Raw genomic sequence first — 57,671 nt, 5'->3', positions numbered from 1 at the left:
CATCTTGATCGCCGAAAAACATTCTTGTAATTTCACGGAGTTAACTTTTCTGCACCACTTCCCCAGTCGGCTCCTCGCACCAGGTTCGCTGATTTGGGAGTCGGGGAAGGCTCGGCTCCGCGACGGTCGTTACTCGGTAGGTGGCCGGAGAGGTGGTTGCGTCCGGATTCCGGATCGGTTCGGTTCGGTTCGGGCTTGGGTTTGGGGTGGTGCTCGGTGCAGGGTTGCTGTGTGCTGGTGGTCGGTCATGATGCTCGATCACTGCGGCGTCGTGGGGGTTGTGGTGGGTCGAACAGCGCCTGAACCTCCTCACTTCCCCAAGCCTGGTCCGGCACCTTGGCGCCGGGGGCCTGGCTGGCAGTGGTGGACGTATTCACCACAACCGTGTCACTCAACCGCGGGTGCGGACGCGGGCGCACGCGCGGGCCCGAACCTGAAGGTTCGGTGACCGGTGACCCAGACGGTGATGGATCTGTCTTTGGTTCAGTATCTGGTGGTGCCCCGGGCAGGTCCGGTAAGCCCTCGTGATTGTGGCGGGCTTCCCTCCAGCCGACGCGTCCGGAATCCGGATCAACCTCGGCATGGCCCATACCCACACCACCATCATGCTGATCCCTATTCATCCGATGATGCGTCCGACACAACAACGTCAAATTATCAATGGTCGTGCGTCCCCCATGGGACCAGGCTTTGATGTGGTGGACATCGCAGTCCACCGCAGCACGGTTACACCCCGGATACGCACAACACAACTGCTCAGCAACAAGCATGAGCTTCTGCTCCACCGTGGCATGCCGCTTCATCCGCGCTGAAGCAAGGGCGCGTCTGGAATCCGGATCGAGCACTACCCCCAGATCATGCTCGGCCAGGCCCAACCGGAGGATGTCGATCGGGTGTAGCCGGGCGTTGGTGTTGGTGGGAAACCACACGCTAGGTGCGTTGAGCGACTCGGCAGTGGGAGGTGTCACAGGGGCGGAGCCAGCGGCACCGCCGCCGGCACCATCACTGCTAGTAGGTAGTGTGGTGAGGTCCTTGGCCGACAGTGCCACCACCAAAGAGGCCAACCCCCGTGTGCGTGGTGCGGTGGCGGCATCAGCATCCTCGGCCCAGGTTTCCAACATCGCCATAAACACATCCGCCCGGCGTTGAGCCATGGTCCTACGGTCCTCGTCTATGTTCACCCCACGACTGCGGTCAAAGGCCGCTAGCCGTGCCGGGGACATCAGGGTTTCCAACAACGCATGCCCAGTCCTAGGTAGCACGGCGGTAACACGCACGTTGCCATGGGTGTCGGCGGGTGACCAGACGAGTGTACGTGCCCGGTAGTCAGCGGTCGGATCCACCACAGAGCTATTCAACGTCCGGACCTGATTACGCAAGGTAAGTTTCAGGTCTTCGACGGTGGTGGTGGCTGCCATGGTGGTGGCGTTGTCGAACAGGATGTGGTGATGCTCGGCATGCAGGCTGGGGTGGAGGTGTTCGAGTTCGCGGTTGATCTCAGCCAGTTTCGCATCGCTAAGCTTCCGGGCTTGTTTCCGTGCCTGTGCCTGGGCAGCCAAATGTGCTTGGTGGGCTTCGTGTGCCCGACGACGTTCGGCTAATTGGTCGGCACGGTTCTGGACAGCATCATCAGCTGAGTCTTCACCGTTGGCTGCGTCATCCTCACCGTTGGTGGTCGTCTTGTCTGCTGGTGGTTCGGGTGGTTTGTACAGGCTTATGCCAAGGTTGATCCACTGTCGTGCCTGGTACTCGGAGGTGTCCAACAACCTCGCGAGGTAGGTCGACGTCCGTGTCGTGCCCGCCGCACGGGAGATGCCCGCTTCGTGGGCAGCGTAAGCGAATGCGGCGTAGAGGGTGTCGGTGTGGCTGATGGTTGTGAGTAGGCGGATGATGTCGGCGCGGTGGGTGTGGAACAACTCGGCGGTGGGGGTGGTGAGGATATCGGTGAGCGCTGCCATGGATGCTTCGATGAGATCAACATGCGTGGTCAGATCAGCGACACTGTCGCTGTCGGTATCGTTTGTGTGTTCGTCTGCACTGATCGACTCTTTGATGTGTGGTGTGGTGGTCATGGTGACCTTCCCCCTGGATGATTCCCCTACAAAATTCCTGCTATGGTCCTGCTTTATCCGAGACACCACTTGGGATAAAACCAGATATACCTGCTAAAAGCCAGCATGTCCGGATGCTGTTTGATGTTTCCCCGTGGTGTGGCGTCCCCGTGTGGTGTTGTTGGTTTCTATAGTACAGGCGTGTGCGACATCGAACAAGAGGTTTCGGAAACAATTTCGAAAAATATTTTGTCCCCTGGTTAGGTTGAAAAGAAGCAGCGGCCGCACAAATGTCTGGGCAGGCACTACCTGCAACCACCCGGACCCAACTCGACGAACGAGAAGCTGGTGGCGTCGAACGAAAAAATCCCGCCCCCGCGACCGCTCCCCACAAGGGAAGCAGGCGCGATGAGCGGGATTGCTCAGCAGCAGGGATTAGCCCTGGCGAGCCTTGAAACGCGGATCCTTCTTGTTGATCACAAAAACCTTGCCGTGGCGACGAACAACCTGAGCGCCCGGCTTGTTCTTCAGCGACCGAAGGGACTTACGGACCTTCATCGGGCGCTCCTTTCTTCATCGACTCAAAAGTTAGCCCGGCGACACAGGACGCACGCAGCGCCTGTTCATGCCACCGGACACAAACACAAGGATTGAGTCTACCCATCACCCACGCCAAAACCAAATGGCGTTCACCGCGGTCTAGGATGAACCCATGACCTCCCTACATCACACCATCATCGCAGAACTGGGAGCCCGCCCCCAGATCGACCCGGCCGAGGAAGTCGAGCGTCGGGTGTCCTTCATCGCCGACTACCTGCGCACTACCGGCGCTCGCTCCCTCGTGCTCGGGATCTCCGGCGGACAGGACTCCACCCTGGCGGGCCGTCTCTGCCAGCTCGCGGTGGACGCCCTCAACGCCGAGGACACGGAAAACACAGAAGCCCCCTACAGCTTCATCGCCGTCCGCCTCCCCTACGGCGTCCAGGCAGATGAAGACGATGCGCAGACCGCCCTCCGGTTCATCCAGCCCAGCGAGTCCCTCGTGGTGAACATCAAAGACGCAGCAGATGCGGCGGCCGCTGCGATTGCTGAGGCATTGGGCGTCGAAAAGATCAGCGACTTCAACAAGGGCAACGTGAAAGCTCGGCAACGCATGATCGCCCAATACGCGATCGCTGGCGAGCGCCGCGGACTCGTGGTGGGCACCGACCACGCCGCAGAAGCCATCACCGGGTTCTTCACCAAACACGGCGACGGCGCAGCGGACCTCGTTCCCCTAGCCGGACTATCGAAGCGCCAGGGCGCAGCGCTGCTGCAACACCTCGGCGCGCCCGAATCCACGTGGAAAAAGGTTCCCACCGCCGACCTCGAAGAAGACCGCCCAGCACTGCCCGACGAAGAAGCGCTCGGCGTGACCTACCAGCAAATCGACAGCTACCTGGAGAGCACCGACAACGGTGACGATGTGGATGCTGGCGCCGCCGAGACCATCGAGGGACTGTGGACGCGCAGCCAGCACAAGCGGCACCTGCCCGTCACCCCAGACGACCAGTGGTGGCGGAAGTAGCGCCCGACTGCCCCCGCAACAGCTAGAAAATAAACTGATCAGCAATAAGGGCAAAGAAGCCCAGATACCACACGATCAGCACAACAAACGGCATGCCGAACGCGGAGTGCGCGACGACCTCTCCGCGTTCCCGGCGCGTCTCACGCCGCACATGCACCAAGGTCATGATGAACAGCGGCAGCATCATCGACCACACCACCATGCAGTAGGGGCACAGCGCCACGATCTTGTAAATCGCCTGGTAGGCCAGCCAGTGGACGAAGACCACGCCCAGCCCCAGGCCCACGATGGTGCAGTACCAGTACCATTTGGGGAGCTTCGCGCCCGTCGCGAGCACCACGCCCGTCGTCATCACCACGGGAAAACCGATCATGCCGATGAACGGATTGGGGAAGCCGAAGGCGGACGCCTGCTGGGAGGACATCACATCCGTGCAGGACACAATCGTGTTGATGGTGCAGGCGGGCTCGAAGTTCGGGTCGAGCATGAGCTGCAACTTGTCGTACATGATCAGCGTAGAGAAGATCAGTGCGATCGTTCCCATGATCAGCATGGCGACGCCGAAACGCTTTGTGGCCCCGAGGCCGCTGCGGTGGGCGACGGGAGGAATGGTGGTGGGCTGAGCAGTCGGCATAGTGAGCGGTGGTGTCTCCTGGTGGAACCAATGTTTTTTCAGAGTGTACCCCGCGCAGCCCCGCGCATAATAGTTCCTTATGACCAGTCTCACTGGTTTCTTAACACCTCGGTGTATCCTCGGTGGCCACATCCGCACCAACATCCGCCCCCTCTACTCCTCAACATCTTCAACCACGCCGGATTCGATCTGGGGCCTAAGAAAGGTTGTTATCTCCCGTGTCCTCCGCTAACCCCCGCATCCTGCACGTCGTCACGAACGTCGATCACTACGCCGCCAAGCCCGACCGCGCCACCGGCCTCTGGCTCTCCGAGCTCACCCACGCCTGGGATATCTTCGCCGATCGCGGGTTCGAGCAGACCATCGTCAGCCCCCGGGGCGGCTACTCCCCTATCGAGCCGCAATCGCTGAAATTCCCGTTTTTCGACGCCTCAGCCAAGGCGTGGCACTCAGACCCGAGCCAAATGGCTCTCTTGGGCACCACCTCGAAGCCAGAAGACATCGACCCCAATGACTACGACGCGATCTACTTCACCGGCGGCCACGGCGTGATGTTCGACTTCCCGGATAGCGAAGGTCTGCAGTCAATTACCCAAACCATCTGGAACAACGGCGGCGTGGTTTCCGCGGTTTGCCACGGTTACGCCGGCCTGCTCAATGCCACCGACGGCAACGGCACCCCGCTGGTCTCCGGCCGCAAGCTCACCGGCTTTTCCTGGGCTGAGGAGATCGCCGCGATGGTCTCGAAGCTGGTGCCCTACAACGTGGAGGAGGAAATCCAGAAGCGCGGGGCGAAATACTCCAAGAACATCGTGCCGTTCACCTCCAACGTTGTGGTCGACGGACGCCTTGTGACCGGCCAGAACCCCACCTCCGCCAAGGCGACCGCGACGAAGGTCGCTGAGCTCGTGACCTCTCGCGCCCAGAAATAAATGCCGCCCGGGCGGCGTTGAGGATCACCATGAGTACTTCAGAAACGTCTTCCTCCTCTTCCTCCTCCGATTCCACCACCCCACACTCCACCCCGCGCACCTCCACGCGCATCGTGTTGGCCAGCCGCCCGCATGGCGAGCCCACCCAGGACAACTTCCGCACCGAGACCGTTGAGCTCCCGGCCCCCGCTGAGCTGGGCAAGTCCGAGCTTCTCCTGGAAACGCTCTACCTTTCCCTCGATCCGTACATGCGCGGCCGGATGAGCGACGCCGAATCCTACGCCGACCCAGTAGCCATTGGTGACCCGATTGTCGGCGCTACGGTATCGCGGGTTGTGGCGTCGACGGACGAAAAGTTCACGCAAGGCGACATCGTGTTGAGCTACGGGGGTTGGCAAACCCACTCGGTTGAAAAGAGTGGCCACGTGCGCCGGCTCGATGCTGACAGCGGCCTGCCGCTCTCCACGGCGCTGGGTGTGCTGGGGATGCCCGGCTTCACCGCGTGGGCCGGTATGAACAACATCGGCCACCCGCAGGAAGGTGAGACGGTCGTGGTCGCCGCCGCCACCGGACCGGTGGGCAGCATGGTGGGCCAGATCGCGAAGCTCCACGGCGCCCGCGCAGTGGGGATCGCCGGTGGCCCAGAGAAGGTCGCTTACCTCAAGGAACTCGGGTTCGACGCCGCCATCGACCACCGTGCCGAAGACTTCACCGAGCAGCTCGCGGAGGCCACGCCGGAAGGGATCGACGTCTACTACGAAAACGTCGGCGGCAAGGTGTGGGATGCGGTGCTGCCGCGGCTCAACACGTACGCGCGTGTGCCGGTGTGCGGTTTGGTGTCCGGCTACAACGCCACCGAGCTTCCCGAGGGCCCGGATCGTTCCGGCCAGCTCATGGGCACGGTGTTGAAGAAGTCGCTGACCATCCGCGGTTTCATCCAGGCCGAGTTCGCCGACCAGATGGGCGACTTCCTCGAGGAGATGACCCCGCGCGTGCAGGACGGCTCCGTGAAGTACCGCGAAGATGTTGTGGAGGGATTGGATAACGCCGTGGATGCGTTCGTGGGCATACTCAACGGCAAGAACTTCGGCAAGCTCGTGGTGAAGGTCGCGGAGTAGACAGTGTAGATCGCGAACCTCGGGTGTCAGCGTCTCGCCCGGGGCTATACTTTGTGACATGAAACAAGGGCAGCGCGTCGGCGGTGAGCCTACCCCGGCGCGCGCCGACTGGTGGAAGATCGGCATCGCCATGTTCGCCATCGGGTTCGGGGCGAATCACTTTGCCCCGCTGCTGCCCGTCTACCGGCAGGAACTGGACTTAAGCCAGAGCAAGGTCACGTTCCTGCTGGCTATTTACATTCTGGGCCTCATCCCCGCGCTGCTGGCAGGCGGCGCCTTATCCGACCGATACGGCCGCCGTGCGGTGATGCGCCCGGCGACGATCATCTCCCTGGCAGGAACGCTGCTGCTCATGGCGTTGCCCGATAAGTTCGAGATCGTCGTGGCGCTGGGCAGGCTCGTCACCGGCGTGGCCGTGGGGCTGATGCTGTCTGCTGGTGCGTCGTGGCTCAAGGAAGTCACCGCGCTCAGCGGGGGAACTACCGAAGTGGGCGCGCGCCGGGCCACCATCGCTACCTCTGCGGGCTTCGGCTTGGGCCCGGCGTGCAGCGGCGCGCTGGCGCAGTGGGCCCCGGCGCCGCTGTACACCCCGCTGGTGGTGCACGTGGTGCTTATCGTGATCTCGGCCTTCTTGGTGTGGCGGGTTCCCGAGGCTGCCGTCGCGCCGAGCACACAGTCGGCGAGTACGCAGTCGCCGGGCACAGACCGCGGCCACGGCTGGAGCGTCAAGGCCATCATGCCGATTGTGCCCACGTTGTTCTGGGCGCCGTGGGTGTTCGGTACCGCGACCACGGCGTTCGCCACCCTCAATACTTTTGCCCTTGACGAGGTGAGCGTACCCATCGCGTTCACCGGACTCATGGCCACCACCGCGATGGGCAGTGGTGTGGCCGTGCAACCCCTCGCCACGAGGGCGATTACCCGTTCGGGGCGGCCACCCGCGCGGGTGGGGTTGCTCCTCGCCGCTGCGGGCATGCTGCTGGGAACGTTCGTGGTGTGGACTCACTCCCCCGCCCTCGCGCTCGTGGCGGCGGTGGTGCTGGGCAGCGCCTACGGCACGCTCATGGTCTCCGGGTTATTCACCGTCCAGCGGGCGGCCCACCGCGATGACCTGGGCCGACTCACGGCGGTGTACTACTCGTTTACCTACCTGGGGTTCTTCGCGCCCTTCGTTATTTCCGTGCTGTCCAAGGTGGCGCCCCAGCAGTACGTGATGATGTTCGGCATGGTGGTGGCGCTGCTCACTGCCTTGGCGACCGCCCTTGCCGGGCTCAGTCCTCGTCGTGCTCCTCGTGCTCGCCGCCGATTGCGATAGCGAGGAAGGTCCGCATGGCGGCGTCGAGTTTAGGCTCGGTGAGCAGCTTGGTGGAAGTGTTGCGCTGTGACGGGTGATAACAGCCCACGACGGTGAGCGGACCCCAACCGGTCGTGACGGTCGCTGTGACGTTGTGGCCGAACTTCGGGCGCGGGGAGATACCCTCCCAGCCGAGTGCAGCGCCGGCCTGGAACACGCTGGTCCAGCCAATCTGCCCGAGCGCGAGGATGGCGACGGGGCGGATCATGCTCAGCTCAGTGCTAAACCAGGTGCGGCACGTCGCCTTCTCCTCGGTGGTGGGTTTGTTGTGCGGCGGGGCGCAGTGCACGGGTGGGACCACGCGGGCTGCGGTGATCTCCATGCCGTCGCCGGCGGCGATGGACTCCTCGCGAGTGCAGGCCCCGGCCTTGTAGAGGGCGCGGTAAAGCCATCGACCTGCGGGGTCGCCGGTGAAGTTGCGGCCCGTGCGGTTGCTGCCGTGCGCGGATGGCGCAAGACCCACGATGACCCTACGCGCGTCGGGGTTGCCGAAGCTGGGCACCGGGCGGGACCAATAGGGCTGATCGGCAAACGCCGCGCGTTTGTGTACCGCCAATGACTGCCGCCAGTCGACCAGCCTGTCGCAGACCGAGCACACGGAGATGGCGGCCTCAAGCTCGGTGAGGTCGCCGTGCGAGCGGGCCTGATCGGCGCGGGCAGCGATGTCCTCGGCGGTGTGGCACACGGGCGTATTCGCGGTTGCCGGGTCGCCAGGCCAGCCGGTGCCCGGCGGCACGGGAGAGTCGAACAGGTCGCCTGTGATGGGGTGCGGCAGGGGTGTGGGATGCGGGGCAGTCATGTGATTAGGGCGCAGGCTTACTTGAAAATGTCCCAGAGGCTGAACGTGGTGCGCTTGTACACCGCGTTGCGGGCCGCGCGCTTCGGATCCTTGACCCAGCCCATGCCTGGCTTGCCGTACCCAGGGATGAGCTTGCGCTTGACCGCCCTTTTCGCCCGCCCCGTGGTGCGAGCCTTGAGGGACTTCATGGGGCTGGGGGTGCGCATTCCGATCTTCATGTCAGCCACGCTACCAGCCGGAACGCGCGCCTAGCCGAGAATGTCTCGCACCAGCTTTGCAGCGGCCTGGCCAGAAGCGATCGCGCCGTCGGTGGAGGCGTTGCCGAACTGGTCGCCGCACATCACTGCCCGTTCGCTTCTTTGGGCTTCAACGCCACCAGGCTCCCCCGGCGCCACAGCCGGCAGGGTGTCTGGCACATCGTGCGTGGCCAGCAGTGTCCACGAGCTCGGATCCACGCCGAAGATCTCGCCGAGTTGTCGGCGGGTATCGGCCTCACTGGGATCGGCGCCATCCGTCAGCGTCAGTGCGGCGATGAGATGCTTGCCGTCTGGGGTGTACTCGGGTGCGGCGTTGCTCACCACGCAGGCGGTAGCGATGGGACCGTGCTCGCCGGCCTGGCCGCGGCCGTCGACGTGGACGGCCGCGGTATCACTGGGTGCTTCGTCTGCGGCGAACCAGAACGTGCGGGTGCCGTGCATCTGCGGCTGGGACTTGCCCATGAGGGCTGCGGACTGTTCCAGTCCGGCCGCAACGACAACGGCCTTGGCCTGCAGTGACGTGTCTCCCAGCCACACGGTTGCGCTGGTGGTGTCTACGCCGGTGACGCGCTGGTTGAGACGCACGTCGAGCCCCTCGGCCATGATGCGTGGAAGGGTACGCATGCCGCCGCTGGGGAGCCCGGGTGTTCCCGCCACGAATTTGGAGATGAGCCAGGCGACGTGGCGGAAGGATGTGCTGCCTTCGCGCTCTCCCACCACCCCGGAAAGGAATGGGTCCACCACATGGCGGCGCAGCGGGCCGGTGAACCCGGCCTTGTCGAAGGCCTCGGCTCGCGTGGTGTCCTTGCCGGTTAGCTTGGTGAGCAGGCGGAAGGCGGCGAGGTCGTTCTTGCTCATCAGCCCGGATGTCAGCATCTTTGGCAGCGCTTGCGGGCGGCGGGTGGGATCAACTAGTTCCACGAGGTCATTGTCCGTGCGCACTCGCACCGCGCGGGGGAAGGCCCGGATGCCCAAGCGATCCACGTCAATGCTGGAGCTCAGGTGGCGGTAGGCAGGGTTGAGGATCTGAAAACCTCGGTCCACCAAGAAGCCATCGACCTCCTCCGTGGTGATGCGTCCGCCGATGTGCCCTTCGGATTCGAGGACGATGACCGTCCGCCCTTGGCTCTGCAGCTCGCGGGCGGCCGCTAGGCCGGCGACTCCGGCGCCCACGACGATGACGTCGGCTGTGTTTGCCGTGGATGTGGTGTCTGTGGTGCTCATGCGCATACTCCCTTCGGTCCGGCTTATAGCTCGACCGTGCCGCTGTCACCGCTGGGCCGGTCACCGGATTCACCAGATTTACCGGCGATAATGTCCTTGATCAGCCCCACAGCCAGCGCGGGCTTGGAGGGGCTATCCCAGTACTGGGCGGATTCGCCGTGGATGACGAGCAGGACCTTGTTGGTGTTATCCGGAGTCTCGTCCTTCGTAGAGAACGCCTCGGTGCCCGGTCCCCACAGCTCCTCGAGCTTCTGCTTATCCTCGCGGATCTCGCCGCGGCCCGCGACCGAGACGAAGGACATGTCCTTGGTGAACCCGAGATTGACCTGGGAGCCATCGGCCTGCTGGGCGGCGTCGCCATCCTTTGGAACGATGAAGATGATGTCGCCATCGTCGGTGACTTCTTGGACAGTCATGGGGCGGGACACCATGGCCCCGTGCTCGTCCGTGGTGGTGATCATCGCGAAGCGGGACTTCTCGATGAGCTCGCGGACCGTCTTCCGCTGCCCGGCTTGCTCGGCGTAATCAGTGTGGTCAGCGTGGCCCGAGTGGTTGTGGTGGTCTGGTGATTGCTGTTTCGTGGTCATGCGCCCCATCCTAACCACGTTTGCCCCGGGCCCTTCGCTGCTTGGCCCCTACGCCTGTGCCATCACCACGTCGCGCAGCACACCCAGCGGCAGCGTGCCCTCGCGCAGCGCGAGGCGGTGGAACTCCTTGAGCTCGCCGGGACGTGCCGCCAGGAACTCGTCGCGGAGCTGCTCCCACAGCCTCTGCCCCACCTTGTACGAGGGCGCCTGGCCGGGCCAGCCCAGGTAACGATCCACCTCGAAGCGCAGGAAGCCATCGGCCATCGCGGTGTTGTCCTTCATGAACTGCCAGGCATAGTCGGCGTCCCAGACCCCGCCCTCGGGCGTCTTCTTGCCGAGGTGCACTCCGATATCCAGAACGACACGGGCGGCGCGGAGCCTTTGGCCGTCGAGCATGCCCATCCGATAACCCGCATCGGGGAGGAACCCGAGCTCATCCATGAGCCGCTCCGCGTACAGTGCCCAGCCCTCAGCGTGGCCGGAGTTGAAGCACATTTGGCGGCGCCAGCGGTTGAGGTGCTCCGCCTCGAAGATCTGCTGACCGAGCTGCAGGTGATGGCCGGGCACGCCCTCGTGGTAGACGGTGGTCAGTTCCTGCCAGGTGTTGAAGGTGTCCTCACCTTCGGGCACGGACCACCACATCCGCCCTGGTCGCTTGAAGTCCGCGGAGGGCTCTGTGTAGAAGATGCCGCCCGTGCCGGCCTTGTCGATGCAGCATTCAATGCGTTCGACGGGCGCGGGGATATCGAAGTACACGCCGTTCATGCGGTCGATCACACTGTCGGCGGTCTGCTGCATCCATTGTTGTAGAGCGTCGACGCCGCGAAGTTGGTACGCCGGATCGGCATTGAGGCGCTCGAACGCTTCCGCTGGGCTGGTGCCCGCACCGTAGAGCTCGGCGGCGCAGACCCGTTGTTCGCTGATGAGGCGGTTGAGTTCCTCCAATCCCCATTCGTAGGTTTCGTCGAGGTCAATGCGGTGCCCCACCCACAGGTGGCTGGCGACCGTGTAGCGCTCGCGGCCTACGCCATCGGTGCTGGTGGCGTGCGGGGCGATCTTGGTGCTGAGGAAGGTGGCGAGGTCGGCGGCGGCCTGCTTTCCAGCGGCGATCTGATCGGCGGTAGCGTGAGCCTCGGCGCCGTAGATGTCGAGGACGGAGCGCTCGGCGGCCATGGCTGTGAGCTGCTCGATACCAAGGCGGACCTGGCGCTCGGCGGGGACGAGACCGCGCTTTATGCCCTCGGCGAGGGTTTGCGCGTATCCGCGGTAGGCCTCGCCGATGCGTTCGATGCGCGAGGCCAGGTTGGATTTGCCCTGGTCAGTGGTGGCGTCGGTTTGGGCGAGGGTGTCGCGGACGGCTTGGATGGGGCTGGCGATGTTGTTGACATCGCGATAGGCCTCGCCGAGTTCATGGCGCTGCAGTTCCACGCCGAGCCGGTCCAGCATGGCTGCCTTGGTGATGGCCTCGCCGGCGTCGGTGGGCTCGGTGTTGCGGAGCTGCTCGATGGTGCCCTGTGCGAGGTCGGCTGCGGCTTGCACACCCTCCGGGGAGTAGTCGCTCCATCGGTCTTGGTCCTGCTCGAGGCCCAGTGAGGTTGCGAACTCGGGAGACAGTGCGACGGATGCGTCGACGAACTCATCTGCGATCTTGTTGATACCCATGGGGTACAGATTAGAGGAGTGTAAGACGGTGGCGGCGGAGGGAGTGAGAGGTTCAGGGATGTCTCGTTTTCTTCCGACGCCACCAGCCCGTTTTTTGTTGGGTTGGGCGCGGGTGATTGCAGGTAGTGCCTGCTCAGGCACCGTGCGCGATCCGCATCTCGTGCGCCCACATGACCTCCATCTAGACAGAGCGGCCGAATATTTTTCGAAAATGTTCCCGAAACCACTTGTTCGATGTCGCACACGCCTGTACTATAAGAGGCAACAACACCACACGGGGGCACCACACCACGGGGAAACACCAAGCCCAGCTCGGATATGCCGGTTTTTCAGCAGGAATATCGGATTGTATTCCAGACCAAATCAGGGACCACAACAGGGGAATCATCGGGGAACCACCATCATGACCACCACACCACACACCACAGCGCCAACCAATACAGACGAACACACAAACGATACCGCTAGTGACTTAACTACTCATGTTGATGTCATCGAAGCATCCATGGCCACGGTCACCGACATCCTCACCACACCCACCGCCGAGCTATTCCACACCCACCGCACCGACATCATCCGCCTGTTGAAAACCATCAGCCACACCGACACCCTGTACGCCGCATTCGCTTACGCCGCCCACGAAGCGGGCATCTCCCGCGCGGCGGGCACGACACGAACCTCGACCTACCTCGCCAGATTGTTGGACACCTCCGAATACCAAGCACGACAGTGGATCAACCTCGGGATAAGCCTGTACAAACCACCCGAACCACCAACAGATAACACTGATGGTGCAGACACCGCCGAAAACACCGCCAACAATGACGACGATGGTGATGGTGCTGCCCAGAACCGTGCCGACCAATTAGCCGAACGCCGCCGAGCACACGAAGCCCACCAAGCACACCTCGCCGCCCAAGCACAAGCACGCAAACAAGCCCGGAAGCTTAGCGATGCGAAACTGGCGGAGATCAACCGCGAACTCGAACACCTCCACCCCAGCCTGCACACCGAGCATCACCACATCCTGTTCGACAACGCCACCACCATGGCAACCACCACCACCGTCGACGACCTCAAACTCCACCTGCGCACCCAAGTCCGCACGTTGAATAGCAGCGTGGTGGATCCGACCGCTGACTACCGGGCACGCAAACTCCTCTGGTCACCCGCCGACACCCACGGCAACATCCGCCTCACCGCCGTGCTCCCCCGCACCGGGCACGCGTTGTTGGAAACACTGATGTCCCCAGCACGGCTAGCAGCGTTCGATCGCAGTCGTGGGGTGAACACGGACGAGGACCGTAGAACCATGGCTCAACGCCGGGCGGATATGTTCATGTCCATGCTGGAAACCTGGGCTGCGGATGCTGACGCCGCCACCGCACCACGCACACGAGGGCTTGCCTCTTTGGTGGTGGCGATGTCCGCGAAAGACCTCACCACACTGCCCACCAACACCACTGATGCTGATGCGGACCCTGGCGTGAAAGCCAGCCCCACGATCCAAGCTGAATCCGGAGCACCTGCCACCAGCAGCACCACTGGCTCCCCACCACCGGTATCCGGAGAGTCACTGAACACGCCTAGTGTGTGGTTTCCCACGAACACCAACGCCCGGCTGCACCCGATCGATATCCTCCGACTGGGTCTGGCTGAGCATGATCTGGGGGTAGTGCTCGATCCGGATTCCGGACGCGCCCTTGCTTCAGCGCGGATGAAGCGGCATGCCACGGTGGAGCAGAAGCTCATGCTTGTTGCTGAGCAGTTGTGTTGTGCGTATCCGGGGTGTAACCGGGCTGCGGTGGACTGCGATGTCCACCACATCAAAGCCTGGTCCCATGGGGGACGCACGAGCATTGATAATTTGACGTTGTTGTGTCGGGCTCATCATCGGATGAACCGTGATCAGCATGATGGTGGTGTGGGTATGGGCCATGCTGAGGTTGATCCGGAATCCGGACGCGTCGGCTGGAGGGAAGCCCGTCACAACCACGAGGGCTTACCGGATCTGCCTGGCACACCACCACCAACAACCCCAGCGCCGACCGATCCATCCTCACCCGGATCACCGTCCCCCGAACCCTCAGGGTCGGACACGCGCGTGCGCCCGCGTCCGCATCCTCGGTTGAGTGACACGGTTGTGGTCAATACGTCCACCACCGCCAGCCAAGCCCCCGGAGCCAAGGTGCCGGACCAGGACTGGGGCAGCACGGAGGTCCAGGCACTATTCGACCCACCACAACCACAGTCCCCAGAACACCACGGTGATCGAGCATCATGACCAACCACCGGCACCGAGCACCACCCCACCCCAAACCCGAACCGATCCGGAATCCGGACGCAGCCGCCTCGACCAAAAGCTGCAAAACTTTACAAGGTCGGCATAACAAACAAATCCCCGCCAACCGAAGTTAACAGGGATTCAATTTGGTGGAGCTAACGGGACTCGAACCCGTGACCCCCACACTGCCAGTGTGGTGCGCTACCAGCTGCGCCATAGCCCCGTTGCTGTATCAGGACCGTTGCCGATCCGATAAGCGAACGAATGTAAAAGTACAACACTGTGAGCAAGGGAACCAAATCGCCTGCTCACAGCGGTACTTCGCGGTACTGCACGGCATCAGTCAGCACCAGCCAGCACCAGACGCCACCGGTCAGAGCCGGACAGCGCCGGAGGGAACCAGTTAGTACCCCGGATGAAGCAGCGCCTACTTCACAACCTCAGGAACCCAGGACTTCAGTCCACCGTTGCCGTCGGACTGCAACTGGAACTCCTTGCCGTTGACGTACACGATCGGCGAGGAGACCTTGCCTGCACGCTTCTTCAGATCCTCGGCGTTGGCCTTGGCAACCTTGATGCCTTCGTCCTTAACCTCGCCGCTCTTGATCTGATCGACCACGGCGCCATCAACGTCGTACTTGGAGGCAGCCTCACCGAGCTGATCCCAGCCCCAGGTGCGAGCCACGGTCTTCTGGTCCAGCATCATCAGGTCGTGCATGTTCCAGAAAGCACGGGCGTTGCCGGTCTGGGCGATGGTCCATGCGGTCGCCGCACCACGAGTCGAGGAACCGGACTCGGGCTTATTAGCCTGATCCTCCTCGTCTAGGAAGTTGAGGAAGCGAAGCTTCACGATGATCTTGCCGTCATCCAGAGCCTTGAGCACACCCTCGTGGTCGGCCTTCACCAAGTCGGCGCAGTGGGGGCAGGAGAAGTCCTCGAAAATCTCCACCACCGGCGCGTCCTTCTGCACGTTCTTGGCAGCCATGACCACGGCATTGTCCTCGGTGGAGACTTCAAAGTTCACGTTGTCTTCCGGCAGGCTCACATTGTCCACGGCGCTGCTCTTGTTCTTGACAACGATGAAGCCAATCACCACGGCGGCGATCACGATAATGGCGATGATTCCCCAGAGGAATCCCCGACCATTCTTCGAGTTCGGCGCCTTAATCTTCTGGCTCACAGGTTTGTTCCTTTCGACAGGTTGCTCCCCCGCCGGCGCGCATTATTGTGCCCTGAGCGGGAATTCACCGATTCAGATTAACCATGACTCCCGCGCTTTAGCCAATGCTCAGCTCCCCTAGCAGCACCTTTGACAGGAAACTAGCAAAGAGCTTCGCCTTTTCACAGCCTGCGCACAGTCGGCACCACGCCACACAGTCGGCACCACGCGCCACAGTCGGCACGCACGCGGCTACGCCAGCACCTCGTTCACAACCGCCTGCGCCTCCTCCAGCACCTTGTCGAGGCGCTCGGGGCCTTCGAAGCTCTCGGCGTAGATCTTGTACTTGTCCTCGGTGCCGCTGGGTCGAGCCGCGAACCACGCGTTGTCGGTCGTCACCTTCACGCCGCCGATCGCCGCCCCGTTGCCCGGCGCCTCCGTGAGAATGGCGGTGATCTTCTCCCCCGCCAGGTCGGTGGCGGTGATGTCGTTGGCGCTGAGCTTCTTCAGGCGTTCCTTTTGGGTCCTGTTCGCGGGCGCGTCGATGCGCCTGTACGTGGGATCGCCGAGCGTGGCCGCCAGCTCGCGATAGCGCTCGGAGGGGCTGTTGCCGGTCACGGCCTTGATCTCCGACGCCAACAGGTCCGCGATAATTCCATCCTTGTCGGTGGACCACACGGTTCCGTCCATCCGGAGGAAGGAAGCGCCAGCCGATTCCTCGCCGCCGAAGCCCACGGACCCGTCCAGCAGCCCCGGCACGAACCACTTGAATCCGACCGGAACCTCCATCACAGACTTGCCGATCTTGTTGGCCACCCGGTCGATGATGGAGGAGCTCACGAGCGTCTTGCCGATCGCGGCGTTCGTGGGCCAATTCGGGCGGTGGCTAAACAGGTACTCGATTGCCACCGTGAGGTAGTGGTTGGGGTTCATCAGCCCAGCGTCGGGGGTCACGATGCCGTGGCGGTCAGAGTCGGCGTCGTTGCCCGTGGCGATATCAAACTTCTCCTTGTTCGCCACTAGGGAGGCCATGGCGTTCGGCGAGGAGCAGTCCATGCGGATGAGCCCATCAGTGTCGAGGGTCATGAACGCGAACGCGGGATCTACCTCCGTATTCACCACGGTCAGATCCAGGCCGTGTACCTCGGCGATGCGCTGCCAGTACGCCACCGATGCGCCACCCATGGGGTCAGCGCCGATGCGCACACCCGCGTTCTTGATCGCGGCGAGGTCCACCACCTGCGGCAGTGCGTCGACATACGTGCCCAAGAAGTCGTGGCGCCCAATGGAGTCAGTGGACGTCGTTCGCTTCACCCCGCGCAGATCGTTATCGAGGTACTCGTTGGCACGGTCGGCGATCCAGCTGGTGGCGTCGGTGTCGGCGGGACCACCGCTCGGCGGGTTGTACTTGAAACCACCATCGCGCGGTGGGTTGTGGGACGGCGTGATGACGATACCGTCGGCGCGATCGGAGTGACCGGCGCGGTTGTACTCCAAAATCGCGAAGCTCACTGCCGGGGTGGGCACGAAGCCATCCTGGGCGTCGACGAGCACGGTGACCCCGTTGCCCGCAAGGACTTCGAGCGCGGTGGCCTCGGCGGGCGCGGAGAGGGCGTGGGTGTCCTTGCCGATAAACAGTGGCCCGGTGATGCCCTGGTCCGTGCGGTAATCCACGATGGCCTGGGTAGTGGCCAGGATGTGATCCTCGTTGAAGGCACCGTCGAAGCTGCTGCCACGATGCCCGCTGGTGCCGAAGCTCACTCGCTGCTCCGGCTTGGAGAGGTCGGGCTTGGTCGTGGTGTAAGCCTCCAGCAGGGCGGCGATGTCCGTGAGGTCCTCAGAAGTTGCGGGTTGTCCAGCGCGTGGATGCATAGCGTTCTGTACCTTTCTTGTGCCTACTTTGGCTGGTTTCTTGGGTTAGTTTCTTGCGTTCATGTGTTGCTACCTCAAGTGTGCTCCACCGCGGCAGATTTTTCTCACCCACGGGTTACCCCTGTTGTTTCAATCACATGAAATTCTTCTATACTGTGCAGCCCCTAGCGCCGCCTAGCGTAGTGTCACCTCCATGACTGACGTTTCTTTTTCCGAGCAATTAGGTGAATGGCTCGGTGCAGCGGACAAGTTTGTATGGGGCGTGTTCTTCCTCATTCCGCTGCTCCTGGGCACAGGTGTGGTTCTGACCATCCGGCTGCGCGGCATCCAATTCCGCAAGCTGGGTGTGGCACTGCGCCACGGATTGATTGACCGCAATGACGAGGGCGGCGAGGGCGATATCAGCCAGTATCAGGCGCTGACCACCGCTCTAGCCGCCACCGTGGGTGTGGGCAACATCGTGGGCGTGGCCACCGCAATCTCCATCGGCGGCCCCGGCGCGCTCGTATGGATGTGGGTCACCGGCCTCGTGGGCATGGCCAGCAAGTACACCGAGGCTTTCCTCGGCGTGCGCTTCCGCCAGCGCGATTCGAAGGGCAACATCTCCGGCGGACCCCAGCGCTACCTGCAGCACGGCATCAAGGGCGGCTTCGGCACGTTCCTGGCGTGGTTCTTCACCGTCGCCGCCATCATCGCATCCTTCGGCATCGGCAACCTGACCCAGGGCAACGCCGTGGCAGCCGGCCTGGAGGACAGCTTCGGCGTGAGCCCCGTGGTCACCGGCGTGGTGATGTTCATTCTCGTCGGCGCCGTGCTGCTGGGTGGCATTCAGGCCATCGGCCGCGTCACCAGCGCTTTTGTGCCGCTGATGATCGGCATCTACCTCATCGGTGGCTTCGTGGTGCTGTTCATGCACCTGGGCCAGATCCCCGAGGCCCTGGGGCTCATTTTCTCCGACGCCTTCTCCGGCACCGCCGCCACCGGTGGTTTCGCCGGAGCCGGCATCATCCTCGCCCTGCAGATGGGCGTGGCACGCGGCATCTTCTCTAACGAGTCCGGCATGGGTTCGGCCGCTATCGCCGCTGCCGCTGCCAAGACGACGCACCCCGTGCGCCAGGGTCTCGTGTCCATGACCCAGACCTTCATCGACACCATCATCGTGGTGACGATGACCGGCCTGGTGATCGTCACCACGGGCGTGTGGAAGGAAGGTTCCGAGACCGCAGGCGCCATGACCGCCAACGCGTTCCGCGAGGGCATCGGCGCCGAATGGGGCGGAACCATCGTGTCCATTTCCGTGGTGTTCTTCGCTTTCTCCACGATTCTGGGCTGGTCCTACTACGGCGAACGCAACGCGGAGCGCGCGTTCGGCGACTGGGCATCCCTCCCCTACCGCATGATCTTTACCTGCGTGGTGTTCGTGGGCGCCACCACCGAGCTGGACCTGGCCTGGACATTCTCCGACCTGGCCAACGGCCTGATGGCGCTGCCGAACCTCATCGGCCTGCTCATCCTCTCCGGCCTGGTGGCCCGAGAGACGAAGGCTTACCTGGACTTCGACCCCACCCTGCGCGCGAAGCCCGATTCTGTGGAGAAGTTCCTCGTCGATACGAAGAACCCGTGGCGTTCTAACGGATAACCCCCGCCTGAGCGACTCAGCACCCCACAGTAAGTTTCACGTCGATGGTCTCTTGTCCGTCGTCCTGATGGGCGGTGCCGGTAATGGTGTAGGACTTGTCACCCTCCGTGACCTCGGCCTTCTCTTTCTCGGCATCGTCCATTTCGTATTCCTTGCCGTCGTACTTCAATTCAAACGACGTTAACGCCAGCGGCTCAAGGGCGAGGTCAACCTCGAGCTTGCCTGGGGAGCCACCGTCGCCAGCTTTGTATTCGATGTCTTGGCGGCCATCCTCCTCGCCACGCACGCACGCAATCGGAGCATAGGCGGACATATCGACCTGGTTGCCGTTGACCGTCATCTCCGGGGCGGTGAGCGAGGCGGTCTTGGAGGGCGTGGTGGCTGCGGCGGAATCTTTCACAGTCTCGGTGACAGTCTCCTTGGCAGACGTAGTGTCACTGGGAATGCCCGCGCCGTCCGAATCATTGCCACACGCCGCGACCCCAAGCAAAACCGCGGGCGCAATCACAGCGATGGAACATTTCCTGAAAACCTGAGAGGTCCGAGAAGTCAGAGAGGTCCGAGTAGTATTAGCCATGCTGCGACTATAGCCAGCGATCCCGCCGCAGGGGTAGTCTCCCCACCAAAAATTGAATTCCACCTCAGCTGTCCAATGCGAACAATATGATCTGTATTCATGATCTTTCCTTCACATCACGGACTAAACTCCCCACTCACTCCCCTGCGTTTCCTCCAGCGCTCCGCCACCGTCCATCTCAACAAGGTGGCCTGCGTGGACGGACCCCGGCGCATCACCTTCACCGAATTCCGCGATGATGCGCAGGCCTTAGCGCGTGCCCTCATCGACGACGGCATCCAGCCCGGCGATCGCGTAGGTGTGCTGGCCCCCAATAGCTACGAGGCCCTGCTGGCCCAGTTCGCCATTCCCCTCGCCGGTGGCGTGATCGTTGCCATCAACACCCGCCTGGCGCCCGCCGAGGTGAACTACATCCTCAACCACTCAGACGTTTCCGTCCTCATCGCGGACAAGCAGCTCATTGACGAAGCGCGCCCCGCGCTGGACACCCCGCTGCAGCGCGTGCTGCTCATCGCAGAGGAAGACGGGAGTGAGGCGAACGTAGCGGCGTCGGACGAGAACACCCAAACGCTCAGCAGCTACCTGCAACGCGAAGGCGACGACCTCAGCTACCGCATCGACGACGAGCACCAAGCCATCGCCATCAACTACACCTCCGGCACCACCGGCAAGCCGAAGGGCGTGATCTACACGCACCGCGGCGCCTACCTCAACGCGCTCGGGCAAGTGCAAACGCAGCACTTCACACACGACACGGTGTACCTGTGGACGCTGCCGATGTTCCACTGTTCCGGCTGGTGCACCGGCTGGGCGGCGATGGCGGTCTCGGCAACGCAGGTGGCCATTCGGGCTGTTCGCGGGCCGAAGATGTGGGAACTCATCGCGGATGAGGGCGTCACTGCGATGTGCGGCGCCCCAGCCGTGCTCACCACTTTGGTCGACGACGACAACAAGCGACGCGTGAAGAATCTCCGGATCGTCACGGCGGGCGCTCCGCCGAGCCCGACCATCATCACGCGCTGCGAGAACATCGGCGTGGAGGTGACTCACGTCTACGGCCTCACCGAGAGTTACGGCCCGTTCACCGTGTGCGAATCCCAACCGGAGTGGACGGACATGACTGTGCGGCGCCGGGCCGTGCTTAAAGCCCGCCAGGGCGTGGCGACCGTGACCAACGACGACGTGCGCGTGATCCAGCCAACCGAGACCGTCGATGATGAACTGATCGATGTGCCCGCCGACGGCGTAACCATGGGCGAGATCGTCATGACCGGCAACGGGGTGATGAACGGCTACTTCAAGGACGAAGATGCCACCGCCATGGCGTTCCGCGGCGGCTGGTTCCACACCGGCGACCTCGGGGTCATGCACCCCGATGGCTACATTCAGCTGCTCGACCGAGCGAAGGACGTGGTGGTCTCCGGCGGCGAGAATATCTCCACCATCGAGGTGGAGCAGGCCGTGGTGAGCTACCCGGATGTCTCCGACTGCGCGGTGATCGGCGTGCCGGACGACAAGTGGGGCGAGCGGCCGCGCGCGTACGTGGTGCTGCGCCCGGAGGCGCGCGGGGCGGACGAGCAGGCCATCCAAGACGCAGTGATCGCCCACTGCCGTGCGCACATCGCGGGTTACAAGGTGCCGCGCGACATTGTGATTCTGGAGGATCTGCCCCGCACCTCCACGGGCAAGGTGCGCAAGAACGAGCTGCGCGATGCGGCGTGGGCGGGGAAGGAGCAGCGGATTAACTAGAGGACCCCTAGAGAACCATAGCCGCGGCCCAACCCGCGATGAGCAGCGGAATGTTGAAGTGAATGAAAGTGGGGATCACGGAGTCGCGGATGTGGTCGTGCTGCCCATCCGCGTTGAGGCCGGACGTGGGGCCCAGGGTGGAGTCTGAAGCGGGGGAACCGGCATCGCCCAGCGCGCCTGCAGTGCCGATGATCGCCACCGTAGCCAGCGGCGAGAAGCCCATCGACGCGCACAGCGGCACGTAGATCGTGGCGATGATCGGCAGCGTGGAAAACGAGGAACCGATGCCCATCGTCACAATGAGGCCCACGACGAGCATCGCGATGGCGGCGGCGGCCTTGCTGCCGGAGAACAGATCCGCCGAGGCATTGACCAGACCCTCAACCTCGCCAGTGGCCTGCATGACGGCGGCGAAGCCCTGGGCGGTGATCATGATGAAACCGATGAGGGCCATCATCTTCATGCCGGCGGTGAAGACGTCGTCTGCCTTGCGCCAGTCCACCGCACCCGTGCCCATGAAGATGGCCAGGCCAATGAGCGCGCCGATGAGCAGTGAATCGGCCTCCATGTCGGAGGACTGCATCCAGACCTGCACGGCGAACGTGGCGATGATGGCCACCACGGAGACCCAGATCTTGTAGCGGCTGATGGGTTCCTCTTCTTCGTTGGCAGCCTCGGTGATCGTGATATTCGCGTATTCGCGGGGCTTGCGGTAGCTGATGAACACGGCGATGAGCAGGCCCACGAACATGCCGAGGGCGGGGATCGCCATGGCCTTCATGACATTGATGCCATCTGTGGACATGCCGGCCTTATTAATGTTGCCCAGCAGGATGTCATTGAGGAAGATCGAACCAAAACCCAGCGGGATCCACATGTACGTGGTGACCAGGCCGAACGTGAGGATACAAGTAACCATGCGGCGGTCCAGCTTGAGCCGGTTGAACACGGACAGCAACGGCGGAATGATCAGCGGGATAAAGGCGATGTGGACGGGGATGAGGTTCTGGCTCATGATCGCCATGGCCAAGATTCCGGCGAGCATGCCCCACTTGGTCAGCGCGATGGTGCGCGCCTTGGCCTCGGCCCCTTCCACGCCGAGGCGGTTGATGAGCCACTCGGCGAGCACCCGCGGCAGGCCCGCGCTGGCCACGGCCATCGCGAAGGCGCCGAGCAGCGCGTAACTCAGGGCGATCTTCGCTCCCCCGGCCAGGCCATCTTGAAAGGCGACCATCGTGCCGTCCAGGCCCAGTCCGGCCATGAGACCGCCGATGAGGGCGCCGATAAACAGGGACAACACCACGTGGACCCGGCACAAGGCCAGGACGAGCATCACGATAACCGCTACGAGCACTGCATTCATGGGTACAGAATAGGGGCAGCCATTTTATTACCTAAATTCTTCTGAGCCGTGCGGGTGTGACCCCACGCACGCCAGAATTGCCGCCGGAGCTGGGCTACACTGAGACAATGCCCAAGGAGAGACTGCCGCGAGATCCCGAGCGCCGCAAAAAGTCCATCACCGAGGCAGCGGCGAAGTTGGCCATTTTACACGGCCCGCACAACGTCACCCACCGCATGATCGCCGCCGAGGCCGGGGTGAGCCTAGGATCCACAACGGCCTACTTTGACTCCCTCGATGACCTCATGACCCAAGCCTTCCAGCGGCTTTCCGAAGTCTTCGACCGCGAGATCTCCGCCGTGCTGCAGGAAATGCGGGAATCCGGTGCACCCGAAGTTGTCCTGGCGAGGGTGCTGACTAGGGGCGTCGAAGATCGGTTCCGGGCCCGTGGCCAGATGATGTTCGTCCTCCAGAGCATCGACAACCCGGCGATGCAGAAGGTGTCGAACGTCTGGTTCGACGCCATCGAGAACGTCATGCGCGAGTTCACCAGCCCGATCGCCGCCCGCGCCATCGCTATCTACTGCGACGGCTTCCTCGTCCAGGTCGCCCGCTCCGGCAACTTCCCCGCCGAGGACGAAATCATCGCAGCCTTCCGCGCGCTCATGGCCGGCGCCTAGAGTTTCCCGAAAACCTCCCCGGCCACCACGCTCCCCGGTAGCGTCGGTTACATGTCAAAAAGTATTTTTGTTTCGGGAGCAGCTGCCGGCATTGGCCGGGAAGTAGCGCTGAAGTTCTATAACGCCGGGTGGATCGTCGGCGCCTTTGATATCGACGACGCCGCACTGTCCGACCTCGCCAAGGACCACCCCGGTATTATCACGGGGCACCTGGACGTCACGAAGTACGGGGACTGGGAAAAGGCCCTCGCGGACTTCACGTCCCACACCGGTGGCACCCTCGATGTGCTGGATAACAACGCGGGCATCATCGTTGACGGCGACATCACCGACCAGAGCCCCGAGCAGATCGCGGCCCAGGTGGATGTCAACTGCACCGGCCTCACCCTCGGCGCCCGCGCTGCCCACGCATACTTGAAGAACACCCCCGGCGCGCACCTGGTGAACATGTGCTCAGCATCCGCGATCTACGGGCAGCCGCACATCGCGCCCTATTCTGCCTCCAAGTTCTTCGTCTACGGCATGACACAGGCGCTTGACCTGGAGTGGCGCAAAGACGATATCCGTGTGGTGGCGCTCATGCCCCTGTGGGCCAAGACCAAGCTCGCCGACGTCAAGGCCGCTTCCGTGAAGCGCCTAGGCGTGCGGATCACGCCTGAACAAGTCGCCGACAAGGTGTGGGAGGCCGTGCACGAGGGCAAGCGCAGGAAGTTCCTGCGCTTCTACTCCGTGTCAACCAACGACCTCGTGCTACGCTACAGCGCCCGGCTGGCCCCATCGTTCGCCTCGAGGTTTGTCAACAAGCTCATCGCGGGCTAACTGTTCTGGCTCACTATCCGCCGCTGACGTGGGGAGATACTACGGGGACACCGTCGTGGGTGAGGACTGTGGCGTCGACCTGATAGACAGCCCGCAAAAGATTCTCATCGACGATATCGGCGGGCTCGCCGGTAGCAACGACCTGCCCGCCCGTCATCACCACGAGCTCATCGCAGTAGCGCGTGGCGAGGTTGAGATCGTGAATGGCCACGATGGCCAGGCAGTCGCGCTCGGCGACCACCGAACGAACCTCCGTAAGCAGGCTGATCTGGTGGCGCAGATCCAGAGCCGAGGTGGGCTCATCAAGAAGCAGCACCTCCGGCTCGCGGGCCAGCGCCTGCGCGACCGCGACCAGTTGGCGCTGGCCGCCGGAGAGCTCAGCGACACTGCGGTGCGCCACATGCTCGATCCCCAACCGGACGAGGGCGGCCTCGGCGCGGTGGAGGACCTGGTCTGACACCGACCACGAGGACGCGCCCCGGGCGGAGATGACGACCGTCTCGAACGCGGTGAGCGCCGCCGATGAGGGCAAGTCTTGGGGGACGTAACCAATGGCACGGCGCAGCGACTGGCCGCGAATAGTTGTGTCCGCCACCGTGAGGTCGAGATGGCCGGCCGCGGGTTTCTTTACCCCGGCGAGGGTCTTGATGAGCGTGGATTTACCCGCCGCATTCGGCCCCAGCAGGCCCACGACCTTGCCGTGCTCGCCGGAATCGAGGTCGAGCGAGACACCACGCAAGACGGTGCGGCGGCCGTAGCGGCTGGTGAGGTTGTCCACGGTCAAGCGCACGTGAGGGGTGTTGGTTACCATTGGACCCGCCCCTTCCGAAGCACGATGAACAGGAAGAACGGCACGCCGATGAGCGAGGTGACGATGCCGATGGGGATGGCGACACCCGGGTTGATGCTCAGCGAGACCACATGCGCAGCAACGAGGGTGAGCGAGCCGACCGCCATCGAGGCAGGCAGCAGGAACCGCTGATCGTCGCCGACGATGAGCCGGGCGATGTGTGGACCCACCAAGCCCACGAAACCAATGATGCCGCTGAACGCCACGGCCGTGGCGGCGAGGACCGACACCAGCACCATCGTGGTCACGCGCAGGCGATCGACGTTGATGCCCATCGCGGCGGCGCGGGCATCGCCGAGGCGCAGGGCCGTGAGCTTCCAGCCGTTGACCATAAGAATGGGCACGACGATCAGGAGTACAACCGCGAGGATGATGTTGGCCGTCCACGTGGCGCGGGTCATGGAGCCGAGTGTCCAGAACACGATCTGCTGGAGGGCCTCGGTGGTGGCCTGATACTGCATGAGCGCAAGCAGCGCCTGGAACAGGAACACCAGGGCGATGCCCATGAGGATCATCGTGTGATTGCTGGCCCCGCGCACCACGGACACGGCCGCGATGAGCAGCGCCGCGCCGATCGAGCACACCCAGGCGATGAAGGCCAGGTTGAGCTGCGGATTTGGCAGCACCCCCCACCCCAGCACGATGGAGGCGGCACCGCCGAACGCGGCGGCTGCGGAGATTCCCAACGTGAATGGTTCGGCTAGGGGGTTATCCAGGATGGTCTGCATCTGCGCGCCCGAGGCCGCAAGTGCCGCGCCGACCAGCACGGCCATGACCGACATCGGCAGGCGCAGTGACCAGATCACGGTGTGCGTTTGCTCGTCCACACCGCCGCGGATAAAGATGGCGCGCAGCACGGTGGATGCGCTGTAGTTGAACGGCCCCACCATGGTGGCGAGCACGAAACCAACGGCCGCGCACACAATAAGGCCAACGATGATCGCCACGCTCCGGCGGGAGCGCTTCCGGTAGGCGCTAGCCGCTGAAGAAGGTTCCCGAGTACTCGTAGGGGAGCCACTGTTCATGGAACTTCTTGAAATCTTCAGCTGGGTCGACATTCTCCATTGCCTCCGGGTGTTGCCATTGTGCGATTTGTTCTGCGGCGAAGATGTTCCACGGCGAGGTGTAGAACTGGTGCCACAGCGAGTACAGGTGACCGTCCTTGACCGCGCTGAGCTGGTCGATCCCGGGTGAGGCGGTGAGTCCCTCGCGGGTGCGGTTCGCAACCTCGGCGGAGGTGGTGTAGCCGAGTTCGGCGTTGGGAACCTGGTACTTCTTGTCGGGCTCCTTGGCCCACTCGCCGCCGGTGGCGATGACGATATCTGGGTTGTCCTTGACCAACTGCTCTGGGGTGATGGAGCCTTCCTCCTTGCCATTGAGGGTGGCCACAGCGACGTTGGAGCCGCCGCCCAGGGTGATGAATTGGCCGAGGTTGTAATCCCCCACCGTGGCGCAGCAATCCTTGAGGCCGGCGGCGCGCCAGATGATGGAGGGGATCTGGGCTTGGCCCTTCACCGCCGTTTCGATCTTGTTTTTCTTGTCCTCGTAGAAGCTGTTGAACTCCTTGGCCTTGGCCTCGCGGTCGAAGACCTGGCCCAGGATGCTCATGGACGGGGTGGTGTTCTTCTCGGGATTGTCGCGGAAGTCCACGTAGACGTACTTGAGGCCCGCCTGGTCCATCTTCTCGGTGAATCCAGTGGTCTTCTCGCTGGTCTTCGCGTCGAGCGGAAGGATGGTGAGGTCCGGCTTGTAGCTCAGCAGGTTTTCTACGGTGACGTCGCCAGACAGCACGCTGCCCATGCTCGGGATCTTGGCGACATCGGGCTTGGCCTCGCTGATCTTCTGCCAGAAGCTGGGGGCGCCCTTCTTCACATCGTCGCCAATGGCCACGATCTTGTCGGCGGGATTGTCCTTGTTCAGCGTGGCCACGGCCATGAGGGCGCGACCTTCGCCGAGGATCACGCGGTCGGGGCGCTTGTCGAGGGTGACGGTACGGCCGGCGACATCCGTGATGGTGAGATCGCCGTTGTTGTTCGACGCCACAGTGGACTCCGAGCCGGAGGAATCCTGCGGGGTTGCCGGATTGTCGTCGCTGGCGGCTCCGCAGCTGGCGAGGAGGGTGGCGCTGACGGCGACGACGGCAGCAAGGGCGCGAGGGGTCTTCATCCGCTTCCTTTCAGGTTAGGCTAATCAAATTAAGCGTGCTGGAACAGATAATTAGATTAGCCTCATCTAACACTTTCCACAAGAGGATGGCTCTGCCACCAATCGCTTCTCGGGGTTCTGCTGCACCTGCACCCCCACTATGCGCCCGGCCGAGTCCTGTTCGATCACCACCCAACGTTCCATGTCCAAGGATCGGTCGCCGCGCTACATCAGCCGAAGGGAAACCCATCACGTCCATGAGGACAATTACTGCCCTATCTACGGGACTGAGAACTTGCACCAAGCGCGTAATGGCAGAATCAACGTCATCCCGAACATCGAATTCCTCCTCAACGTTCGTATCAGCAGCCGCCCAGGCCACGAAATCCGGCAACCACTCGCCGACGTAGTTTTCTTTGGATCTCTCGAGTACCCGCGCCTCATCGATGGCTAGCCGGACGGTGACCCTGCTCAGCCATGCCGCCGGATTGTCCGGCTTATGCTCCTCACACCGCAGCAGTGCCTCCTGAACAACGTCCTCGGAACGATGCCAATCCCCCAGCACCGTACCCATCGTCGTTAGTTCAAGGATGAGCTCTTCGCGCGCGTTGATTGGGGTGAGCTCGATGTCCTTTTTCGCCGCTTCGCCCGCATGCATCTCCTCGCAGAACGAGCACCCGTTCAGCCGCGACGCGTGCACCTGGATGAGAAGGCGTTCCCGTGTGGATAGTCTTCGGGATGCCGCCTCAAGAGCAATCATCGCTGTGTTAAACCGTTTCGTGAGTTTGACGTTATCCATGCCAGGTAGACGAATACCGTCGCCTCGATGTGACATTGTGCTGGTAAACACGGAAAAACCGCCATCGCGGAATATCTTCCGCGATGGCGGTTAATGGTGGAGCCGCCGGGAATTGAACCCGGGTCCTTTGCGACCTCGCCAGGGCTTCTCCGTGCGCAGTTCGCACATGGTCTCTGCTCGACCCTTCAGCTCTTGCGAACAAGTCTGAATGACGGGCCCAGTTGCTCGTAGGGTGTCCCACTCGGCCCGAACAACAAAGCCGAGTGGCAAGTCCCTTGAGTCGATGCCAGCTACCGGGTCAGGGACAAACCCGGGCTGACAGACACGCGGTCGCTGGTATTAGGCAGCGAGGGCGTAGTCGCGCTGAGTGTTCTCGGCGCTTATAAAGTTGCAGCGACGCTTATACGGTGGTCCTCTGCCTTCACCGGCACGCTTCCCCTGGCTCAATGCACAAAGTCGAAACCACATCGACCCCGTGTTGTCCTGCTGCGGAAACGTCGTTCAGCAGGAAAGACAAGACTACCGCCAACGGCTGTTGCGCGTCAAGATCCTCCCAGCACTTCCCCGCCTTAGGCAGTCGTCACCTGAACCTCGTAGCCGTCCTTGTCCGACCCCGCCAGAAACGCCTCGGCCTGGGCCTTCACCAGCTCGGTGACGCGCTGCTGCGCCCGCTTGAGCAGATCCTTCTTCTTGGCCTTATCCTCGGCTTCCTTTTCCTGGACATCCAAGAACTCCGTGTAGTTTTCCACCTTGACCTGATTCAGCGGGTTGAATGACTGGTCATATACCACCACGGACGAGGGCTCGATTTCATTCGAGAGGATTTCCGCCTTGGGGACCTTGATGGTCACGGTGCGGGCGGCGTCGTCAATACGCACATCGGATTTCTCAATATCCTTAACCCCTGCTTTCACCACACCGTCGTACGCAACAAGGAAATGCTTTCCCGTCAGCGGAACCGTCAGCCCCAAGGCCTTCCAGCCGTCCTCATTGAAGCGTCCCACGCCGGAGTAGGAGTACTGTTCAACGGCCAATTCCGAGATGTCCTCGAGGGTGCCACCAATGCCCGTCGACGTGATGGAGCGCGTCGGCTCCCCCCACGAGGCCCATCTTGTTCAAACCAAAAAGAGCACCCGCCGTCAGGACAATTCCTACCAGCAGGCCAGCTACAACTTTCAGTGCACCGGACATTCCGCGCCTCATCTCCATGCGTCATGACATTAACGAGAAACCGTCAACAAACGATCAACAAACCATCAACAATTCGGCAACAAAACGACCGAATTTTTACGTAACATACCACGGCGCGCGTTGAAGGTTATTGTTCCTTGTCGTCGGAACCTTCAGGATCGTCTTCTTGCACAGCCTTCCACTCAGCCTCCCACTCAGCCTTGCGATCCTTCGACTTCCGGTTATTGCGCACAGCAAGAATCCCCACCACGATGCCAACGACCACCGGCACCCAAACCTTCGAGTATTCCGCCAGAAAGTCCAGCACAGGCAGCACGGGGTCCAACCACCCCGGGAGATGAAACTCTGGTAGATGAAACTCTGGGAGGTTGATATCTGGCAGGTTGATCTCCGGCCAATTAATCGAGGGCCAATTAATCTCCGGCCACGGAATATCGGGCAGGTGCCAATCCGGCAGCAACCGCCCCAGCATGGGAAGAAGCACCAAGGCAACCAGCGCCCAGCCGCCTCTGCCCACCCCACCAATCAGCGGATACAACCAGCGCTTGAACGGAGACGCCTCCATCTCCTCCAGCCGCTTCTCCGCCTTCGACCCCGCCGGCGGATCGAAATTCACCCACCCACGGTCATCCTTGACCCGGATATTCGTCACCCAGCTGTTCGTCAGATTCGTCTGAATCTGCAGCATTGGCTTACTCGTCGTGTAATTCGAGTGATACTTTCCTGGCTTCAGCTTCGCATTATCCTCGAGGCTGACCTTGTGCTCCTGCAGCGCATCGCACCGCGCCAGCGTTGTGCCATCCCGCTGCACCAGAACTTTGGTCGCGAGGTACCCGAAGACCTTGTCAGCGACCTTCTTCTTTTCTTTTTTCGACGCCGCTACGTCCTCCCCATCCGGAAAGTCCGGATCGAGCGTGTGCAAGCTGGCGGCGTCGCCAAGAAAAACATCGAGGCGCCCGAACACCGGGTGTTGCATGCTCCAGTGCTCGACCGTCATCCAGTGATGCCCTTGATGCGGCGCCCGAGCTCGCGGGTGATTTCACGCTCCTCGGTGCGGCGCTTGATGTCCTGGCGCTTGTCGTACTCCTGCTTACCGCGGGCGAGGGCGAGCTCGACCTTGAGGCGACCCGACACGAAGTAGAGCTGGAGCGGAACGAGGGTGTTGTTGCCGTCGCGGACCTTGCCCATGAGGGAGTCAATCTCGCGGCGGTGTAGCAACAGCTTGCGGGTGCGGCGGGGGCTGTGGTTGGTCCAATGCCCCATCGAATACTCGGGAATGTGCAGGCCGCGCAGCCAGACCTCGCCCTCGTCGATGGTCGCGTAGGCATCGACCAGCGAGGCCTTGCCCTCGCGCAACGCCTTGACCTCAGTGCCGACGAGCACCACGCCGCACTCATAGGTCTCCACGATGTGATAATCGTGGCGAGCCTTGCGGTTGGTGGCAACAACAAACTGCGCAGGCGCCTTTGTTTTACCGGCCTTGCCAGCCTTGCCAGCCTTGCCCTTGGATTTCCCGGAATCAACCGGGGTGCTCTTCTTCGCTGCCATAACGAGTCGAGCCTACCAAGGATCTGGACTAAGGGATCTGGGGCGTCTAGTTCTTCACGTACCAGCGCAGGGTGACCTGGGCGGTAATGGCGGCGACGAGCACACCCACAATAACCACGAAGGGCGACGCCAACCAGATATCACTGTTCGTGATGCGGGCGATGATCTGAGAATCGTAGAGCGACTTCAGCGCCCGGTCGACCACGAGGATCTTCGCCAGGAACATGCCTGCCACGGCGAGCACGGCGCCAACGAAGGCGGCGATCATGGCCTCCAGCACGAACGGAGCCTGGGTGTACCAGCGGGATGCACCGACCATGCGCATGATGCTGATCTCGTTGCGGCGCGAGTATGCGGTGATCTGCACCATGTTCATGATGAGGAAGATCGCCGCGATCGCCTGCACGGCCGCGATGAGGAACGAGGCGTTCCTGATCGAATCCAGGTTGGCCGTGGCGGCCTGCAGGTCATCGCCCTGATCCACGACGTTGACCACGGCCGGGTTGTCGCGGATCTTGTCGATCGGGCCGGTCTTCGTGGGATCCGTCAGGCGAACGTGAAGCGCTGCGGGGAAGGCATCCTCGCTAGTCTGCTCCACGAGCCGGGGATCGGAATCCTTGAACAGTTGCACGAACCGGTCATAGGACTGCTGCTTGTTGCGATACGTGACGGTATCGACCCCTGGGTCACCCTTCAGTTCCTCCATGAGGGAGGAGCATTCGGGCGTCGAACAATCAGGGTCGCTGGCCGAGATCTTATCGTCCAGTTGGACCATCACCTCGACGCGGTCAATGTAAATCTCCTTGGTGCGCTCGGTCATGCTCGTCAGCAGGAAACCGGTGGCAAGGAGAGCCAGCGAGATCGCGGTGGTGATGATCATGGCGATCGTCATGGTGGCGTTGCGGCGCAGGCCGGAGAACGCCTCACGGAATACAAAGTTTGATTTCATCAGTTTCGTTTCTCCCCTATGCCTAGCGGCCGACGCCGTACACGCCGTGGGCATCGTCGCGGACGAGTTTGCCCTTGGACAATTCAATGACGCGCTTGCGCATGGAGTCCACGGCAACATCGTCGTGGGTGGACATGACAACCGTGGTGCCGTTCTGGTTAATCCGGTTGAGCAGGGTCATAATTTCGGACGACGTATCCGGGTCGAGGTTGCCCGTGGGCTCATCGGCCAGCAGCACCAGCGGCTTGTTCACCGAGGCGCGGGCGATGGCGACGCGCTGCTGCTCGCCACCAGATAGTTCGTGGGGGAAGCGGTTTTCCTTACCCTCCAAGCCCACGGTCTTCAGCGCCGCGGGGACGAGGGTCTCGATCTCGGAGCGCTTCTTGCCGATGACTTCGAGGGCGAAGGCAACGTTGTCGAAGACGTTCTTCTTCTGCAGCAGGCGGAAGTCTTGGAAGACATATCCGATCTTCTGGCGCAGCTTCGACACCTGGGAGCGCTTGATCTTGTTCACGTGGTAGTCGGCGACGTAGAGATCGCCGGAATCCACCTTTTCCTCGCGCAGCATGAGCTGGAGGAATGTGGACTTTCCGGAGCCCGAGGGGCCGATGAGAAAGACGAACTCGCCTTTATCGATCGTCACGGAAATGTTGTCCAAGGCGGGGCGGGTGGACGTCCTGTAGCTCTTAGAAACCTGGTCGAATGTGATCACAGGGAGCCAGTCTAGCGAAGACGGTGTGACTATTGAAGCCCAGTGGTGCTGATGAATGCTGTTGTTGCCGGTGTGAACTCGTGTTACTGCCGCTTGCTGTGGAGTTATGGCGAACAGGGTGAGGGCAGGAAATAGTGCCGTGAATCACACAAACCGATGAATGCCCGCTAGTGTTAGGGAAACGCTATGAGCGACTGCTTCGAGCGGATACTGACTGACATGCCCCCGAACGAGGACGAATGATGTCGAACGACACGAGAGACGAAGCCAAGGACGACGCCAAGGACGACACCAAGGACACCGTCACTACTGAGACGAACAAACGCAGCCAGCAAGATAAAGAGGGCAAGGAAGGCAAAGAGGGCAAGGAAGGCAAAGAGGGCAAGGAGGGCAAAGAGAGCAAGGAGGGCAAAGAGAGCAAGGAGGGCAAAGAACAAGCCTCCGGCTTCCTCGGAGCGGTCGAACGCCTCGGCAATAAGCTCCCCGACCCATTCTGGCTGTTCGTCATCCTCGGCGGACTTGTGCTCCTGACAAGCTGGATCGGATCGCTCGTGGGAATGTCCGCGACCGACCCGCAGTCCGGGGAGAAGATTCAGGTCACCAACCTGCTCACTCCCAGTGGACTATCAGACATCGTCTCCAACGCGGTGAAGAACTACGTGGAGTTCCCGCCGCTCGGCGTGGTCGTGGTCGTCATGCTCGGCGTGGCCGTCGCTGAACATGCCGGACTCATCAACGCCGTGATCCGCTCCATCGTGGCCAAGGTCGGCCCCCGGATGCTGACCTTCGTGGTCGCCATCGCGGGTGTGACGGGATCCATCGCCTCTGACGCCGTGTACGTGATCCTCATCCCCCTGGGCGCCATGGCCTTCCGCGCCGTGGGACGCTCGCCGATCGTCGGCGCCATGGTGGCCTTTGCCGCCTCCTCCGCCGGCTTCAACTCGTCACTGATCCTCAACATCACCGACGTGCTGCTGGCCAGTATCTCCACCCCGGCCGCGCAGATCGTGGACCCCAACTACGAGGTCTCACCGCTGGCGAACTACTTCTTCGTTACCGCCTCGGCCGTGATCCTCGCGCTCATCATCACCGTGGTCACCGAGCTATTCATCAACAAGAAGGCCCGCGAACTCGTCGACCACGATGACATCGACTACGAAGAGCTCCGCTTCGACACCGGCTCCGAGAAGCCGGCCAAGGACCTCACCCAAGACGAGCTCAACGAGCAGCTCACCCTGGAGCCCATCGAGAAGAAGGCCCTCGGAGCCACGGGCATCGCGACCGTCATCTGCCTGGCGATCTACTTCGGCCTGCTCTTCATCCCTGGCTCCCCACTGCAGGGCCCCGGTGGAGCGGTGATGGAAAGCCCGCTGATCCGCGCCGTCACCGTGCCGATCACCCTGGCCTTCTTCGTGCTCGGCCTCGTCTACGGCATCGTCGCCAAGACCATCACGAAACTCTCCGACATCCCCGAATTCATGGGCCGCGGCGTGAAAACCCTCATCCCCATGATCGTGCTGTTCTTCGTGGTCTCCCAGTTCCTCGCCTGGTTCACCGCCTCCAACCTGGGTTCCTGGACCGCCATCACCGGCGCGGATCTGCTGCAAAAGGCGAACCTGCCGCCGCTGGTGCTGTTCCTCGCCTTCGTGGTGCTCGTGGCGCTGATCAACCTGTTCATCACCTCAGGCTCCGCCCAATGGGCCCTCATGGCACCCATCGTGGTCCCCATGTTCATGTACGTGGGTTACTCCCCCGAAGTCACCCAGATGCTCTTCCGCATCGGTGATTCCCCGTCGAACATCATCACGCCCATGAGCCCTTACTTTGCCCTAGCGCTGACCTTCCTGCAGCGCTACTACCGCCGGGCTGGCATCGGCACCCTCATGTCCCTGGCGCTGCCGTACTCCATGTCCATGCTGTTCGGCTGGTTCATCTTCTTCGCCATCTGGTGGCTCATCGGCATCCCGCTGGGCCCAGGTTCTCCCATGACCTTCCCCGCAGGCGGCTAAAAGGTATAGGTTGGAGCTAATGGCATCACGCATACGACCCGATGGCGACCGGCCTCCCGTCGCCCTGCCCTTCCTCAGCTGATCACCCACCCAACTCCAGGAAGAGCAAGACATGAGCACCAACTCCCCCTCCGACCCCACCAAGGCCCACACCCCACCGCCGAACAGCGAAGACGTCGAAGCTAACGTCTCCGCCGCCATCCGCCGCGCCGAGCAATGGCTCGAGGTCGAAGAGACCTCCAAGTCCACCAAGCAGCTCGCCGACATGGTGCACGACCCCGACGGCGTGGAGTTCACCTTCGCGTTCGTCGACCGCGTGGCCCGCCCCGAAGACAACAAGGTGGCGGCCAAGGAATTCATGAAGATCGCGCACCCCTTCAAGCGCACCGCGCCCGTGCCCGGATTCATGAGTCTGCTGGACACCATCCTCGTCACCGCCGGCTCCATCGCCGCGCCCATTCTGCCGAACGTGGTCATGCCCATCGCCCGCAACTACCTGCGCGCCACCGTGGGCCATCTTGTTCTCGACGCCGAATCGAAGGCCCTCGACCAACTCCTCGACTCGTCTGCTGAAGAAGGCTTCCGCCTCAACCTCAACCTGTTGGGCGAAGCCGTACTCGGCGAAGCCGAGGCACAGCGGCGCCTCGACAACATCGTGGAACTGCTGAAGAACCCCCGCGTGGACTACGTGTCCGTCAAGGCCTCCAGCGTGGTCAGCCAACTGAACCACTGGGACATCGAAGGCTCCACCGAGCGTCTCAAGGAACGCCTCCGCCCGCTCTACCGCGAGGCCATGAAGCGCGACCCCCACCCCTTCATCAACATGGACATGGAGGAGTACAAGGACCTCGACCTCACCATCAAGCTGTTCATGGAACTGCTGGACGAGGAAGAATTCCGCGACCTCGAAGCCGGCATTGTGCTTCAGGCCTACCTGCCCGACAGCTTCGGGGCCCTGCAGACCCTCGCCGAGTACGCCAAGCAGCGCCGCGCCAAGGGCGGCGCAAAGATCAAGGTGCGCCTCGTCAAGGGCGCCAACCTCTCCATGGAACGCGTGGATTCCGAAGTCCACGACTGGCCCCAGGCTACCTACCTCACCAAGGCCGAGGTCGACGCCAACTACCTCCGCCTCGTCGACTGGATCCTGCAGAAGGAACACGCCGACAACATCCGCGTGGGCGTGGCCAGCCACAACCTCTACCACGTCGCGCTCGCCCACGAACTGTCCGTGGCCCGCAACGTGGAACACCAGCTCGACATCGAAATGCTCCAAGGCATGGCGCCCGGCCAAGCCAAGGCAGTCAAGGACGTCGTCGGCGGGCTGATCCTCTACACCCCGGTGGTGAAGAAGGAAGACTTCGACGTGGCCATCAGCTACCTCGTGCGCCGCCTCGAGGAAAACGGCGCCCGCCAGAACTTCCTCTACGCCCTGTTCACCCCGGAAGACGACGATGATGACCTGTCCGGAATGACCCCCATGGAGAGCCAGGAGCTGCGCTTCCGGAACTCCGTTCGCGACCGTTGGGAAACATTCGCGGGGCGGCGTCGGACCCAAAACCGCTTGGAGGAAGAGGCCGGGAACAAGGGCTGCCAATCCGAAGGCCTGCCCGGCAACTTCGTCAACGAGCCGGACACCGACCCCGTGCTGCCCGCCAACCGCGAATGGGCCCGGCAGATCCTCGATCCGAAGAACGACCCCGGCGAACCGAAGAGCCCGCTGGTCACGGACACCGATACCGTCGACGCCGCCGTGGAGCGCTGCCTGAAGGCCTCCGCTGAATGGTCGAAGAAGACCGGCTGGGAGCGTGCCGAGGTGCTGGACAAGGCCGCCGACGCGCTGGCCAACAACCGCTCGAAGCTGATCTCCGCGGCCGTGTTCGACGCCGGCAAGACCATCGCCGAGACGGACCCGGAAGTCTCCGAGGCCATCGACTTCGCGCGCTACTACGCCGAGTCCGCACGCCAGCTCGACCACGTGCGCGGATCCGTGTTCACCCCGTACCGCTCCGTGGTGATCACCCCGCCGTGGAACTTCCCCATCGCCATCCCGCTGGGCGGCATCTTCGCCTCCCTGGCAGCGGGTGCGTGCGCGATCATCAAGCCCGCGCCGCAGGTGCTACGCATCGCCGAGGTGTTCGTGGACATCCTCCGCGAGGCCGGGATCACCGAGGACGTGCTGCAGCTCGTCAACGCCGACGAAGCAGACGCCGGCAAGCGCCTCGTCAGCCACCCAGACGTGGAATCCGTGATCCTCACCGGCGCGTCCGAGACCGCGAAACTGTTCCGCAGCTGGAAGCCCGAGATGGTGATCAACGCCGAGACCTCCGGCAAGAACGCCATCATCGTGACGCCATCAGCCGACCCCGACCTGGCGGTGGCCGACGTGTACAAGTCCGCCTTCGGCCACGCTGGCCAGAAGTGCTCCGCGGCCTCGCTGATCATCACCGTGGGATCCATGGGCACGTCCAAGCGGTTCATCAACCAGCTCGTCGACGCCGTGCGGTCCATCAAGGTGGGTCCGGGCTCGGACATCTCCACGTGGATGAACGGCGTGATCGAAGAGCCCGGCGAGAAGCTGATGCGCGGCCTCACCACCCTGGAAAAGGGCGAAAAGTGGCTGGTCAAGCCGGAGAAGCTCAACGAGGAAGGCACCCTCTGGAGCCCGGGCCTGCGCGATAACGTCAAGCCCGGATCGTGGTTCCACACCCACGAATGCTTCGGCCCCGTTGCGGGCATCATGCACGCCGAGACTTTAGACGAGGCAATCGAGTGGCAAAACTCCACCGGGTTTGGCCTCACCGGAGGCATCCACACCATCGACGTAGAGGAAAGCGCCTACTGGCGCGAGCGCGTGGAGGTGGGCAACGCCTACATCGAGCGCGGCATCACCGGTGCTATCGTGCAGCGCCAGTCCTTCGGTGGATGGAAGAACTCCTCCATCGGCAACGGCGCGAAGGCCGGCGGGCCGAACTACGTGGCCCAGCAGGGCACGTGGACCGAGGGCGACATCAGCGAACTCGCCGCCGGCACCCTGCCCACGCACATCACCCAGCTGCTGCGCGAAATCCGTGGCCTGGGCTCGCCCGTGCTGGACAAGGACGATCACGTCTGGCTGCGCCGGGCCGCGGAATCCGACGCCTACGCCATGTCCACCGAATTCGGCGTGGAACATGACAAGACCGCGCTGGTCGTGGAATCCAATGTGTTCCGCTACAAGCCGCTGCTGGAGCCGCTGCGCGTGCGCGTGAACCCCAACACAAAGCCGCGCGACGTGCTGCGTCTCAAGCTGGCCTCCGCCGCGACGGGCACGGACCTGGACATCTCCGCCACTCCAGAGGTCGCCCGCGAATGGGGCGAGCTAGGTGAGCAGATGCGCAAGTCCTCCGACCGAGACTTCGCGGAGGAAATCGCTACCGCGGAGTCGGCGCGCATCCGTAGTTTGGGTGACACCCCGGATGAGTTCTTCGAGGCGGCCGCGAAATCCGGTTCGGTGATACTGGATCAGGATGTGCTGCCGGACGGCCGCCGCGAGCTGCTGCCGCTGCTGCTGGAGCAGGCTGTGTCCACCACTGAACACCGGTTCGGCTACATCCACGGGCTGACCCCGTAGGAGCGAGTAGCACGCTGGGCCGAGGTTGGGGGCCGAGAGTCGGGGCTGGGGCTACGCCGACTCCTGCTGCTGGGCCATGCGCCAGCGGATCCCGGCTTCGAGGAACCCGTCAAGGTCCCCATCGAGGACCTTCGACGGGTCATTGACCTCGTAATTCGTGCGGAGATCCTTGACCATTTGGTAGGGATGCAGCACGTAGGAGCGCATCTGGTTGCCCCAGGAGTTCGAGCCGTCGCCCTTGAGGGCATCGAGCTCAGCGCGCTCTTCTTGGCGCTTGCGCTCCAGCAGCTTCGCCTGGAGCACCCGCATGGCTGAGGCCTTGTTCTGGATCTGAGATTTCTCGTTCTGGCAGGTCACCACGATGCCGGTGGGGATGTGCGTGAGGCGCACGGCGGAGTCCGTGGTGTTCACTGACTGGCCGCCGGGGCCGGAGGAACGGTACACATCCACGCGCACCTCGTTCTCATCGACATCGATGTGGTCGGTCTGCTCCACGACGGGCAGGATCTCGACCTCCGCGAAGGACGTCTGGCGGCGATTCTGGTTGTCGAAGGGACTAATACGTACGAGGCGGTGCGTGCCCTGCTCTACCGACAGTTCGCCATACATGTACTCGCCGTGCACCACGAAGGTAGCAGACTTGATGCCAGCTTCTTCGGCGTAGGAAATGTCGTAGACCTCGACCTTCTGGCCGCGCTTTTCCGCCCAGCGGATGTACATGCGCATGAGCATTTCCGCCCAGTCGGCGGCATCCACGCCACCGGCGGCGGAGCGGATGTTTACCACGGCTTCACGCTGGTCGTACTCCCCGGAGAGCATGGTGGTGACTTCCAAGGACTCGATTTCCTTGCGCAGTTCGGAGCGCTCGTCATCGGCCATGGACGCGGCATCTTTGGCCGCTTCCGGATCATCGGCGGCCTCTTCTTCGGCCATGTCGTACATGACGGGGATGTCGTCGAGCCGCTGGCGCAGGCCGCGGACCTTCTTGAGTTTGCTTTGCACTCGAGATAGTTCGGAAGTCACCTGCTGCGCATGATCCGGGTCATCCCAGAGCGACGGATCGGCCGCCTGATCCTCCAGCTCGCGGGCGCGATCGGAAAGCTCTTCTAGATTCAGCACCTTCTCGATCGTGGTGAGGGTGCCGTTCAAGTCGTTCAGGTCTGCGGTCACTTCCGGTTGCATAATGCGCAAGTCTACCCGGCAGCATGCACAATGGGAGTCATGGATTCTCTCAACAACTCCCCCATTCCCGAAGACATGCTCAACGCGATCATTAAGACGTTCATCGTGGCGCATGTCGACGACGGGGACGAGCACCTCGCCCAAGCCCTGGTGTACAACGCCGGCCGGTTGGCCTGGCGCATGCGCGAATCCGGCCTCACCACCGAAACAAAAACCTCGGTGAGCGACGTTGTCACCGCAGCCGACCGAGCCGCCGAGAAGTTCATCGGCGACGCACTACGCGCTATCCGCCCCGATGATGGCCTGCTCGGCGAGGAAGGCACCCGCGCCGAATCCTCCTCCGGGCGTACGTGGGTGATCGACCCGGTGGATGGCACATACAACTTCACAACCGGCTCGGACTACTGGTGCTCTGCGTTGGCGCTGGTCGAGGGCGACCCGAATGATCCGGATCGCCTGATCTTCGGCGCCGTGCACCGCCCGGCGATGGGCTACACCTGGTTCGGCGGACCGGACATTCCGACCACCCGCGATGGTGCCGCCGTGACAGTCGCCGATGTGTCCCGCGCCGACACGTGCCTGGGTGGTTACCTGCACCCCACCGATTTTTCCGACGCCACCCTGGCCAAAGCGTGGGTCGCGGTCGCTGGTGAGTTTGCGACGGTGCGGATGTTAGGGTCAGCCTCCATCGACCTTGGTGGCGTGGCCGGTGGCGAGATGGGCTGCTGGATGCAGCGCTCGGTAGCGTCGTGGGATTGGTTGCCGGGCCGGGCCTTGGTGGAAGGCGCGGGCGGTCGCGCCACCCGGGTCGATGCCGCTGGGGTGACGTGGTCCGTGGCTGGCGCTCCTTCCGCTGTGGCGGAGGTGGAGCAGGTACTCTCCGAGCTTTAGTGGAGCAGGTCTCTACTTCGGCAGGATTCCTTTCGCGTAGGTGGTGAACTCTTCGCCATGGGTGTTGACCCATGCGATCGTGTAGCCACCGTCTGATGTTGAGGCGTGCCACAACTTATTGGTTTTGAGGTTGTGGTGGGTTCGGCAGAGGCTTTGGAGGTTTGCGACATCGGTCGGCCCGCCAGCCGCGGGGTTGTCGTGATCGTAGGGCTCGATGTGGTCCTTGTCGCACAGCGTGGCGGGCACGTCGCAGCCCGGGAACCGGCAGCATCCATCACGTCCTGCAACGAATGCTTTCTGCTGCGCGGTGGGCGTGTACCCGCCCCTCGGTTCCGGAGGAGTGGCATCGTCCACGCTGTCCGCGTGGAATTGCATGTGATCGGCCTCCTCGCGGCTGATCACACCGACTCCGGGAATGAAACCTGGCCCTTGCACCATGCGGAACACGTGCACGTGGATCTTGGTGACGGTTCGGACAGTGGGGTCAGCGATCCCGTCATGCGCGTCGGTCTCGCCTGCACCATGAACTTGCCCATGAACTTGCCCATCAACCTGCCCTTCAATGCGATCGGCAATCACGTCCATCCGCGCCGCCGAGAGGTCCTGCCCCGTGGTTTCCGCGATCACCCTCGCTTCCTTGTTCACGAGCTCCCACAGCCGCTGCGATCGAATCCCCGGCATGGTCAGGCGCCAGGAATTGTCGTATTTCGTCGCTGACTGCCGTGAGTCTTTTTCCTTCTCCCCGGCGCCAAACGCCACAGGAAACTCCACCGCGAGAATCTTACGGAGGTGGTTCGCTAACTCCGACGCCGTTGGGTAGTGCACACCCCGGGCCTCAAAGAGATCCACCACGTGGTGCGCCAGGTAGGCGTCGAACTTCAGTGGCCCCATGATGTGCTGTTCATCGAGATGGTGCGCATATTCGTTGGCAACCGACCACACCGCGTCCCCGTGCCGAACGCTGATGGTGCCGGTGGCCCTCGCGTAGCTGGCGACCTCCGGCATCCGCGTGAGAATGTCGGCGGTGTGCGCCAGATCGATGGCGTCCCGGCAGCTGGATTTGCGGAATGCATGGATGCGCGAAATGCTCGGGTCGTCGGCGAACAGTGTCGCTAGTTCAATATCGGCTTTGTTTGCTATCTGTACGGCGTGGCGCAGCACCTCTGCCGACTGGCCATGCTCGTCCGGTGATTCGTCGGTCATGCCAAACCCTCCCCTAGGCGTGTTTTTGACAGTATCCACCTTACAAACCACTGAGACACTCACCCGCCCAACACAATACTTTTTCGATTCTTAGTTCGATTAACAAACTACATTGCCCCATGTTCCGAATCTCACGCGCCCCTGACTTCACTCCCAATAACACAAGCAACACTGCTAACATCAGCCCCATGACGGACTCTGCCTCCTCCCCCTACGCCAACGACCTCACCCTGGCCCTCTCCCTCGCAGACACAGCAGACGCCATCACGATGGCACGCTTCGAAGCCTCCGACCTCACCGTCGAGTCAAAGCCCGACCTCACCCCCGTCTCTGACGCCGACAAAGCCGTCGAAGAAGAAATCCGCGCCATTCTCCAAGCCCACCGCCCAGACGATGCCATCCTCGGCGAGGAATTCGGCGGAGAAGCCATCTTCGAAGGCCGCCAGTGGGTCATCGACCCCATCGACGGCACGAAAAACTTCGTCCGCGACGTCCCCGTCTGGGCCACCCTCATCAGCCTTCTCGTTGATGGCACCCCCGTCCTCGGCGTCGTCTCCGCCCCTGCCCTCGCCCGCCGCTGGTGGGCTGCCCGCGACATGGGTGCTTGGCGTTCTTTTACTACGACGCCCACACGCGGCGGCCACCCCGTGCCGTCCTCCGGGGCCCGGAAGTTGGCAGTGTCGTCCGTGAAAACCATCGGGGATTCCTCAGTAGCGATCAGCTCACTGTCCGGATGGGCGGACGCAGGCAAGCGCCAGCAGCTCCTCGACCTTACTGATCGCGCGTGGCGTCTGCGCGGTTACGGCGACTTCTGGTCCTACATGCTCGTCGCCGAAGGGGCCGTAGACATCGCCGCCGAGCCCGAGGTCAGCCTCTGGGACCTAGCTGCGCTCGTCCCCATCGTTGAGGAAGCCGGCGGCACTTTCACCGCCGTCGACGGCACCCCCGGCCCTCACGGCGGCTCGGCCGTCGCCACGAACGGCCTGCTCCACGAGGACACCATCAGCGCCCTCGCGGACTAGCTCTACTAGCTCTACTAGAGCGACTCTAGAAGTCCAGCGCCAGGTACACGGTATCGAGGTACTCCTCGATGCCTTCGAAGCCACCCTCGCGGCCCAAGCCGGATTGCTTCACGCCACCGAAGGGTGCAGCCGCGTCACTGATCGCGCCGCGGTTCACGCCCACCATGCCGGCCTCGATCTTCTCAGCGAACTGCATGGTGGCCTTCATGTCCTCGCCCATCACGTAGGCAGCCAGGCCGAACGGGGTGTCGTTGGCGACCTTGAGGGCTTCCTCGTCGCTGCTGACGCGCTGGATAGCCACGACGGGTCCGAAGATCTCCTCGTTGGCGATCGGGTTGTCCGGCGTGACGTTGGTCAGCACGGTTGCCGGGTACCAGAAACCATTGGGGTCCAGCTCCGGGTGGGTCTCGGACAGGTTGTCCAGCGCCTCGTTGCCGCCGAGCAGCACCTTCGCGCCACCATCGACAGCCTGCTTGACCAGGTCGATGACCTTCTGGCGCTGATCTTCGCTGACCATCGGGCCCTGCGTGGTCTTCTCGTCGGTGCCGGGGCCCATCACGAACGTCTTGAGCTTCTCGGTGATCTTGGTCTCGAACTCATCGGCCAGATCCTCGTGGATGATGAAGCGGTTGGCCGCGATGCACACCTGACCCGCACCACGCATCTTTGCTGCCACGGCCTGCTCCACGGACTTGTCCAGATCCGCGTGGCTAAGCACCACGAACGGCGCGTTGCCGCCGAGCTCCAAGGAGGTTCGGATGGTCTTCTCGGCCGCCTTCGCTGCCAGCGCCTGGCCCACGCTCGTGGAGCCGGTGAAGGTCAGCTTGCGGATGCGGTCATCCTCCAGCAGCGTGGAGATCCGCTTCGCGGAGGTGGTCGGCAGCACCTGGAACACGCCGTCCGGGATGCCTGCTTCCTGGCCGAGCTTTGCCATGTACAGCATCGTCAGCGGCGTCAGCTGCGCCGGCTTGGCGATCATCGTGCAGCCTGCGGCCAGAGCCGGAGCCAGCTTGCGGGCCACCATGGCCAGCGGGAAGTTCCACGGGGTGATCGCCAGCACTGGGCCCACCGGGCGGTGCGTGGTGGCGATGCGGCCGTTGCCCGCCGGTGCCTGGCGGAACTCGCCGGTGATGGCGGCTGCGCGCTCGGAGAACCAGCGGAAGTACTCGGCACCGTAGGCAACCTCACCCTTGGAGTCCGGCATTGCGCGGCCCAGCTCCAGCGACTGCAACACAGTCAGCTCGTCGGTGTGCTCGATGATGAGTTCGTAGAACTTGCGGAGGATCTCGGAACGCTCACGCGGAGCGGTAGCGCCCCACTCCGGCTGGACCTTCGCCGCGATGTCCAATGCCTCGGCGGCATCCTCTTCGGTCGCGCTCGCGACCTCGGCGATGGTTTTGCCCGTAGCGGCGTCGAAAACCGAGAGCTTCTCACCAGAAGAGCCCTCGCGCCACGAACCGCCAAGGAAAAGACCGTTGGGAACGTTGAATGTTAAACCTGCAGCTTCGATAGTGATCTCGTTTGTAGCCATGCCTCCATTAATACGCGTTTTCCACTACCGTGGGGGATATCGGAAGTAAAACTCACATGAACCACCGATATGAACCACCGACAAACCAAGGAGAGACAGTGTCTACCCCAGTGTCCATCCCAGTGAACCCGGAGCCCGCCACCGAGACGAGGGAATGGAAGAAGCTCACCGAGTACGTCGCCGAGATCCGCGGAACCAACCTGCGGGAACTGTTCGCGAATCAGCCCGGCCGTTCGGGCGACATGACTTTCAACGTGGGCCCCCTTCACGTAGACCTGTCGAAGAACCTCATCGATGATCGCGGTCTCCGCCTCCTCGGCGACCTCGGCCGCGCCATGGGGCTCGAGGATTACCGCGCCGCCATGTTCGACGGCCAGCACATCAACACCACCGAGGACCGCGCGGTCCTCCACACCGCCCTGCGCATCCCCGTGGAGCGGGAGTTTTCCGTCGATGGCCAGGACATCGCTGCGGACGTCCACGAGGTCCTGGGCCGCATGCGCGACTTCGCCAAGGCCCTGCGCTCCGGTAGCTGGCAGGGCGTGACCGGCCACACCATCAAACACGTGGTCAACATCGGCATTGGTGGCTCGGACTTGGGCCCGTCCATGGCATCCCAGGCGCTGCGTCCCTACCTCACCGCCGGCATCACGCCACACTTCATCTCCAACATCGACCCGGCCGACATTGAGGGCACCCTCGATGGCCTCGACCCGGAGTCCACGCTGTTTGTCATCTCCTCCAAGACCTTCACCACGTCGGAGACTCTGGCGAATGCCCACGCCGCACGCCGCTGGCTGCTGCGTTCCCTGGCCGATGCAGGCGTGGATGTCGAGGGTGAGGACGCTGTCAAGGACATCACCGCCAAGCACTTCGTGGCCGTCTCTACCAACGAGGAGAAGGTCGCCGAGTTCGGCATCGACACCGCCAACATGTTCGGCTTCTGGGACTGGGTCGGCGGCCGCTACTCCGTGGACAGCGCGATCGGCTTGTCCCTCATGGCCGCCATCGGCTCGCAGGATTTCATGAACTTCCTCGAGGGCTTCCACGAGGTCGATGACCACTTCCGCTCCGAGCCGATTGAGATGAACGTGCCCGTCATCATGGGTTTGCTGGGTGTCTGGTACGCCGATTTCCTCGGTGCGCAGTCCCATGCCGTGCTGCCATATTCCGAGGATCTGGAGCAGTTCCCCGATTACCTGCAGCAGCTCATGATGGAGTCCAACGGCAAGTCCGTCCGCCTCGACGGCTCCGCGGTCACCATGCCCACCGGCGAGATCTACTGGGGCAAGCCCGGCACCAACGGCCAGCACGCTTTCTTCCAGCTCATGCACCAGGGCACGCACCTGATTCCCGCGGATTTCATCGGCTTCGTCAATCCCCACACGGATAACGTGGCTTCCGATAGCGAGACCAGCATGCACGACATGCTCATGAGCAACTTCTTCGCCCAAACCAGGGTCCTCGCGTTCGGTAAGACCGCCGAGGAGCTGCGCGAGGAAGGCGTGGCTGAGGAACTGGTTGCGCACAAGGTCATGCCCGGCAACCGCCCGTCCACCACGATCATGGCGGACAAGCTGACCCCGAAGACCCTCGGCGCGCTCATTGCGCTGTACGAGCACATCGCGTTCGTGGAGGGTGTCATCTGGGGCATCAACAGCTACGACCAGTGGGGCGTTGAGCTGGGCAAGAAGCAGGCTAATGACCTGCTGCCCTCCGTATCTGGTTCCGAGCACGCGGACACGGGCGATTCCTCCACGGATGATCTGATCAGCTTCTACCGTCAGCACCGGGCTGACAGTTAGGGCACCACCAGATAATCCGCTCGAGCTCCCCGGCATCCAGGTCGGGGTCGCCTCCCGCGTCGACGCCACCCAGCGTCCCCTTGTGAATGGCCGCCCCACACCTCCGGCAGGCCTTGCCGTTGCGGCCAAACACGTAGTCGCTCATCCCGGGCCGGCGATCGCCAGTAAAGATGCGATGTGGCTCCAGTCGGTTTTCCCACATCACCTTCCGCGACAGGTCGATCGCCTGCGCCACGGTCGCCGCCCCGGCCGCGCCGACGGGCACCGCTGGGTGCAGGCCGATGAGGAACATGATCTCGGCGCGGTATTCGTTGCCGATCCCGGCCACGTTCTTCTGGTCCAGCAGCGCCGCCCCGAGGGAGCGCTCGGGCCGCTCGAGGATGCGCCGGATGGCTTCATCACGGCCGCCGTTGTCCCACTCTGGGTCGAGAATGTCCGGCCCGAGGTGCGCCACGACGTCGTGGTAGCGGGCGAAGGGGAAAATCCGCACGAAGCCGAGCTCGTGCCCCACGATCTCGATGTCCGGCCCGCCGGGGTGTTGCGGGCTGAGCCGCAGCACGATCCGCGCGGTGTAGGCGGGTTTGCGCCAGCGCGTCCCGGCGGCGTGGATGGCCCACATCCCCTCCATTTTCAGGTGCGTGTGCACCACCTGGTCGCCGATGTGCATGAATAGGTGCTTGCCGTACGGCCACACTTTGTGGACCGTGGCGCCGTCGAGTGTGACGGTGGCAAACCGCGGCACGCGCACGTCGGTGCGGGTGACGGTGCGCCCGGTCATCCATTGCATGCGGTTCGACAACCTGAGAACCGAATCTCCTTCTGGCATGCGACCCAGTTTAGGCGCCAGTTTAAGCGCGAATGCTCAGCCCCTTGGGCGTGAGCCGCGCGCCCTCGGCCACCCACGGTCGCGTATCGGTCTCCATGACGGACAGGCCGTTGATTTTCTCCACCGTCAGCGGGCTGAGCTGGCCTTGTCGTATCGACGCCACAACAGCCCGCATCACCTCACTGACCTCGGTGGATCCCACGTGTGCCTGCTCGTCGGTGAAGCTGGGGCGGGGGAACACGGTGATGTTCTTGCCGCCTCTGGTCAGGTAGGCCACCACCCGGCCGCGTTGGAGGATCACCAGCGCCCCGGCGGCGCGCGTGGGTGCGGTGGCTCCGTCCACGGGGTCCGGCCAGGGCAGCGCTGCGCCGAAGGGATTGGCGGGGTCCACGGCCGCGAGCAGGTGGAAATCTGCTACGTCGGCGGCGTTCTCGTCCATGCGGCGGAGCTGGTCGATGACGTCCCGCGGGGCGAATTGCGCGCCGCCGAGCCCCTCCACGATGTAGCCGCGCAGCACCACGCCTGAGTCTTCCCACGCGGAGAGGTTGCGGTAGGCCTCGGCGAATCCGCCGCTGGATTTCTCCGCCATGATGGATCCGCGAGTCACCACGCCGTAGCGTTCGATCCACGATTCTCCGCGGAGCATGGCCAGTTCGGTGGTGTCGGGGGCCTCCGGGTCGCTACTCATCGGCGAGCTCCACCTCCCGGGCACGGAGGAATGCGCGTTCATCGCCATGCGATTGGCGCGGGCGAATCCGCTGCGGCCCATGCGCACCCGTCGGCTGCTGCCGCGTCCGCGATCCCTGCGCGGCGCCCGGTGCGCAGACTTGCCGGTGCTGCCCGCGTCGGCGAGGCGGGCGCGGATCGGGGCGAAGGAGTCGGGGCAGGCCAGGCCGGCGTCGAAGAGTTCCCAGATGGCCGCGTCCACCTCGGCGTGGCCGGCCCCGGTGGCGCTGGTCAGCTCGGAGGCCAGGAACGCTCCCCCGGCGCGGAGCTGCTCAAGCAGCTGGGTGGCCACCATTCCCACCGGCGCGGGCTCGGTATCCACCAGTACTGCAAGGTCCGCCGGTACCAGGGAGATCCACGTGTCGTTGCTGCCCGCCTGCCCGCCGCCGATGGCGAGCACCTGCCCGGAGCTCAGTAGCTCGTCGAGGTCGGCGGGCTGGTAGTCGGGGATGCGGGTGGGCAGCACCACCGTCTCCCAGGCGCTGGCGGGCATCGCCACGCCCGCCAGTTGCTCCAGCACGCTCGGTAGGTCGGCGCGGTCCATGGCTCCGAGGCCGTGCCACTCGCCCACGAATTGCGCGTAGGTCTGCTGGCTGACGGGTTCCAAGGCTCCGCGGGCGGCGGCAAGGGTCGCTGACCGGAGTCGGCGCAGCATGCCGACGTCCACGAACTGGGTGGCGTCGCTGGTAAACGAGCCGGACTCGAGTCGACGGTCGGCCACCCAGCGCTCCAGCAGGGCCGTAGCGGTGGAGATGCCCATGCCAAACTCGGCGGCCACCTCCTTGGCCTCCACGGGTCCGCGGTTGCGCATCCACCTGAGGAGAAGCTGGTCGGTGGCGTCGGCGATGACGGTGACCGGCGCGGCCACGCCGTGGGGAACAGGCACGCCCAACCCGTCGCGCAGCAGAGGGACATCCTCCACGACGGCCAGCTTGGTCGCGCCGCCGAAGTTCACCTCGGCGATGCGCTGCGGGATGAGCTCCCGGAGGTCGTCGGTGGTCACCGTCGGCGCCAGGCGCAGCGCAATGTCGTCTGGGGTCAGTGGACCGAGGGCGCGCAGCATGTCCACGGCCTGCTCCACGGTGGTGGCCTGCCTGCCCTCGGCGAGCCACTGGGCAGTCGCCACCACGGACTCGATGACCTTCGGGTCCAGCACCAACCCCTCGCCGCTCTTGCCGAGCACCTTGGCGAGCAGCGCTGGGTCCACGGCGAGCGCGGCGGCCCGCTCTGCGGAGTCCCCCTCGTACATGAAGGCGCTGGTGTAGGTGAACAGCAGCGATTCGGCGAAGGCACTGGGCGCATCGGTGGTCACTTCGGCCACGCGCACTGCGTCGCCGCCGCCGCGCCCGCCGAGGTGACGCAGCAGGGTCTGCAACGCGTCGAGATCGTAGACGTCGTGGATGCACTCGCGCATGGTCTCCACCATCACGGGGAACTGCGGGTGGTTACGCGCCACGTCGAGCAGCTGGGCCGCGCGTTGGCGCTGTTGCCACAGTGGCTGGCGCTTGCCCGGGTTCCGCCGGGGCAACAGCAGTGCACGGGCCGCGCACTCCCGGAACCGCGCGGCGAACAGCGCGCTGGACCCCACGGAGTCCATCACGTCCGCCAGGGCGGCATCGGCGCGTTGCTGACCGGTCTCCTCCCCTAACAACAACTCCACGCCGGGTGGGTCCTCGGAGTAGGGCAAGCGCAGCACCATGCCGTCGTCGCCGGCCACGGCCATGGAGTCGATGCCCGTGTCCCGCTGCAGCTGGGCGGACAGCGCCAGCGCCCACGGGGCGTTGACTCCCCGGCCGAACGGCGTGTGCACCACCACGCGCCAGTCCCCGATTTCATCCTTGAAGCGCTCGATGAGGATGGTGCGCTCGTCCGGAATGATCCCGGCTTCCTCCTTCTGGGCCCGGTAAAACGCATCGAGGTTGCTGCGCGTGAAGGTGTCGATGAACCCTGCGCCCCGCAGGTCCTCCAGTGTCCCGCTGCCCCAGTTGCGGCGGTGCGACCCGATGGCCTCCCCGAGTTCGACGGGGCGGCCTTCGGCGTCGCCCACCCAAAACGGCAACCGCCCGGTATGGCCGGCTGCGGGGGCAACGATGACCTGGTCGCGGTTGATTTCCAGGATGCGCCAGCTGCTCGCACCGAGGGTGAAGATGTCGCCGACGCGCGATTCGTACACCATTTCCTCGTCCAGCTCGCCGACGCGCCGCGCTCCGGTCTCCTCCCCGGCGGCGAGGAACACCCCGAACATGCCGCGGTCCGGGATGGTTCCGCCGCTGGTCACGGCCACCCGCTGCGCGCCGGGCCGAGCCTCGAGCGTCCCCTCAGCCGGGTTGTAGATCGCGCGGGGCTTCAGGTCCGCGAAATCCGTGGAGGGATAGTGGCCGCTGATGAGCTCGATGACCCCGTCGAAGGCCTCGCGCGGCAGCGCGGCGAACGGGTGCGCGCGGCGGACCTGGTTCCACCACTGTTCGATGTCCAGCTTCTCGGCGCGCTGATCGGCCTGCACCGCGGCGGCGACGGTCTGCTGCGCGAGCACGTCGAGGGCATTGCGAACCACATGCAGCGGCTCCAGCTGGCCCTTGAGCAGCCGGTCCACCACCACGGTCGCCGTTTCCGCATCCTGCTTGTGCAGCGGGTAGATCGTGGCATGACTGGTCGCGCCCACCGCGTGCCCGGCGCGGCCGCAGCGCTGCACGGCCGAGGCCACGGACGGCGGAGCCCCGACCTGCACCACGTGATCCACCAGTCCCATGTCGATGCCGAGCTCCAGTGAGCTCGTGGCAACCACGCACTTGAGCTGCCCGGCCTTCAGCTCGGCCTCGATGTCCGCGCGCTCGTCCTTGGAGACCGACCCGTGGTGCGCCTTCGCGATCACGGCCGGCGCACCGGTGACAGCGGCGGACTGGGCCATGAGTTGCGCAGGGTCGCGGCGGGTGGGCGCGGCCAGCGACTCCGGGTCGTGCTCCTTGGCCCACAGCTCGTTGAGGGCGCCGGTGAGCCGCTCGGCCGCCCGGCGCGAGTTGACGAACACCAAGGTCGAACGGTTCGCCATGATCTGCTCGTACACGGCCCGCTGCACGTGCGGCCACACGCTCTTCTGCTGGGGCAGTGCCGATTCCTGCGGGATGGGCGCGCCCTCCCCGATCATCGAGGGCCCGGCGAGGGCTTCATCGAGGGCTTCATCTAGGGCTTCCTCCGCCACCTCATACTCCGCCATCTCGGCGTCCTCGACCGCGGGCGGGTCCTGGAAGTCCTCCACCACGGACACCACGTTGACGTCCCACGACTTGGGCTGTTCCGGGTTCACCACGGTCACCGGCCGGTCGCCGCCGAGGAAGCTCGCCACCGTATCCACCGGGTTCACCGTGGCTGATAGGCCGATGCGCTGCACCGGCTTGTCCGTCACCATCTCCAGCCGCTCGAGGCTCAGTGCCAGGTGCGAGCCGCGCTTCGTGCCCGCCACGGCGTGGATCTCGTCGATGATCACGGTCTCCACCCCGCTGAGCGTCGCCGCCGCCTTCGAGGTCAGCATGAGGTACAGGGATTCGGGGGTGGTGATGAGGATTTCCGGTGGGTGCCGCAGCAGCTTCGATCGCTCCGACGCCGGAGTGTCCCCGGACCGCACGCCGACTCGAACGGGTGCCACGGGGTCCCCCAACACGGACGCCATGCGTGCGATCCCCGCCAGTGGTGCCGCCAAGTTGCGGTCCACGTCCACTCCGAGGGCTTTGAGCGGGGAAATGTACAACACCTTGGTGGGGCTGGTGGTGGGCTGCGGTGTGGCGTCGGATACAGGGTCGGATAGAAAGGGAGCGCTCGTGAGGCGCGACAGTGACCACAGGAATGCGGCGAGGGTCTTACCGGACCCGGTCGGCGCCACGACGAGGGCGTGATCACCGCTGGAAATCGCCTGCCACGCCTGGGATTGCACCACGGTGGGTTCGGCGAAAACATCTCGAAACCACGCTGCAACGGGGGCATAAAAGTTATCCAGCGGGTCGACGGGCATGTGACCATTCAAACAGACCGCTAAAGTAAGTGCCATGACGGCTGAAGTAAATGATGCAACCCTGGCCAAGCGACTCGCTCAGGGGACCGGGGAGATCCTCAAGGGCGTGCGCAACGTCGGCCTTCTGCGCGGCGAGGAGCTGGGCAAAGCGGGCGACGCCGCCGCGCAGGACTGGATCGCGCGTTGCTTGGCCGTGCACCGCCCCAACGACTCGGTGCTTTCTGAGGAAGCCCCCGATGACCGCACCCGGTTGAACAACAATCGCGTGTGGATCATCGACCCGCTGGACGGCACCCGTGAATTCGCCGGTGGCCGCCAAGACTGGGCCGTGCACATCGCGCTGGCGGAAGACGGCGTGATCACCCACTCGGCCGTGGGGATGCCGGATCTCGGCATGGTGTTCTCCACCTCCGACGTGCGCCGCGTCGACGGGCCGAAGACTAACCGCTTGGTCATCAGCCGCAACTCGGAGGTGCCGGTGGCGGAGTTCATCGCCGAGGATCTGGGCATGGAGCTGATCATGATGGGCTCGTGCGGTGCGAAGGTCGTATCCGTGGTGCTGGGCGATAACGATGCCTACGTGCACTGCGGCGGTCAGTACGAGTGGGACAACGCCGCCCCGATCGGCATCGCGCAGGCAGCGGGGCTGCACGCCACGCGCCTGGACGGCACCGAGTTTGAGTACAACCAGGATGACACGTACCTGCCCGACCTGCTGGTGAGCCGGCCGGACATTGCCGAGAAGTTGCTGGAATCGGCGCAGCGCTATAAGGACAAGTTCGGGAAGTTCTAGGTTGGGGTTTAGTCTGGTGCACGTACCTCACCCGGTACCCCAGTCACTGTTTCCTATCTGGCCCAACCTGACCAGACCTGACCAGACCTGACCCGACCTGACCCGAGAAAAGGACCGCTTCGTGCACACCCCCTACGAGGACCTGCTGGCCGAGATCATGGACCACGGCACCCACAAGGGCGACCGCACCGGCACCGGCACCACCAGCCTGTTCGCCCGACAAATCCGCTTCGACCTCAGCGAATCCTTCCCGCTGATCACCACGAAATCGGTGCACATCAAGTCGGTTGTGGGCGAGCTGCTGTGGTTCCTGCGCGGCGATTCCAACGTGCGGTGGCTGCAGGAGCACGGCATCCGCATCTGGAACGAGTGGGCCGATGAGAACGGGGATCTTGGCCCCGTCTACGGCGTGCAGTGGCGCAGCTGGCCCACCCCCAACGGCGAGCACATCGACCAGATCCAGGCGGCCCTGGATACCTTGAAAAACAACCCCAATTCGCGCCGCAACATCGTGAGCGCGTGGAACGTCTCCGAGCTGGACAATATGGCGCTGCCGCCCTGCCACTTGTTGTTCCAGCTCTACGTGGCCGATGGCAAGCTGAGCTGCCAGCTGTATCAGCGCAGCGCGGACATGTTCCTGGGCGTGCCGTTCAATATCGCCAGCTATTCGCTGCTCACGCACATGTTCGCCCAACAGGCGGGCTTGGAGGTCGGCGAGTTCGTGTGGACCGGCGGAGATTGCCATATCTACGACAACCACCGCGATCAGGTGCGCCTGCAGCTCTCCCGCGATCCGCGTCCGTACCCGCAGCTGCGTTTGCGCAAGGCCGCGGACATGTTCAGCTATGACTTCTCCGATATCGAGTTCGAGGGGTATGACCCCCACCCCGTGATCAAAGCAAAGGTTGCTGTGTAAATGAGTGCTTCCACCCCCCGCCCCACCGGCTTTAGCAAGGGCGATTACCCCGAGACCACCCGCGAGGCCGTCGACTCCGCCCTGCGCACCAAGGGCGTGGATCCCGCGGAGATTGAGATCGCGATGATCTGGGCGCAGACCACAGACGGCATCATCGGCGACGGCAAGGACATGCCCTGGTATTTGCCGGAGGATCTGCAGCACTTCAAGGACGCCACCGTGGGCTACCCCGTCATCATGGGCCGCACCTCGTGGGAAGCGTTGGAGCCGGCTTTCCGCCCGCTTCCGGGACGGGAGAACTTCGTCATCACGCGCAACGAGGATTTTGATGCGCCCGGTGGCCGGGTGGTTGGTTCTATTCCCGACGCCATTGCGGAGGCAGCCGCCCATATTCAGCAGGTGCGGGCGATGAAACCCGAACTTACGCCGACCGTGTGGGTGCTTGGTGGTGGCCAGATCTACGCCCAGTGCATGGATGTTGCCGACAGGGTGGAGATCACGGAGATCGACATGACCGCCCCGGAGCGCTTCGAGGTGTACGCCCCCGAGGTCGATGAGGACGAGTTCGAGCTCGACGCCACTGAGTGGAAGACGTCCGAAAAGGGTCACACGGTGGATGGCAAGGGTGATCTGCGGTTCCGGATGTGCACGTGGCGGCGGAACAAGAAGAACGAGAAGTAGACCGCTCTGAGTAGCGCGCACCCAGACAGCCCAGCCGGATAAATACATAATCACTTCGCTCGTGCGGTAGCCGAACGTTCGGCAGTGTTCGGCGCTGTACCGCTGTGAGCATTACCCCCTAGCCCCCTGCTGCATTTAGCGCATAAATGCAGCTGGGGGCCTTTCGCATACCCGCGCATCCCCACCCGCAACCCCCGCTATGTTCAACAAAATCATTTTTCTTTGGAAATGACACGATCTGAACTGTAGTTTAAGTCGCAATCGCTCACGCTTGTGACTGCGATCACCGTTTTCGATGTTTCCAAGAAAGGGAAAGACCGTTGACTCAGTCCACCCCTCCCTTCCAGCGGCACACACCCACCGCGGAAGAGTTCATAGCAGCCCAGCGTAGCCCGGAATTCCAGGAACTCCGCTCCAAGCAGCGCGGGTTCACCTTCCCACTGACCATCCTGTTCATCGTCTGGTTCGTGGTCTACGTTCTCATCGCGATGTACTGGCCGTCCTTCATGTCCATCCAGCTGTGGGGGAACATCAACGTCGGCATCCTCATGGGCTTCCTCCAGTTCGTGACGACCTTCCTCATCACCTGGGCATACGTGAAGTACGCCAACAAGGAACTGGAACCGCGCGCACGCGCCATCCGCGAGTCCCTCGAGGGCACGCCGGAGCACCCCGTCGCATCGCCCGATCATCCTCACCAGGCCTAAGGAGCTGACCTGATGACAACGTTTACTCTCGCGGCGGAAAGCTCTGCCGGAAACCCCATCCTTAACATCTCCGTGTTCGTGGCCTTCATTGCGATCACCATGTACGTGGTGACGCGCGTGAGCCGCAAGCCACAGAAGTCCGCCACCGACTTCTACACCGGCGGCGCATCGTTCTCTGGCCGCCAGAACGGCCTGGCTATCGCCGGTGACTACCTCTCCGCGGCATCCTTCCTGGGCATCGTGGGCGCCATCGCCCTCAACGGTTACGATGGCTTCCTTTACTCCATCGGCTTCTTCGTGGCCTGGCTGATCGCCCTACTGCTCGTGGCTGAGCCACTGCGTAACACTGGTAAGTTCACCATGGCCGACGTGCTGAGCTTCCGCCTGCGCCAGCGCCCCGTGCGCGTGGCTGCCGCCTTCGCCACCCTGTTCGTGTCCCTGTTTTACCTGGTCGCCCAAATGGCTGGCGCCGGCGCGCTGGTCTCCGTGCTGCTGAACATCCACGGCAAGGCCGGCCAGGCGTTGGTTGTGGCCGTGGTTGGCTTGGTCATGATCGCCTACGTGCTCATCGGCGGCATGAAGGGCACCACCTACGTGCAGATGATCAAGGCCGTGCTGCTGTGCGGTGGCGTGATCATCATGACGGTCATCATTTTCTGGATGGTCAAGGGCAACTTCTCCGACCTGCTGCAGCAGGCTGTGGACGCCCACGGCGGAAACCGTGCCATCCTCGACCCCGGCATGAAGTACGGCAAGACGGAAACCTCGAAGTTGGACTTCATCGCCCTCGGCCTGTCGCTGGCCCTCGGCGTGGCTGGCCTGCCCCACGTGCTCATGCGCTTCTACACGGTTCCGACCGCCCGCGAGGCCCGCAAGTCCGTGACCTGGGCCATCGTCCTCATCGGTGGCTTCTACCTGCTGACCCTGTTCCTGGGCTTCGGCGCCGCCGCCTTCGTTGGCCCGGAGCGCATCAAGGGTGCTCCCGGCGGAGCCAACTCGGCCGCTCCCCTGCTTGCACTGGAGCTGGCCGGCCCGATCTTCATGGCCCTGATTTCCGCTGTGGCGTTCGCCACCGTGCTTGCCGTGGTGGCAGGTCTGGCGATCACCGCTTCGGCGTCGCTCGCCCACGACCTCTACAACTCGGTGATCCGCAACGGTCAGGCCACCGAGGAGGAGCAGGTGCGTGTCTCCCGCATCACGGTGGTCGTGATCGGCGTGGCATCCATCCTGCTGGGTATCGGCGCGATGAACCAGAACGTCGCCTTCCTCGTGTCCCTGGCGTTCTGTATCGCAGCATCCGCGAACGTGCCGACCATCCTGTACTCCCTGTACTGGAAGCGGTTCAACACCACCGGCGCAGTGGCCTCCCTGTGGACGGGCCTTCTCTCCGCCCTGATCCTCATCATCCTGTCCCCGGCCATGTCCGGTTCCGAGACCTCGGTGCTGCCGAATGTAGACTTCGCGATCTTCCCGCTGTCCAACCCGGCGCTCGTGTCCATCCCGCTCGGATTCCTGGCCGGTATCGTGGGCACCCTCGTGGGCAAGCCCGACAACCTAGACGATCTCCAGGCAGAAATGGAAGTCCGCTCGCTCACCGGTGTGGGTGTGGAGGCTCCGGTCGACCACTAAGACGCTAAGCCTCATGTAGCGTCTGGGACCGTGAGGTTCCCCGTAATCCCAGCGATGTTCGCCGTCGCTGGGATTTTTGCTGCGTGCACGAGCAAGTAAGCTATCCCCCATGCCGCTGACGTCGCCGTTTTCTGATCCCCTTCTGTTTGCTGCCGGAACCACCGACAACACGCACACAATTGTCTCGCTCACCGCGATTATGGCGGCAGCTCTCCTCTCACCGTTGCTGTCCTACATGACGGGCAAGCGCATCCCCGCCGTGGTGCTCATGCTCATTCTGGGGGTTGTCATCGGCCCGGACGTGCTGGACTTTGCGGACATGGAAGGCGACATTCAGATCCTCCGCGAGCTGGGGCTGGGAATGTTGTTCCTGCTGGCGGGCTTTGAGCTCGACGTCAAAACGTTGGCGGAAAAGCAGGGCCGCAACGCCATTGCCACGTGGGTGATCTGCCTGCTCACCGCGTTTGCGGTTGGTGCCGTGGTTCTCAACGTGACAACCATGACGGCGGCAGTGCTCGCGATTGCCGTGACCTCCACCGCGCTGGGCACGCTGATGCCGATCCTCAAATCGACCGAAGAACTGCCCGAGCGCATCAAGAACGGCGTAATGGTTCACGGTGCGGTGGGCGAGCTGTTGCCGATCATGACCATCGCCATCCTGCTGTCCGCCCGGTCGACCGGTCTGACGCTGATCGTCATCATCCTGTTCTTCTCCATTGCGTTGCTGGTCGCCTTCGTTCCGCGAACCGTGGCGAAGATCGTACCGTGGGTCGGCCGCGCGTTCATTGACGGTGCCTCGGCGACGAACCAGACGGTGGTGCGGCTCGTGATCCTCCTGCTGCTGGTGCTTATGTCCGTGGCCGCGGTCTTCCAGCTGGATGTTGTTTTGGGTGCGTTCGCGGCCGGCATTATCCTGCGGGCTCTGGTGGCAGACGATTCGCGCCCGCGGGTGGAAAAGCGCCTGGACGTGGTGGGCTACGGCCTTCTCATCCCGATCTTCTTCATCTGCTCCGGCATGACGATCAGCGTGAACGACGTGGCCGAAGAACCGTGGATGGTGTTGGTCGTGGTCGGCGTGATTCTCGTGGCTCGTGGCCTGCCGGTCTTCCTCCACGAGATGATCCGAGACACTGGTTCGGGCATCAAGGACACCCGGGAGAAGCTCCAGCTCGGCCTGTATTCGGCCACGGGCTTGCCGATCATCGTGGCCGTCACGGATGTGGCGACGACGGCAGGAATCTTGCAGCAGCAGACCGCGTCCATCCTGGTAGCGGGTGGTGCAGCAACGGTGCTCATCTTCCCCTTGCTGGCGGCTGCGCTTCAGCCGAAGGAGACGAGGCACCTGTAGATTTAGGCTGGCCAGCACAGGTGCTAGAGTATTGACGTTGCACATGCTGGCTACCCAGCGAGCCGCAGCGTGCGAAGCCCTAGTAGCTCAGTGGATAGAGCACGGCTCTCCTAAAGCCGGTGTCGGAGGTTCGATTCCTCTCTGGGGCACTTTTTTATGGATAACGGCGAATCCATTTCTACACCAAATGGGGGTATGTGACGTAGGTCACGTAACGTTTTCGTTACGCGCGAAAGTGCAGATAGCGGGGGCGCGTTAACTTGCTGTACATCTCCTGGTAACTCGC

46 protein-coding genes, 2 tRNA genes and 1 other RNA gene are annotated in these 57,671 nt (G+C 63.3%); 21 read left to right on the top strand and 28 right to left on the bottom strand.

Features of this window, described 5'->3' with window-relative positions; all coding sequences use genetic code 11:
* Positions 1-245 precede the first annotated feature (245 nt).
* Both LA343_RS04830 and ykgO read right to left on the bottom strand, forming a co-directional pair.
* Positions 246-2,072: an HNH endonuclease signature motif containing protein gene (locus tag LA343_RS04830; protein ID WP_025402224.1), complete on the bottom strand. Its 1,827-nt coding sequence runs from the start codon at positions 2,070-2,072 to the stop codon at positions 246-248.
* Between the two features lie 414 nt (positions 2,073-2,486).
* A complete protein-coding gene (gene ykgO / locus LA343_RS04825) occupies positions 2,487-2,609 on the bottom strand; it encodes a type B 50S ribosomal protein L36 (RefSeq protein ID WP_012732041.1) in 123 nt (40 codons plus the stop codon).
* A 154-nt stretch (positions 2,610-2,763) separates the two neighbouring features.
* On the opposite strand from ykgO, the gene nadE reads away from it, so the two are divergent.
* Positions 2,764-3,618 (top strand): NAD(+) synthase, encoded by an 855-nt coding sequence (nadE, locus tag LA343_RS04820; protein WP_025402223.1) that lies wholly within the window; start codon positions 2,764-2,766, stop codon positions 3,616-3,618.
* Positions 3,619-3,640: 22 nt separating this feature from the next.
* Here the strand turns inward: nadE and LA343_RS04815 are convergent, their stop codons facing one another.
* Positions 3,641-4,252: a vitamin K epoxide reductase family protein gene (locus LA343_RS04815; protein WP_025402222.1), complete on the bottom strand. Its 612-nt coding sequence runs from the start codon at positions 4,250-4,252 to the stop codon at positions 3,641-3,643.
* 218 nt (positions 4,253-4,470) lie between these two features.
* Between LA343_RS04815 and LA343_RS04810 the strand changes: the two genes are divergently transcribed.
* Genes LA343_RS04810 through LA343_RS04800 form a run of 3 tightly spaced genes read left to right on the top strand, consistent with a single transcriptional unit; the run spans position 4,471 to position 7,617 of the window.
* Positions 4,471-5,184 (top strand): type 1 glutamine amidotransferase domain-containing protein, encoded by a 714-nt coding sequence (locus LA343_RS04810; RefSeq protein WP_025402221.1) that lies wholly within the window; start codon positions 4,471-4,473, stop codon positions 5,182-5,184.
* Between the two features lie 29 nt (positions 5,185-5,213).
* Positions 5,214-6,302, top strand: coding sequence for an NADP-dependent oxidoreductase (locus LA343_RS04805; RefSeq protein WP_025402220.1), 1,089 nt, complete (start codon positions 5,214-5,216; stop codon positions 6,300-6,302).
* Between the two features lie 58 nt (positions 6,303-6,360).
* Entirely contained in the window at positions 6,361-7,617 is a 1,257-nt protein-coding gene (locus LA343_RS04800) for an MFS transporter (RefSeq protein WP_025402219.1), read from the top strand.
* Here LA343_RS04800 and LA343_RS04795 read toward each other — a convergent pair.
* Genes LA343_RS04795 through LA343_RS04775 form a run of 5 tightly spaced genes read right to left on the bottom strand, consistent with a single transcriptional unit; the run spans position 7,574 to position 12,185 of the window.
* Positions 7,574-8,455, bottom strand: a complete 882-nt coding sequence (locus LA343_RS04795; RefSeq protein ID WP_025402218.1) for a uracil-DNA glycosylase — start codon at positions 8,453-8,455, stop codon at positions 7,574-7,576. The genes LA343_RS04800 and LA343_RS04795 overlap by 44 nt on opposite strands.
* A 17-nt stretch (positions 8,456-8,472) precedes the next feature.
* Entirely contained in the window at positions 8,473-8,673 is a 201-nt protein-coding gene (locus LA343_RS04790; protein ID WP_025402217.1) for a hypothetical protein, read from the bottom strand.
* Between the two features lie 30 nt (positions 8,674-8,703).
* Positions 8,704-9,936 carry an FAD-dependent oxidoreductase gene (locus LA343_RS04785; RefSeq protein WP_025402216.1) on the bottom strand — a complete coding sequence of 411 codons (1,233 nt, stop codon included), beginning with the start codon at positions 9,934-9,936 and terminating at the stop codon, positions 8,704-8,706.
* Between the two features lie 23 nt (positions 9,937-9,959).
* Positions 9,960-10,523 carry a pyridoxamine 5'-phosphate oxidase family protein gene (locus LA343_RS04780; protein ID WP_025402215.1) on the bottom strand — a complete coding sequence of 188 codons (564 nt, stop codon included), beginning with the start codon at positions 10,521-10,523 and terminating at the stop codon, positions 9,960-9,962.
* A 48-nt stretch (positions 10,524-10,571) separates the two neighbouring features.
* A complete protein-coding gene (locus LA343_RS04775; RefSeq protein ID WP_025402214.1) occupies positions 10,572-12,185 on the bottom strand; it encodes a DUF885 domain-containing protein in 1,614 nt (537 codons plus the stop codon).
* Positions 12,186-12,588: 403 nt separating this feature from the next.
* Here LA343_RS04775 and LA343_RS04770 point away from each other — a divergent pair, with 403 nt between their 5' ends.
* Positions 12,589-14,469 carry an HNH endonuclease signature motif containing protein gene (locus LA343_RS04770; protein ID WP_224209221.1) on the top strand — a complete coding sequence of 627 codons (1,881 nt, stop codon included), beginning with the start codon at positions 12,589-12,591 and terminating at the stop codon, positions 14,467-14,469.
* A gap of 147 nt (positions 14,470-14,616) precedes the next feature.
* On the opposite strand, the gene LA343_RS04765 is transcribed toward LA343_RS04770, so the two are convergent.
* From LA343_RS04765 to pgm, 3 genes are all read right to left on the bottom strand, one after another.
* Positions 14,617-14,692 (bottom strand) — tRNA-Ala (locus LA343_RS04765).
* Between the two features lie 204 nt (positions 14,693-14,896).
* The gene (locus tag LA343_RS04760) at positions 14,897-15,649 is read right to left on the bottom strand and encodes a DsbA family protein (RefSeq protein ID WP_025402212.1); all 753 of its coding nucleotides are present in this window, start codon (positions 15,647-15,649) and stop codon (positions 14,897-14,899) included.
* 231 nt (positions 15,650-15,880) lie between these two features.
* Positions 15,881-17,500 (bottom strand): phosphoglucomutase (alpha-D-glucose-1,6-bisphosphate-dependent), encoded by a 1,620-nt coding sequence (gene pgm / locus LA343_RS04755; RefSeq protein ID WP_025402211.1) that lies wholly within the window; start codon positions 17,498-17,500, stop codon positions 15,881-15,883.
* Positions 17,501-17,693: 193 nt separating this feature from the next.
* Here pgm and LA343_RS04750 point away from each other — a divergent pair, with 193 nt between their 5' ends.
* Positions 17,694-19,139: an alanine/glycine:cation symporter family protein gene (locus LA343_RS04750; protein ID WP_025402210.1), complete on the top strand. Its 1,446-nt coding sequence runs from the start codon at positions 17,694-17,696 to the stop codon at positions 19,137-19,139.
* A gap of 16 nt (positions 19,140-19,155) precedes the next feature.
* On the opposite strand, the gene LA343_RS04745 is transcribed toward LA343_RS04750, so the two are convergent.
* Positions 19,156-19,647 (bottom strand): lipoprotein LpqH, encoded by a 492-nt coding sequence (locus LA343_RS04745; protein WP_025402209.1) that lies wholly within the window; start codon positions 19,645-19,647, stop codon positions 19,156-19,158.
* Positions 19,648-19,815: 168 nt separating this feature from the next.
* Here LA343_RS04745 and LA343_RS04740 point away from each other — a divergent pair, with 168 nt between their 5' ends.
* Positions 19,816-21,465: an AMP-binding protein gene (locus LA343_RS04740; RefSeq protein ID WP_025402208.1), complete on the top strand. Its 1,650-nt coding sequence runs from the start codon at positions 19,816-19,818 to the stop codon at positions 21,463-21,465.
* A gap of 7 nt (positions 21,466-21,472) precedes the next feature.
* Here the strand turns inward: LA343_RS04740 and LA343_RS04735 are convergent, their stop codons facing one another.
* Complete coding sequence (locus tag LA343_RS04735; protein ID WP_025402207.1) at positions 21,473-22,828, bottom strand: Na+/H+ antiporter family protein; 1,356 nt, start codon at positions 22,826-22,828, stop codon at positions 21,473-21,475.
* A gap of 107 nt (positions 22,829-22,935) precedes the next feature.
* Here LA343_RS04735 and LA343_RS04730 point away from each other — a divergent pair, with 107 nt between their 5' ends.
* Entirely contained in the window at positions 22,936-23,487 is a 552-nt protein-coding gene (locus LA343_RS04730; protein ID WP_025402206.1) for a TetR/AcrR family transcriptional regulator, read from the top strand.
* Positions 23,488-23,538: 51 nt separating this feature from the next.
* Positions 23,539-24,306: an SDR family oxidoreductase gene (locus tag LA343_RS04725; RefSeq protein WP_025402205.1), complete on the top strand. Its 768-nt coding sequence runs from the start codon at positions 23,539-23,541 to the stop codon at positions 24,304-24,306.
* 13 nt (positions 24,307-24,319) lie between these two features.
* On the opposite strand, the gene LA343_RS04720 is transcribed toward LA343_RS04725, so the two are convergent.
* The 10 genes from LA343_RS04720 to ftsE all read right to left on the bottom strand — a co-directional run bounded on the left by LA343_RS04720 (position 24,320) and on the right by ftsE (position 32,500).
* Positions 24,320-25,117, bottom strand: coding sequence for an ABC transporter ATP-binding protein (locus LA343_RS04720; RefSeq protein ID WP_039910871.1), 798 nt, complete (start codon positions 25,115-25,117; stop codon positions 24,320-24,322).
* Positions 25,111-26,181, bottom strand: a complete 1,071-nt coding sequence (locus tag LA343_RS04715) for a FecCD family ABC transporter permease (RefSeq protein ID WP_025402203.1) — start codon at positions 26,179-26,181, stop codon at positions 25,111-25,113. Before LA343_RS04715 ends, LA343_RS04720 begins: the two co-directional genes overlap by 7 nt.
* Complete coding sequence (locus LA343_RS04710) at positions 26,132-27,322, bottom strand: ABC transporter substrate-binding protein (RefSeq protein WP_025402202.1); 1,191 nt, start codon at positions 27,320-27,322, stop codon at positions 26,132-26,134. The genes LA343_RS04715 and LA343_RS04710 overlap by 50 nt, the downstream gene beginning before the upstream one ends.
* Positions 27,323-27,332: 10 nt before the next feature.
* Positions 27,333-28,100 carry a carboxymuconolactone decarboxylase family protein gene (locus LA343_RS04705; RefSeq protein WP_025402201.1) on the bottom strand — a complete coding sequence of 256 codons (768 nt, stop codon included), beginning with the start codon at positions 28,098-28,100 and terminating at the stop codon, positions 27,333-27,335.
* Positions 28,101-28,194: 94 nt separating this feature from the next.
* Positions 28,195-28,575: a transfer-messenger RNA gene (gene ssrA / locus LA343_RS04700) on the bottom strand.
* Between the two features lie 94 nt (positions 28,576-28,669).
* Positions 28,670-29,143 (bottom strand): DUF4230 domain-containing protein, encoded by a 474-nt coding sequence (locus tag LA343_RS04695; protein ID WP_224209238.1) that lies wholly within the window; start codon positions 29,141-29,143, stop codon positions 28,670-28,672.
* Between the two features lie 275 nt (positions 29,144-29,418).
* On the bottom strand, positions 29,419-30,288 hold the full coding sequence (locus LA343_RS04690; protein WP_025402199.1) for a hypothetical protein: 870 nt from the start codon (positions 30,286-30,288) through the stop codon (positions 29,419-29,421).
* Positions 30,285-30,839, bottom strand: a complete 555-nt coding sequence (gene smpB, locus LA343_RS04685) for an SsrA-binding protein SmpB (RefSeq protein ID WP_025402198.1) — start codon at positions 30,837-30,839, stop codon at positions 30,285-30,287. The genes LA343_RS04690 and smpB overlap by 4 nt, the downstream gene beginning before the upstream one ends.
* A gap of 46 nt (positions 30,840-30,885) precedes the next feature.
* Positions 30,886-31,788: a permease-like cell division protein FtsX gene (gene ftsX / locus LA343_RS04680; RefSeq protein ID WP_025402197.1), complete on the bottom strand. Its 903-nt coding sequence runs from the start codon at positions 31,786-31,788 to the stop codon at positions 30,886-30,888.
* A 22-nt stretch (positions 31,789-31,810) separates the two neighbouring features.
* On the bottom strand, positions 31,811-32,500 hold the full coding sequence (gene ftsE, locus LA343_RS04675) for a cell division ATP-binding protein FtsE (protein ID WP_025402196.1): 690 nt from the start codon (positions 32,498-32,500) through the stop codon (positions 31,811-31,813).
* A 239-nt stretch (positions 32,501-32,739) separates the two neighbouring features.
* On the opposite strand from ftsE, the gene LA343_RS04670 reads away from it, so the two are divergent.
* Entirely contained in the window at positions 32,740-34,509 is a 1,770-nt protein-coding gene (locus LA343_RS04670; RefSeq protein ID WP_025402195.1) for an AbgT family transporter, read from the top strand.
* A gap of 112 nt (positions 34,510-34,621) precedes the next feature.
* Positions 34,622-38,119, top strand: coding sequence for a bifunctional proline dehydrogenase/L-glutamate gamma-semialdehyde dehydrogenase (locus LA343_RS04665; protein ID WP_025402194.1), 3,498 nt, complete (start codon positions 34,622-34,624; stop codon positions 38,117-38,119).
* Between the two features lie 51 nt (positions 38,120-38,170).
* On the opposite strand, the gene prfB is transcribed toward LA343_RS04665, so the two are convergent.
* Positions 38,171-39,301 (bottom strand): peptide chain release factor 2, encoded by a 1,131-nt coding sequence (gene prfB, locus LA343_RS04660; RefSeq protein ID WP_025402193.1) that lies wholly within the window; start codon positions 39,299-39,301, stop codon positions 38,171-38,173.
* A 39-nt stretch (positions 39,302-39,340) separates the two neighbouring features.
* On the opposite strand from prfB, the gene LA343_RS04655 reads away from it, so the two are divergent.
* Positions 39,341-40,192, top strand: a complete 852-nt coding sequence (locus tag LA343_RS04655; RefSeq protein ID WP_025402192.1) for an inositol monophosphatase family protein — start codon at positions 39,341-39,343, stop codon at positions 40,190-40,192.
* Positions 40,193-40,204: 12 nt separating this feature from the next.
* On the opposite strand, the gene LA343_RS04650 is transcribed toward LA343_RS04655, so the two are convergent.
* Entirely contained in the window at positions 40,205-41,395 is a 1,191-nt protein-coding gene (locus LA343_RS04650; protein WP_025402191.1) for an HNH endonuclease signature motif containing protein, read from the bottom strand.
* Between the two features lie 188 nt (positions 41,396-41,583).
* On the opposite strand from LA343_RS04650, the gene hisN reads away from it, so the two are divergent.
* Positions 41,584-42,417: a histidinol-phosphatase gene (gene hisN / locus LA343_RS04645; protein ID WP_025402190.1), complete on the top strand. Its 834-nt coding sequence runs from the start codon at positions 41,584-41,586 to the stop codon at positions 42,415-42,417.
* 25 nt (positions 42,418-42,442) lie between these two features.
* On the opposite strand, the gene LA343_RS04640 is transcribed toward hisN, so the two are convergent.
* Positions 42,443-43,948, bottom strand: a complete 1,506-nt coding sequence (locus LA343_RS04640) for an NAD-dependent succinate-semialdehyde dehydrogenase (RefSeq protein WP_025402189.1) — start codon at positions 43,946-43,948, stop codon at positions 42,443-42,445.
* A 98-nt stretch (positions 43,949-44,046) separates the two neighbouring features.
* On the opposite strand from LA343_RS04640, the gene pgi reads away from it, so the two are divergent.
* Entirely contained in the window at positions 44,047-45,753 is a 1,707-nt protein-coding gene (gene pgi, locus LA343_RS04635; protein ID WP_396021872.1) for a glucose-6-phosphate isomerase, read from the top strand.
* Here the strand turns inward: pgi and LA343_RS04630 are convergent.
* Positions 45,719-46,579 (bottom strand): DNA-formamidopyrimidine glycosylase family protein, encoded by an 861-nt coding sequence (locus LA343_RS04630; RefSeq protein WP_025402187.1) that lies wholly within the window; start codon positions 46,577-46,579, stop codon positions 45,719-45,721. The two genes, pgi and LA343_RS04630, sit on opposite strands and share 35 nt — an antisense overlap.
* A gap of 22 nt (positions 46,580-46,601) precedes the next feature.
* On the bottom strand, positions 46,602-51,311 hold the full coding sequence (locus LA343_RS04625) for a DEAD/DEAH box helicase (protein WP_025402186.1): 4,710 nt from the start codon (positions 51,309-51,311) through the stop codon (positions 46,602-46,604).
* A gap of 34 nt (positions 51,312-51,345) precedes the next feature.
* Between LA343_RS04625 and LA343_RS04620 the strand changes: the two genes are divergently transcribed.
* The 7 genes from LA343_RS04620 to LA343_RS04590 all read left to right on the top strand — a co-directional run bounded on the left by LA343_RS04620 (position 51,346) and on the right by LA343_RS04590 (position 57,534).
* On the top strand, positions 51,346-52,104 hold the full coding sequence (locus LA343_RS04620; RefSeq protein WP_025402185.1) for a 3'(2'),5'-bisphosphate nucleotidase CysQ: 759 nt from the start codon (positions 51,346-51,348) through the stop codon (positions 52,102-52,104).
* Between the two features lie 121 nt (positions 52,105-52,225).
* Entirely contained in the window at positions 52,226-53,020 is a 795-nt protein-coding gene (locus tag LA343_RS04615) for a thymidylate synthase (RefSeq protein ID WP_025402184.1), read from the top strand.
* A complete protein-coding gene (locus tag LA343_RS04610) occupies positions 53,021-53,701 on the top strand; it encodes a dihydrofolate reductase (RefSeq protein WP_025402183.1) in 681 nt (226 codons plus the stop codon).
* A gap of 320 nt (positions 53,702-54,021) precedes the next feature.
* The gene (locus LA343_RS04605; RefSeq protein ID WP_025402182.1) at positions 54,022-54,408 is read left to right on the top strand and encodes a DUF485 domain-containing protein; all 387 of its coding nucleotides are present in this window, start codon (positions 54,022-54,024) and stop codon (positions 54,406-54,408) included.
* Positions 54,409-54,420: 12 nt separating this feature from the next.
* Entirely contained in the window at positions 54,421-56,037 is a 1,617-nt protein-coding gene (locus LA343_RS04600; protein WP_025402181.1) for a solute symporter family protein, read from the top strand.
* A 109-nt stretch (positions 56,038-56,146) separates the two neighbouring features.
* Entirely contained in the window at positions 56,147-57,385 is a 1,239-nt protein-coding gene (locus tag LA343_RS04595; protein ID WP_025402180.1) for a cation:proton antiporter, read from the top strand.
* 76 nt (positions 57,386-57,461) lie between these two features.
* Positions 57,462-57,534 (top strand) — tRNA-Arg (locus LA343_RS04590).
* The last annotated feature ends 137 nt before the right edge of the window (positions 57,535-57,671 follow it).

The sequence above is a fragment of the Corynebacterium falsenii genome, from assembly GCF_020099275.1.
GTDB lineage: Bacteria > Actinomycetota > Actinomycetes > Mycobacteriales > Mycobacteriaceae > Corynebacterium > Corynebacterium falsenii.
This window is presented reverse-complemented; position numbering and strand designations above follow the sequence as displayed.

Excerpts from the sequence above, each read along its gene's own strand:
- LA343_RS04830 (WP_025402224.1), bottom strand. The coding sequence starts at position 2,072 with ATGACCACCACACCACACATCAAAGAGTCGATCAGTGCAGACGAACAC.
- ykgO (WP_012732041.1), bottom strand. The coding sequence starts at position 2,609 with ATGAAGGTCCGTAAGTCCCTTCGGTCGCTGAAGAACAAGCCGGGCGCT.
- nadE (WP_025402223.1), top strand. The coding sequence starts at position 2,764 with ATGACCTCCCTACATCACACCATCATCGCAGAACTGGGAGCCCGCCCC.
- LA343_RS04815 (WP_025402222.1), bottom strand. The coding sequence starts at position 4,252 with ATGCCGACTGCTCAGCCCACCACCATTCCTCCCGTCGCCCACCGCAGC.
- LA343_RS04805 (WP_025402220.1), top strand. The coding sequence starts at position 5,214 with ATGAGTACTTCAGAAACGTCTTCCTCCTCTTCCTCCTCCGATTCCACC.
- LA343_RS04800 (WP_025402219.1), top strand. The coding sequence starts at position 6,361 with ATGAAACAAGGGCAGCGCGTCGGCGGTGAGCCTACCCCGGCGCGCGCC.
- LA343_RS04795 (WP_025402218.1), bottom strand. The coding sequence starts at position 8,455 with ATGACTGCCCCGCATCCCACACCCCTGCCGCACCCCATCACAGGCGAC.
- LA343_RS04790 (WP_025402217.1), bottom strand. The coding sequence starts at position 8,673 with ATGAAGATCGGAATGCGCACCCCCAGCCCCATGAAGTCCCTCAAGGCT.
- LA343_RS04785 (WP_025402216.1), bottom strand. The coding sequence starts at position 9,936 with ATGAGCACCACAGACACCACATCCACGGCAAACACAGCCGACGTCATC.
- LA343_RS04780 (WP_025402215.1), bottom strand. The coding sequence starts at position 10,523 with ATGACCACGAAACAGCAATCACCAGACCACCACAACCACTCGGGCCAC.
- LA343_RS04775 (WP_025402214.1), bottom strand. The coding sequence starts at position 12,185 with ATGGGTATCAACAAGATCGCAGATGAGTTCGTCGACGCATCCGTCGCA.
- LA343_RS04770 (WP_224209221.1), top strand. The coding sequence starts at position 12,589 with ATGACCACCACACCACACACCACAGCGCCAACCAATACAGACGAACAC.
- pgm (WP_025402211.1), bottom strand. The coding sequence starts at position 17,500 with ATGCATCCACGCGCTGGACAACCCGCAACTTCTGAGGACCTCACGGAC.
- LA343_RS04750 (WP_025402210.1), top strand. The coding sequence starts at position 17,694 with ATGACTGACGTTTCTTTTTCCGAGCAATTAGGTGAATGGCTCGGTGCA.
- LA343_RS04740 (WP_025402208.1), top strand. The coding sequence starts at position 19,816 with ATGATCTTTCCTTCACATCACGGACTAAACTCCCCACTCACTCCCCTG.
- LA343_RS04735 (WP_025402207.1), bottom strand. The coding sequence starts at position 22,828 with ATGAATGCAGTGCTCGTAGCGGTTATCGTGATGCTCGTCCTGGCCTTG.
- LA343_RS04730 (WP_025402206.1), top strand. The coding sequence starts at position 22,936 with ATGCCCAAGGAGAGACTGCCGCGAGATCCCGAGCGCCGCAAAAAGTCC.
- LA343_RS04725 (WP_025402205.1), top strand. The coding sequence starts at position 23,539 with ATGTCAAAAAGTATTTTTGTTTCGGGAGCAGCTGCCGGCATTGGCCGG.
- LA343_RS04720 (WP_039910871.1), bottom strand. The coding sequence starts at position 25,117 with ATGGTAACCAACACCCCTCACGTGCGCTTGACCGTGGACAACCTCACC.
- LA343_RS04715 (WP_025402203.1), bottom strand. The coding sequence starts at position 26,181 with ATGAACAGTGGCTCCCCTACGAGTACTCGGGAACCTTCTTCAGCGGCT.
- LA343_RS04710 (WP_025402202.1), bottom strand. The coding sequence starts at position 27,322 with ATGAAGACCCCTCGCGCCCTTGCTGCCGTCGTCGCCGTCAGCGCCACC.
- LA343_RS04705 (WP_025402201.1), bottom strand. The coding sequence starts at position 28,100 with ATGGATAACGTCAAACTCACGAAACGGTTTAACACAGCGATGATTGCT.
- LA343_RS04690 (WP_025402199.1), bottom strand. The coding sequence starts at position 30,288 with ATGACGGTCGAGCACTGGAGCATGCAACACCCGGTGTTCGGGCGCCTC.
- smpB (WP_025402198.1), bottom strand. The coding sequence starts at position 30,839 with ATGGCAGCGAAGAAGAGCACCCCGGTTGATTCCGGGAAATCCAAGGGC.
- ftsX (WP_025402197.1), bottom strand. The coding sequence starts at position 31,788 with ATGAAATCAAACTTTGTATTCCGTGAGGCGTTCTCCGGCCTGCGCCGC.
- LA343_RS04670 (WP_025402195.1), top strand. The coding sequence starts at position 32,740 with ATGATGTCGAACGACACGAGAGACGAAGCCAAGGACGACGCCAAGGAC.
- LA343_RS04665 (WP_025402194.1), top strand. The coding sequence starts at position 34,622 with ATGAGCACCAACTCCCCCTCCGACCCCACCAAGGCCCACACCCCACCG.
- prfB (WP_025402193.1), bottom strand. The coding sequence starts at position 39,301 with ATGCAACCGGAAGTGACCGCAGACCTGAACGACTTGAACGGCACCCTC.
- LA343_RS04655 (WP_025402192.1), top strand. The coding sequence starts at position 39,341 with ATGGATTCTCTCAACAACTCCCCCATTCCCGAAGACATGCTCAACGCG.
- LA343_RS04650 (WP_025402191.1), bottom strand. The coding sequence starts at position 41,395 with ATGACCGACGAATCACCGGACGAGCATGGCCAGTCGGCAGAGGTGCTG.
- hisN (WP_025402190.1), top strand. The coding sequence starts at position 41,584 with ATGACGGACTCTGCCTCCTCCCCCTACGCCAACGACCTCACCCTGGCC.
- LA343_RS04640 (WP_025402189.1), bottom strand. The coding sequence starts at position 43,948 with ATGGCTACAAACGAGATCACTATCGAAGCTGCAGGTTTAACATTCAAC.
- LA343_RS04630 (WP_025402187.1), bottom strand. The coding sequence starts at position 46,579 with ATGCCAGAAGGAGATTCGGTTCTCAGGTTGTCGAACCGCATGCAATGG.
- LA343_RS04625 (WP_025402186.1), bottom strand. The coding sequence starts at position 51,311 with ATGCCCGTCGACCCGCTGGATAACTTTTATGCCCCCGTTGCAGCGTGG.
- LA343_RS04620 (WP_025402185.1), top strand. The coding sequence starts at position 51,346 with ATGACGGCTGAAGTAAATGATGCAACCCTGGCCAAGCGACTCGCTCAG.
- LA343_RS04610 (WP_025402183.1), top strand. The coding sequence starts at position 53,021 with ATGAGTGCTTCCACCCCCCGCCCCACCGGCTTTAGCAAGGGCGATTAC.
- LA343_RS04600 (WP_025402181.1), top strand. The coding sequence starts at position 54,421 with ATGACAACGTTTACTCTCGCGGCGGAAAGCTCTGCCGGAAACCCCATC.
- LA343_RS04595 (WP_025402180.1), top strand. The coding sequence starts at position 56,147 with ATGCCGCTGACGTCGCCGTTTTCTGATCCCCTTCTGTTTGCTGCCGGA.